Genomic DNA, 57,671 nt, shown 5'->3' on the forward strand with positions numbered 1-57,671 from the left:
CTGCTGTCAACACCTCTTTTTCTCCGCTTTCGACCGAGAAGATCGAAACGTCCATAAGGCCAAACCCACCTGCCTTACCGACTCCTTCTGGGCTTTGATGACCTGAAGCAACTCGCTGCCGAAAACCGCGTAACTCTTTGTTTAACAAGGAGTTTTCCGTTTCGACTGCGCCGGAAGTGGGGCGAATTATAGACTTCTGGAATCTGCCGTCAACACCTATTTTCAGCTTTATTCAGGTTTGAGCGTAATACGCGCAAATGCCTTCTTTCCGGCCTGACAAACATGGGTCGCGCCCAGTACGTATATAAAGGAGCGATCGACAACCTCACCATCTATACGCACACCACCAGAACCCAGAAGATCTCGCGCAACAGCCGAGTTCTTGACCAGGCCTGCCTTATTAAGGACAGCAGCGATCGGCATGTCTTCCGCCGCAGTCAATTCAATCTCCGGCAGATCATCCGGCAACTCACCTTCCTTCATACGGTTACCCGCCGCACGATGCGCATTGGCCGCAGCCTCTTCACCATGGAAACGCGCAACGATCTCTTCAGCCAGCTTGATCTTGATATCGCGCGGATTGGCGCCCGCCTCTACATCGGCACGGAACGCATTGATCTCGTCCATGGACCGGAAGCTAAGCAACTCGAAGTAACGCCACATCAAAGCATCCGGAATAGAAACCAGCTTGCCGTACATGACACCCGGCGCTTCCTGGATCCCGACGTAGTTGCCCAAGGACTTGGACATCTTCTTCACGCCATCCAGACCTTCGAGCAACGGCATGGTCAGAATGCATTGAGCTTCCTGACCATAGCCGCGCTGCAATTCACGCCCCATCAGCAGGTTGAACTTCTGATCGGTACCGCCCAGCTCGACATCCGCGCGCAATGCGACCGAGTCATAACCCTGAACCAGCGGATAGAGAAATTCGTGAATGGCGATTGGCTGATTGGTGGTGTAGCGCTTGTCGAAGTCGTCGCGCTCCAGCATCCGAGCCACGGTGTATTGCGAGGTCAGACGAATGAAGTCCGCCGGCCCCATCTGATCCATCCAGGTGGAGTTGAACGCCACTTCGGTCTTGGCCGGATCAAGAATCTTGAAGACTTGAGTCTTGTAGGTCTCGGCATTCTCGAGAACCTGCTCGCGAGTGAGCGGAGGCCGCGTAGCGCTCTTGCCGCTCGGATCGCCGATCATCCCGGTGAAGTCACCTATAAGGAAGATCACCTGATGCCCCAGTTCCTGGAACTGGCGCAGCTTATTAATAAGCACGGTATGACCCAGGTGCAAATCCGGCGCAGTCGGATCGAAGCCCGCCTTGATACGCAGTGGCTGGCCACGCTTGAGCTTTTCGATCAGCTCGGACTCGACCAACAGTTCTTCCGCACCACGTTTAATCAGCGCTAGCTGCTCTTCAACCGACTTCATAACAGACCCGCAAGGCTCGAATTCAAAGGGAACCAACCATACAAGATCACGCGTCAAATACAAAGTTTGACCGGCGCAATGGCGCCAATCCGATGACAGAGCGTCCGCGGACTTGCTTCAGAGATGATTTGGTTATATTTTATACAGTTATTTCATCTTCATCATGTCATTCATCTTTTCCAATTCATCTTTTTCAAAGTCAAAAATTACTTATGACCAAAGAATCGTCTAAAGCGCCCCCGCTTTACCCGAAGACCCACCTGCTAGCCGCAAGTGGTATCGCCGCTCTATTGAGCCTGGCGCTTCTGGTATTCCCTTCCAGTGATGTAGAAGCCAAAAAGACGACCCTGAGTCTTGAACTGGAAAGCCCTGCTGAACAACTGACACAAGATCAAGACGCTGCTGAAGCCGCTCAAGCCACAAATGAGCCAGCAGTCTCCCCATTCGCGCAGATCGAAAACAGCGCCGAAGACACTCAGGAAACCGCCCAGGCCGCACCTGCCCCGGCACCTGCACACGCCGCCGAAACAAAGAAGGCGCCAAACCATAGGGAAGTGATCGTTGGCAAAGGCGATACGCTTTCCACATTGTTTGAGAAAGTCGGGCTCCCTGCCGCCTCCGTGCATGAAATCCTGGCCAGCGACAAGCAAGCCAAGCAGTTCAGCCAGCTCAAACACGGCCAGAAGCTCGAATTCGAACTCAACCCCGATGGCCAGTTGACCAACTTGCACAGTAAGGTCAGCGACCTCGAAAGCATCACCTTGACCAAGAACGACAAGGGCTACACGTTCAATCGAATTACCGCCAAGCCTACCGTGCGTTCTGCCTACGTTCATGGCGTGATCAACAGCTCGCTGTCGCAGTCTGCCGCGCGCGCCGGCCTGTCGCACAGCCTGACCATGGACATGGCCAGCGTGTTTGGCTATGACGTCGACTTCGCCCAGGATATTCGCCAGGGTGACGAGTTCGACGTGATCTATGAGCAGAAAGTCGTCAACGGCAAAGCTGTCGGCAACGGCCCGATCCTCTCCGCACGCTTCACCAACCGCGGCAAGACGTACACCGCCGTGCGTTACACCAACAAACAAGGCAACAGCAGCTACTACACCGCTGATGGCAACAGCATGCGCAAGGCATTCATCCGCACCCCGGTAGACTTCGCCCGCATCAGCTCGAAGTTTTCCATGGGCCGCAAACACCCCATCCTGAACAAAATCCGCGCCCACAAAGGCGTTGACTACGCAGCGCCGCGCGGCACGCCGATCAAGGCGGCAGGCGACGGTAAAGTGTTGTTGGCCGGTCGCCGTGGCGGCTACGGCAATACCGTGATCATCCAGCACGGCAACACCTACCGGACGCTGTACGGCCACATGCAGGGCTTCGCCAAAGGCGTGCAGACTGGCGGCAACGTCAAGCAAGGCCAGGTGATTGGCTACATCGGTACAACAGGCCTCTCCACCGGTCCGCACTTGCACTACGAGTTCCAGGTCAACGGTGTGCACGTAGACCCGCTGGGCCAGAAGCTGCCGATGGCCGATCCGATCGCAAAAGCTGAACGCGCGCGTTTCCTGGCCCAGAGCCAACCACTGATGGCACGCATGGACCAAGAGAAGGCCACCATGCTGGCTTCGAGCAAGCGCTAAGCCATGACGCTCTATATAGGTGTGATGTCCGGGACCAGCCTCGACGGCCTGGACATTGCACTGATCGAGCTGACTCCGGCGATCAATCTGATCTCCACGCACTACACCCCCATGCCCGATTCCCTGCGAGCCGAGCTGCTTGGCTTGTGCGCCAGCGGCCCGGACGAGATCGCCCGCTCTGCCATTGCCCAGCAGAACTGGGTGAAACTGGCAGCACAGGGCATTCATGCTCTCCTCGACCAACAGAACCTGAAGCCTGAACACATTCGCGCGATTGGCAGTCATGGGCAGACCATCCGCCACGAGCCGGCGCGCGGCTTCACGGTACAGATCGGCAACCCTGCCCTGCTGACCGAGCTGACCGGCATTACAGTGGTCAGCGACTTCCGCAGCCGTGATGTTGCGGCTGGCGGACAAGGCGCCCCATTGGTCCCTGCCTTTCACGAAGCTTTGTTTGAAGAGCACGCAGGCAACCGCGCGGTATTGAACGTAGGTGGGTTCAGCAACCTCAGCCTGATTGAGCCCGGTAAACCAGTAGCTGGTTTCGACTGCGGTCCGGGTAATGTCCTGCTGGACGCCTGGATTCACCAACAGCGGGGCGACAACTTTGATCGCGACGGTCAATGGGCTGCCAGCGGCAAGGTCGAACCGATTCTGCTGAACGAATTGCTGAGTGATCCGTTTTTCGTCACCAAAGGCCCAAAGAGCACCGGTCGCGAAGTGTTCAACTTGCCATGGCTGACGCAGCATCTTTCGAAACTGCCAACCTTTGCCGCCGAGAATGTGCAGGCAACACTGCTTGAACTGACCGCACTGACCATCATCGAGTCACTGCAACACGCCCAGTCGGACACTCAGGAACTGCTGGTCTGTGGCGGTGGCGCGCACAACACTACGCTGATGAGCCGTTTGGCAACCCTGTTGCCAAACGCGAAGGTCAGCAGCACCGCAACGCACGGGGTGGACCCGGATTGGGTCGAAGCCATGGCCTTTGCCTGGCTGGCGCATTGCTGCCTGGAAGGCATTGCCGCCAATCGCCCAAGCGTCACTGGCGCCCGAGGCCTGCGGGTACTCGGCGCTATCTACCCGGCATAAACGCCACACAGCAAAACGCCGCAAAGCCCAGAGGCCATGCGGCGCTTGATAAAGCCGTAAAACGCGATCAGATCGAGAACGAAGAGCCGCAGCCACAGGTAGTGCTGGCGTTCGGGTTCTTGATCACGAAACGCGAACCTTCCAGACCTTCCTGATAATCCACCTCGGCACCCGCCAAGTACTGGAAGCTCATCGGATCGACCACCAGGCTCACACCTTCGCGCTCGACGATGGTGTCGTCATCGGCCACTTCTTCATCGAAGGTAAAGCCGTATTGAAAACCTGAACAACCACCGCCCGTAACGAATACGCGCAGCTTCAAGCGATCATTCCCCTCTTCATCGACCAGGCTCTTCACCTTGTGCGCGGCACCGTGGGTGAATTGCAAAGCCGTGGGGGTGAAGGATTCGACGCTCATGCTAACTATCTCCCGGCGTTACGCCGCCATAATGCGTGATGACGCGCATTATCCGCTTCTCCTAGAAAATTGGTCAACTATTGTTACGGTATATCAATAAACACATTTGTCAGCCCGAAATACAAAAAGGCCCGTCAGACGGGCCTTTTTGCTGTGCGAGATAACGCCTTACGGCAGCATGCCCGCATGGGACAAGCCCAGACGTTCATCCAGGCCAAACAGGATGTTCATGTTCTGCACCGCCTGACCCGACGCGCCTTTGACCAGGTTATCGATCACCGACAACACCACCACCAGATCACCATCCTGCGGACGATGCACGGCAATACGGCAAACGTTGGCACCGCGCACGCTGCGGGTTTCCGGGTGGCTGCCAGCCGGCATAACGTCGACGAACGGTTCATTGGCATAGCGCTTCTCGAACAACGCTTGCAGATCCACTGAGCGATCCACGACGGTGGCGTAGAGCGTCGAATGAATACCGCGAATCATCGGCGTCAGGTGCGGAACGAAGGTCAGACCCACGTCCTTGCCCGCTGCGCGACGCAGACCCTGGCGGATTTCCGGCAAGTGACGATGCCCTTTCACGGAATAGGCCTTCATGCTTTCCGATGTTTCGGAGTACAGCGAGCCCACCGAAGCACCACGCCCTGCACCGCTCACACCGGATTTGCAATCAGCGATCAAACGCGTGGTGTCGGCCAGACCCGCTTCGAGCAATGGCAGGAAACCCAATTGCGTTGCGGTCGGGTAGCAACCCGGCACGGCAATCAGCCGAGCGTCCTTGATCTGCTCACGATTGACTTCCGGCAGGCCGTAGACCGCTTCTTCCAGCAGCTCCGGCGCGCCGTGCGGCTGGCCGTACCACTTGGCCCACTCCGCAGAGTCTTGTAGACGGAAGTCCGCCGACAGGTCGATGACCTTGGTGCCGGCCGCCAGCAACTCGCCGGCCAGCGCATGGGCAACACCGTGTGGCGTGGCGAAGAACACCACGTCGCAAGCGCCCAGTGTCTTGATGTCCGGAACACTGAATGCCAGGCCGTCGTAATGGCCTCGCAGGTTCGGATACATATCAGCCACGGCCAGACCGGCCTCGGATCGGGAAGTGATCACGACCACTTCTGCTTGCGGATGCTGTGCCAACAGACGCAGCAGTTCGACACCGGTGTAACCCGTGCCGCCGACGATACCGACCTTGACCATAAACCTGCCCTCAACGAACCCACTGGAAAGCCGTCGATAATAGGGGCCGCGCGGCCCTGCGACAACCGCTTAGGTGACGTGCGGCCGAACAAGCCTCTACTATCCGGACTACCGTGAACTAGGGAATAACCAAAAATGCTTTATCTGTGGCTCAAAGCGCTTCACATCGTCAGCATGGTCTGCTGGTTTGCCGGCCTGTTTTATCTACCGCGCCTGTTTGTTTATCACGCACAAAGCGAGGACAGCGTCAGCAAGGAACGCTTCAGCCTCATGGAACGCAAGTTGTACCGCGCCATTATGGGACCGGCGATGATTGCCACCCTGGTTTTCGGTATTGCGTTGATCTGGCTTAACCCAAGCATCTTCAGTTCGGGTGCGTGGATTCACGCCAAACTGACCCTGGTGGTCATCCTGATCGGCTACCACCACATGTGCGGCGCACAGGTAAAACGCTTCGCCCGTGGCGAGAACACCCGCAGCCATGTCTTTTATCGCTGGTTCAATGAAGTGCCGGTTCTGATATTGCTGGCTATCGTCATTCTGGTCGTCGTTCGGCCGTTCTAATAAGCACAACTCACCGGGGTACTTCCAATGTCGCTGCCCGCTTTGCTCGAACAACGTTTGCGATTGCCCGTGGTGGCAGCGCCGATGTTCCTGATTTCGAACCCGCAACTGGTCCTCGCCTGCTGTCGTAATGGCGTGGTTGGCAGCTTTCCCGCGCTGAACCAGCGCGAGAGCAGCGGCTTCAAGGCCTGGCTGGAGGAGATCGAAGCAGGCTTGGCGACACTGGAGAACCCGGCGCCTTACGCTGTGAACCTGATTGTCCACAACAGCAATCCTCGACTGCAAGCCGACCTGGCGATCTGTATCGAGCACAAAGTACCGATCGTGATCACCAGCCTCGGCGCCGTGAAAGAACTGGTCGATGCCGTCCACGGCTACGGCGGCCTGGTGTTTCACGACGTAACGACCCGTCGTCATGCCGAGAAAGCGGCCGAGGCCGGGGTCGACGGTTTGATCGCCGTGGCCGCCGGCGCCGGTGGGCACGCCGGGACCTGGAGCCCGTTCTCATTGATTGCCGAGATCCGCCAGTTCTTCGACAAGACCTTGCTGCTGGCCGGCTGCCTCAACCACGGCCACGAGATTCTCGCGGCACAATTGCTCGGTGCGGATTTGGCCTACTTCGGTACGCGATTTATCGGCACCACTGAAAGTCATGCCCCTGACGCCTACAAGGAGATGCTGCTGACATCCAGAGCCGCTGACATCATTCATACTCCAGCGGTGTCGGGCGTACCGGCGAGCTTCATGCGCCAAAGCCTGGAAGCTGCCGGTTTCGACATGAAGGCGCTGCAGGCCAAAGGTGAAGTGGATTTCGGCTCCAAGCTCAAACCGTTGAACGATGAAGCCAAAGCCTGGAAAACCGTATGGTCCGCAGGCCAGGGTGTCGGCGAAATCGACGATTTGCCCAGTGTCGATGAATTGGTCGCACGGCTGGACGCCGAATACCGCAAGGCACTGGAACTGGCAGCACAGTTGCCAAAACGCTGGCCGCGCTGAAATGAAAGCTTGGCCAGCCCGCCCTGGCTGGCCTTACACTTAACACCTGCAACGTCTTAACACTCAATTATTCGCGACAAGGATGCCTCGCAATGAGCGACAACCGTTTCAAGATCGTATTCGACGGCGCTTTGCTGCCAGGTATTGACCTCACAACTGCCAAACTGAATCTGGCCGCGCTGTACAAAAGCGAGGTCGCTGCCGTCGAACGGCTGTTCACCGGCAAATCGGTTACGCTCAAACAAGGCCTGTCGAACACCGACGCGCAAACTTACCTGCAGGCCCTGAAGAAAACCGGCATTGATGCGCGGATCGAAAGCGAGCCGTCCATCGAGCTGAACCTGGCTGACGCTCATGAACACCCTCCCGTGAACAGCCAGCCGGTCTTCACCGACCCGGCCTCCCCGTACGCCCCGCCTCGGTCCACTGTCGGCGAAAGCCTGCCCGCTTACGCGACGCTCAAGCCTTTCAGCATCGAAGGCCGCATCGGCCGCTTGCGTTATCTCGCCTGGACGATGGCCCTGACGCTGGTGACGTTGGCCGTCGGCTCGGTATTGGCAATTTTCGCCTTTGCCATCATCAGCGCCGATTCCACCGCAGGCCTTATTCTTGGTGGCCTGGTTGCTTTTATCCTGTTCATCGCCTTGGCAGTCGTCAGCGTTCAGTTCAGTGTTCAGCGCCTGCATGACATCGGCTGGTCCGGCTGGCTCTGGCTGTTGAACCTCGTACCGTTCGTGGGCAGCTTCTTTCCGCTGGTCATCATGGTCGTGCCAGGCACCAACATCGCCAATCGCTACGGCGCACCGCCTCCGCCTAACAGCACGGCGGTCAAGGTCCTGTCTTCGCTTTGGGTCGTGTTTATCGCGCTCATTCTGATTGGCGCATTGGCCGGCGGCATCACCGCCATTCAGAACGAGTACGAAAACGCCGCCCAAACCAGCTATGACAGCAGCTCGGTCACCACCGAAGACGTTGAAGTCGAGCCCGCCGCAGAGGCTGAACAAGTACCCGATTCCGCAGACGATGAAGCCGAAGAAGCCCCGGCCCCTGTAGACTCTGCAAAAGAATGAACAGCGCTCCCCGCCCGTGACACTGCGTCGCCGGCGCGGAGCTGTTGCGATGGAGAACTGCATGACCCGTTACGCTCTGATCACTGGCGCTTCCAGCGGCATCGGCCTGGCGATGGCCGAAGCGCTGGCCCGGCGCGGCCGCAGCCTGATTCTGGTGGCCCGACAGCGTGATCAGCTGGAAAGTATTGCGATTGAACTGACTCAACGGTTTGGCGTGGAAGTGTTGTTTCGCGCCTGCGATCTCGGCGAACCCTTGCGGTTGTCGGGGTTTCTGCTGGAGTTGGAAGAAGGTGACCGGCAGATCGATTTGCTGGTCAACTGCGCCGGCATCGGCACTTGCGGTCCATTCCTGGCCCAGGACTGGATGACCGAACAGGACCTGATCGAAGTGAACATCCTGGCGCTGACCCGCTTGTGCCATGCGATCGGCAACAGCATGGCCTTGCAGGGTGGCGGGCAGATTCTGAACGTCGCTTCAATGGCAGCATTCCAACCCGGCCCGTGGATGAGCACTTACTACGCCAGCAAAGCCTATGTGCTGCACTTTTCCGAAGGCTTGCGCGTCGAGCTGAAGAAATGTGCGGTGAAGGTCTCGGTGCTCTGCCCCGGCCCGACTCGCACCGGGTTCTTCCGTACGGCGCAACTGGATACCGGCAAACTGGCCGACAGTAAAATGCTGATGAGCCCGGAAGAAGTAGCGTTGTATACCGTACGGGCCCTGGAGAAAGATCGCGCGATCATCATTCCAGGTCGAGGCAACCGCTGGCGCGCGTTTCTGCCACGGCTCGGCTCTCGCTGGTTGAACCGCACAATTGCCGGCATGGTCAACAAGGCCTACTGCCCGCGCTGACAAAAGGCAGGGCTGGGCTCGGGGATAACCCATGAGTACACTCAGGCCAGCCCAAACAACGGAGAAAACAGCTGTGGATACTCTGTTCACCAAGATCATCAACCGGGAAATCCCGGCCAAGATCATTTACGAGGACGACCAGGTACTGGCCTTCCACGACATCGCCCCACAGGCGCCGGTGCATTTTCTGGTCATTCCGAAAAAGCCGGTGCGCACCCTTAACGACCTCACCGAGGACGACAAGGCATTGGCCGGGCACATTCTGTTCACCGCCCAGCGCCTGGCAAAGGAACTGGGTTGCGAAGACGGTTTCCGCGTGGTCATGAACTGCAATGAATTGGGTGGGCAGACTGTCTATCACATTCATATGCATGTGCTCGGCCAGCGCCAGATGCACTGGCCGCCGGGCTGATTGCAGTTATCCTGTGGGAGCAACCCCGCTCCCACAGGGGCTCAACGCAATGCGCCTGCTTCACAATGACCCAGCGCAAACCTTCCCCGGCCGATTGGGTTAAACTGGCCGCCGAGATTCTTCCCGGAGGTCAGCATGACTACCCAACGTCACTACTCGCCGATTGACCGTCTTCTGCTGCAAGCCGATGCCGCGATGCGTACCTTGCTGCCCTTCAGTGGCCAGCCGTACCGTCCGTCGCCTGCCATTGTGCAGCCGGATGCGCAAATGAGCGACGAAGACACCCGGCATGTGGCCGGTCTGATGCGCATCAACCATACCGGCGAAGTCTGCGCCCAGGCGCTGTACCAGGGGCAGGCCCTGACCGCCAAGCTGCCGCACGTGCGTGCAGCGATGGAACATGCTGCCGAAGAAGAAATCGATCACCTGGTCTGGTGCGAGCAACGCATCCACCAACTGGGCAGCCACACCAGTATTCTCAACCCGCTGTTCTATGGCATGTCATTCGGGATTGGCGCGGTGGCCGGGTTGATCAGCGATAAGGTCAGCCTGGGTTTCGTGGCCGCGACCGAGCATCAGGTGTGCAAGCACCTGAACGAACACCTTGAGCAACTGCCGGCCGAGGACGAGAAGTCCCGGGCCATTCTTGAGCAGATGCGTATCGATGAAGAACATCACGCAGAAAGCGCACTGGATGCGGGAGGGTTTCGCTTTCCGGCACCGGTGAAATTCGGGATGAGTCTGTTGGCCAAAGTAATGACCAAGAGCACTTATCGAATCTGACCTGTATTCCGACCATGAAAAAGGCGACTGCCGTGAGGTAGTCGCCTTTTTTTGTGCTCGAAAATCTTAGCTCGACATGTTGCGCGCGTAGAAGATTTCCAACATCTCGTGTTTCACACGGTCGGTCACCTGAGCGCGCTGCTCAGAGGACAGGCTGCTGGTCGCGTCGCCGAACAGGTAGTTGTCCAGTTCGAAGTTCTTCAGCAGCATTTTGGTGTGGAACAGGTTTTCCTGATACACGTTCACGTCAGTCATCTGGTACGCGTCGCGGGTGTCTTGGGAGAGGTAGTTCTGGATCGAATTGATCTCGTGGTCGATGAAGTGCTTTTTGCCTTCAACGTCACGGGTGAAACCGCGCACGCGATAATCCACGGTCACGATGTCCGAATCGAACTGGTGAATCAGGAAGTTGAGGGCTTTAAGCGGTGAAATGACGCCACAGGTCGACACATCAATGTCCACACGGAAGGTCGCAATACCGTCGACCGGATGGATTTCCGGGTAGGTGTGCACTGTGATGTGGCTCTTGTCGAGGTGGGCCAGGATGATTTCGGGCAGCGGGCCCGGGGACTCTTCGATCTGGCTTTCAGTCGGGGTCACCGGCTCTTCCGATATCAGGATCGTGACACTGGCGCCCTGTGGGTCATAGTCCTGACTGGCAATGTTCAGGATGTTGGCACCAATGATATCGACAACTTCCGTGAGGATCTGCGTCAGGCGCTTCGCGTTGTACTCTTCATTGATGTACTCGACGTAAGCCTGTTGATCTTGCGGGGTTTCCGCGTAGCAGATGTCATAGATATTGAAGCTCAAGGTCTTTGTCAGGTTATTGAACCCGTGGAGCTTGAGTTTGCTTTTCACCGTTAAAAACTCTCTATGTATTGCGGCCCGGGCCGCGTGATCAAGCATGCCCGTCAGATGCGAACAACGCAGCTGCGTAGGACGGTTAACACCTCTTCGCGATGGCGATTTTGGTTGTCTGTTCGGGTGCGCGGCCTGTCGGGTGACGGGCCACGCCCCAGAAAAAAGTGGCGCATCGTGCAGACGTCAAACTGAGATCGTCAGATTCTGCACTGCCTTTATGATAGTTGAATGTCACATCAACCGAGTTCGATGATCTCGTAGTCGTGGGTGATGGCTACGCCGGCCGCGCCGAGCATGATCGAGGCCGAGCAATACTTCTCCGCAGACAACTCGATCGCGCGCTTGACCTGAGCTTCCTTGAGCCCGCGCCCCTTGACCACAAAGTGCATGTGGATCTTGGTGAAGACCTTCGGGTCTTCGGTCGCACGCTCAGCCTCGAGGAAGGCTTCACAGCTTTCGACGGCCTGACGGGACTTCTTGAGGATGCTGACCACGTCGAAATTACTGCAACCGCCGACACCCAGCAGGAGCATTTCCATTGGCCGGACACCCAGGTTGCGACCGCCGGCATCGGGCGGACCGTCCATGACCACGACATGACCGCTACCGGATTCACCGAGGAACATGGCTTCGCCAGCCCATTGGATGCGTGCCTTCATCGCCAAGACTCCACTGTATAAAAAAGGGTCGCCAGCTTAGCACAGGGCCCGTGATTGACAGCGCCCTGGGTTTGTAGGGCATAACCTTCCGGGCAGTAGGTAATTTCTCGAAAAATGCCAGAAGTGTCTGTTAAGCTGGCGCCAATTCGCTGGCGCATAGCCAGCTTTGCAGCAACCTACGACTCATAAAAAAACCAAACACACCGTGAAGCCTTTCGGGATACAACCATGGTTGCTATTGCCCCAACCCCCAAAATCAAGAACCTCGACAAGCTGTTGATGCATTGCCAGCGCCGTCGCTATGCGGCCAAGAGCAACATCATTTGTGCAGGCGATCGCTCGGACACGCTGTTCTTCATCATCAAAGGCTCGGTGACGATCCTGATCGAGGACGATGACGGCCGCGAGATGATCATCGCCTACCTGAACTCCGGGGACTTTTTCGGCGAGTTGGGGCTGTTTGAACAAGCGGGGCTTGAACAGGAACGCAGCGCCTGGGTGCGGGCCAAGATCGAATGTGAAGTGGCGGAAATCAGCTACGCGAAATTCCGCGAGCTGTCCCAGCAAGATCCAGACATTCTTTACGTACTCAGCGGACAAATCGCACAACGTTTGCGCAATACCACGCGCAAAGTCGGCGACCTGGCATTCTTCGATGTGACCGGTCGCGTCGCACGCTGCCTGCTGGAATTGTGCAAGCAACCAGACGCAATGACTCACCCGGACGGCATGCAGATCAAAGTGACCCGTCAGGAAATCGGCCGGATTGTCGGCTGCTCACGTGAAATGGTCGGTCGCGTACTCAAGGATCTCGAAGAGCGCAACCTGGTGGACGTCAAAGGCAAGACCATGGTGGTCTTCGGTACACGCTAGCTCGAAAACTCATGCTTCAAGCATGTCTGCCAGCAACTGGCGATACAGCGCATCAAGCCGCTCCAATGCGTCAGGCGCGGCGAACTTCTCATGCAGGGCAATGTGGCTTTCGGCGCGAACCCGCTGCTCCAGACCGCACGCTTGATTGAAGCGATTGACCGCTGCGACCATCGACTCTCGCTCGTTATCGAGCAACAAAGCGCCGTGCACCAACCCCACCGGACGCTGCCCACCCTTGCTCTGGCGCCAGCGCTGAGCGGTGCCGACCATCTTGCGACCATCGAGGTTGACGTTGAAACGGCCATCGCAGAACGCGCCATCCACTTCGCCCAGGGACGAAACGCCGCCCAGTTCATCGAGCAACTGACAAATCGGATCGCAGAGTCGACGATAAGCGGTTTCGATCCGGTTCTGATCGCCCTCACGACGCGGGGGTGCGTAGACCAGTGCGATATTGATGGTCGATGCCGATTGCGGCACTGGCTCACCACCGGTTTCGCGCAGCAACACTGGCCAACCGGCCGCTGCCGAGACTTCACAGGCGGCCTCGAAACCTGGCAGACGATTCAAGCGGCGCGGCATCACCAGCGCTCGATCATTGGGTTGCCAGAACAGCAGGCCAAAGTCCGAGTCGCCGGTGCAGACATGGGCCAACAGATCTTGCTCGGCTTGCAGGCCCGCTTCGACAGTCAGTGCAGTGGGTAGAGTCATAGAGGTTCCCGTAGAACGGTCTTTCTGTGGCGCATCTTTTTCCGCCATCGCGAGCAGGCTCGCTCCCACATTAGATCCGGCAAGCCACAAAATTTGTGGCTGACATCAGATCCTGCAGGAGCGAGCCTGCTCGCGATGGGGTCTACTCGGTCTACGAGTAATCAGTCGAGTGTAGAACCACTCACCGCAGTACCACGTTCAGGAAAGAACAGGCGCTGCAACTCGGTACCCGGGCTTTCGGCGCGCATGAACGCCTCGCCGACCAGGAACGCATACACATCGCTGATTTCCATCAACTCGACATCGGCCCGGTTGAGAATGCCACTTTCGGTAATCACCAGACGATCACGAGGGATGCGCGGCAACAGATCGAGGGTGGTTTCCAGATTGACCTCGAAGGTGTGCAGGTTACGGTTGTTCACGCCGATCAGCGGCGTGTTGAGGGTTTTCAAGGCCCGCTCCAGCTCGTCGCCGTCGTGCACTTCCACCAGCACGTCGAGGCCGACGCTTTTGGCCACGGCCGCCAATTCGGCCATCTTCACATCGTCCAGTGCAGAGACGATCAACAACACGCAATCAGCGCCAAGGGCACGGGCTTCGACGATCTGGTACGGATCGATCATGAAGTCCTTGCGGATCACTGGCAGTTTGCACGCCGCCCGAGCCTGTTGCAGATAAGCATCGGCGCCCTGGAAAAAATCGACATCGGTGAGCACTGACAGGCAGGTTGCGCCGCCCTTCTCGTAACTCTTGGCAATGCTGGCGGGATCGAAATTCGCACGAATCACGCCTTTGCTCGGTGATGCTTTTTTGATCTCGGCAATGACTGCCGGCTGTTTCAGCTTGGCCTGAGCAATCAATGCCTTGGCAAAACCACGGGGTGCATCGGCCGCCTTGGCCAGGCTTTCCAGCTCCGCCAGACTCACACGGGCGCTACGCTCGGCAACTTCCTGGACTTTACGAGCCAGAATGCTTTCCAGAACCGTCGGTACACTCATCCCTCATTCTCCACTTTGAATACCGCGGTAAATGCACCCAATTCCTCGAGTTTTTCTCGGGCGAGGCCTGTGTGCAGCGCATCGTGCGCCAGGGCAACGCCTTCTTTCAAACTAGTCGCAAGGTCAGCGGCATACAGCGCGGCACCAGCATTGAGCACGATCATTTCGGCGGCTTTCTGGCCAAATTCGGTCTTGCGTTTGCCCAAGGCATCGCGGATCAGCTCAAGGGAGGCCGCCGGGCTTTCTACCGCCAGGCCATGCAGGCTCTGGCTCTTCATGCCCAGGTCTTCAGGTTCGACCCAATATTCGGTGATCTGGTCATTCTTCAGTTCTGCCACATACGTCGGTGCCGCCAGACTGAACTCGTCCAGGCCATCCTTCGAGTGCACCACCAGCACGTGCTTGCTGCCCAAACGCTGCAAGACTTCGGCCAATGGCCGGCACAGCGCCTGACTGAATACGCCTACCACCTGATGTTTCACGCCGGCCGGATTCGTAAGCGGGCCGAGCATGTTGAACAGGGTACGCAGGCCAAGCTCCTTGCGCGGACCGGCAGCGTACTTCATGGCACTGTGATGGGTCTGAGCGAACATGAAACCGATGCCGACGTTGTCGATGCAACGCGCCACCTGGACCGGCGTCAGGTTCAGGTAGATACCGGCCGCCTCCAGTAAATCAGCGCTGCCACTTTTGCCTGATACCGCACGGTTACCGTGCTTGGCCACGGTGCAACCGGCAGCCGCCACGACGAAAGAGGAAGCTGTCGACACGTTGAAGATGTTCGCACCATCGCCGCCAGTGCCGACGACATCAACTACACCGTCGAGGGTCTTGAGTTCTACCTTGTCTGCCAGTTCGCGCATGACCGATACGGCGCCAACGATTTCGTCGATGCTCTCGCTCTTCATGCGCATGGCCATCATGAACGCGCCGATCTGCGCATCCGTGCATTGCCCGGTCATGATTTCGCGCATCACATCGCGCATCTCATCGGTGCTGAGGTCGAGCTGATCGACGATACGGCTCAGGGCTGTCTTGATATTCATGGAAAGTCCTTAGCGCGTGCCGCCGGTTTGTTTGAGGAAGTTGGCGAACAGTTCGTGGCCCTGTTCAGTGAGGATAGACTCAGGGTGGAACTGCACGCCCTCAATGTTCAATGTCTTGTGGCGCAGGCCCATGATCTCGTCGATCGAGCCGTCTTCGAGCTGGGTCCAGGCGGTCAGCTCCAGGCAATCGGGCAAGGTTTCGCGCTTGACGATCAGCGAGTGATAGCGCGTTACCGTCAGCGGACGATTGAGGCCTTCGAATACGCCCTTGTCCTCATGGAATACCGGGCTAGTCTTACCGTGCATGACTTGACGGGCACGGACCACATCACCGCCAAACGCCTGGCCGATGGACTGGTGGCCGAGGCAGACGCCCAGAATCGGCAGCTTGCCGGCGAAATGCTTGATCGCTTCGATCGAGATGCCGGCTTCGGTCGGGGTGCACGGACCGGGGGACACGACGATACGCTCAGGATTGAGGGCTTCGATTTCGGCAATGGTGAGTTCATCGTTGCGCACGACTTTGACTTGAGAGCCGAGCTCACCAAGGTACTGCACAACGTTGTAGGTAAAAGAGTCGTAGTTATCGATCATCAGCAACATGGCGTTCAGAACCTCTTGAATTCACTGACTTTTAAGACAGCCTTCGAACGATTACCCGCAGCGTCCTGCACTTTGTCTGTCGCAGGATGCGCCAGCAAAGCGGTATGTCTAACGGGTGAAGAAGGCAAAGCGGTACAGGTCCGGCCAGGCCGGCAGAAAAGATTCAGGCGCGCCAACGCCAGCGGGCATGTGCCTTGATGACTTGATCCAGGAGTTTGCTGATGATCAACACGGGGAAGGTCTCATTCATACGTCTCGGCACAGTAACTTAGCTGGGCAGAGCGTGCAATATGGCCGGAGTGACAGCTCGCGAAACAATCGAAGGGTTCGCGACCGATGGCAAAACGCCGGAAGTTTTTGGTACTGTCGTTTCGTTTACTAAAACAATAAATAAAACGGACTTGCTCATGATCAAACAGACGTTGTTTGTACCACTCGCAGGATGCCTGCTCGCGATGGCCTGCGCCCAGGCGAATGCCTCGCCTAATCCCTACACCAATTTCATCGTTTTCGGCGACAGCCTCAATGACGCCGGCACATTTGCCGATACCGGCGGACCTGCCGGGGCGACAGAGCGCTTTACCAACCGTACGGGGCCGGTTTATCTGGATGGCAGCGGCGAAGTCCGTTCGCTCAACGCCACGCAGGTCCTTGGGGGGAAACTGGGGTTCTCGCCGGATCAGACGGCGTCATCATCCTCGGCGGTACGCGCCAGCGAAGGCCTGCCCGATGGCAACAACTGGGCCGTCGGCGGTTATCGCACCGACCAGATTCTCGACTCGATCACCAGCACCGCCGACACCGGCGAACGCACCCGTGCGGGCTATCTGCCGTCGAACAATTTCCGCGCCGACCCGAATGCACTGTATTACCTCTCGGGAGGCGGCAATGACTTCCTGCAGGGGCGCGTGACCAGCCTGCCTCAAGCCAGCGCCGCCGCCGATCGCCTGGCCAGCAGCGTGCAGACCCTGCAACAGGCCGGGGCCCGCTACATCATGGTCTGGTTGCTGCCGGACATTGGCTTTACCCCGGCTTTCAACGGCACACCCTTGCAGGCCTTCACGTCCCAGCTCAGTTCCCAGTTCAACACTGAACTGGTCAGCCGACTGCAAGGCATCAACGCCAACATCATCCCGCTGAACATTCCGGTACTGCTCAAAGAGACGTTTGCCAACCCTGGCCAGTTCGGCCTGGCCACCGACCAGAACCTCAGCGCCACCTGCTTCAGCGGCGACAGTTGCACCGAGAACGCCCGATACGGCATCAACAGTGCTACCCCGGACCCGACCAAACTGATCTACAACGACTCGGTGCACCCGACCGAAGCCGGGCAACGCTTGATTGCCGATTACGCTTACTCGCTGCTGTCCGCGCCATGGGAAGCAAGCCTGCTGCCACAAATGGCCCAGGGCACGTTGCGTTCTCATCAGGATGAGTTGCGCAACCAGTGGCTGGCCGATTGGGAAAATTGGCAAGGCGTGGGTCAATGGCGGGCGATTGTCGCCGCCGGCGGCCAACACCAGGATTTCGACAGCCAGCGCAGTGGTGCGAGCGCTGACGGTAATGGCGCCAACGTGAACATCGGTGGCAGTTATCGACTCAACGACGCATGGCGCGTTGGCTTGGCGGCGGGCTTCTATAACCAGAAACTCGAAGCCGGCGATAAAGATTCGGATTACAAGCTCAACACCTACATGGGCACCGCTTTCGCCCAATACCAGCAGAATCGTATTTGGGGTGACGCGGCGCTGACGGCCGGGCATCTGGACTACGACAGTCTCAAACGCAAATTCCAGTTGGGGGTCAACGAACGCGGGGAGAAAGGCGACACCGACGGTTACCTGGTCGCCATCAGCGGCCGCCTGGGTTATGACATCGCGCCAGAAGCAAGCAGCCCGTGGCACTTGTCGCCATTCGTGAGCGCGGACTTCGCGAAAGTTGAAGTGAATGGTTACTCGGAAAACGGCGCCGACTCCACAGCGCTGACCTATGACGACCAGTCACGCATTTCCCGGCGTCTTGGCCTCGGAATCCAGGGCAAATACCAGATCACCACACAAACCCAAGTGTTTGGCGAACTGGCCCACGAGCGCGAGTACAACGACGACACCCAGAATGTAACGATGAACCTCAACAGCTTGCCAAACATCCGCTACACCCTGGCCGGTTATACCCCGCAGTCGAACCTGAACCGCTTGAACCTGGGCGTCAGCCATAACCTCACCAAGGACCTGTCATTGCGCGCCAGCTACGACATTCGCAAGGATGATGACTTCACTCAACAAGGCATCAATGTCGGGGTTGCGTTGGACTTCTAGATCGCAGGCAAGAAAAAACGCGGTGCCCTCACAGACGCCGCGTTTTTTTCTTGCTGATGAAAGTCCATGTGGGAGCGAGCTTGCTCGCGATGAGGCTGGAACATTCAACATCTATGTTGACTGAAAGATCGCCATCGCGAGCAGGCTCGCTCCCTCAGGTAGTTTTGCGTGAACTCAAGCGTCCGGGGTCTGTTCAGCCAGGGCCACGGCACGGAACATCGCGCGGCGCTTGTTCAGGGTTTCTTCCCATTCCAGCGCCGGCACCGAGTCGGCGACGATTCCACCACCGGCCTGAACGTGCAGTTCGCCGTCCTTGATCACCGCGGTGCGGATCGCAATCGCGGTGTCCATGTTGCCGTTCCACGCGAAGTAACCGACCGCGCCGCCGTAGACGCCACGCTTTACCGGTTCCAGTTCGTCGATGATTTCCATCGCACGAATTTTCGGCGCGCCCGACAACGTGCCCGCCGGCAGAATGGCCCGCAGTGCGTCCATCGCCGTCAGCCCAGCCTTCAATTGGCCGGTGACATTGGACACGATGTGCATCACGTTGGAATAACGCTCGATGACCATTTTCTCGGTGAGCTTCACCGAACCGATTTCCGACACCCGACCGGTATCGTTACGGCCCAGGTCGATCAGCATCAAGTGCTCGGCGATTTCCTTGTCGTCCGACAGCAGGTCTTTTTCCAGCGCCAGGTCGGCCTCTTCGTTAGCCCCGCGTGGGCGGGTGCCGGCGATCGGGCGTACGGTGATCAGGTTGTCTTCGACCCGCACCAGCACTTCCGGCGAACTGCCGACGACATGGAAGTCGCCGAAGTTGAAGAAGTACATATACGGCGTCGGGTTGAAGCAACGTAGCGCCCGGTACAGATCGATCGGCGCAGCCTTGAAGTCGATCGACATGCGCTGGGACGGGACGACCTGCATGCAGTCACCGGCCAGGATGTATTCCTTGATGGTGTCGACGGCTTTTTCGTAATCGTTCTGGGTGAAGCTGGAGCGAAACACCGGATCAGCCGATTGTTGCTTGCTGAAATCCAGGCCACGGCGCGGCGTGATCGGTTGACGGAGTTTTTCCAGCAGCGCTTCGAGACGCGCCTGACCTTGCTCGAAAGCCTCGACCTGCGACGGGTCGGCCAGAACGATGGCGTGCATCTTGCCCGCGAGGTTGTCGAACACCACCACCGCGTCGGACACCATCAGCAGAATGTCCGGCACGCCCAGTGGATCCGGGTTCGGGCATTTGCCCAGACGCTTCTCCACATAACGCACACAGTCATAACCGAAGTAACCCACCAGCCCGCCGTTGAAGCGTGGCAGGCCCGGGATCGTCGGCACGTTATAGCGGGCCTTGAAGGCTTCGACGAATGCCAGTGGGTCTTCGACATCATGGCTTTCGATCTCGACACCATCGTGGGTCACGCTCACGTGGTGATCGTGAACCCGCAGCACGGTGCGGCATGGCAGGCCGATGATCGAATAACGGCCCCACTTCTCCCCGCCCTGCACCGATTCCAGCAAGTAAGAGTTGGGCTCGTCGGCCAGTTTCAAGTAGATCGACAGCGGCGTGTCGAAGTCGGCCAGGGTTTCGCAGGCCATCGGGATACGGTTATAGCCGGCAGCGGCCAAACGCAGGAATTCTTCGCGGATCATGGGGTAGCCTCGTGGCTTGAGGTGCTAACAGTCAGGTATGCAAACGCGCCGGCGAGCCGGCCAGAATCGAGTCAGGCGCGCCAACGCCAGCGGGCCAGGGCCTTGATGACTTTCATCCAGAGTTTGCGAGTGACCACCACGATGGCGTTTCCAGAAGGGGATTGAGCAACGTCGGGCAACGTTATCTCAGCGGCTGGATCCAGGCAACCGGGAATTAGTTTGCGCAGATCGTCGATCACCAGCGCTGGCGATTCTTCGGCAATCGGCCGGCCATGGTTGTAGCCATAACTGAGGGCCACGCACTTGACGCCCGCGGCTTTCGCCGCCTGCACGTCGCTGCGTGAGTCGCCGACAAACAATGATTGCGAGGCCGGGATGTTGGCCATTTTCATCACAAAGAACAGCGCAGCCGGGTCGGGTTTCTGCTGCGGCAAGGTATCTCCGCCGATGATCCATTTGAAGTAGCGGCCGATTTTCATTTGATCCAGCAGCGGCGCAACGAAGCGCTCCGGCTTGTTGGTGATCAGCGCCATCTCCACGCCCTGCTTGTTCAGCCACTTCAGGGTGTCGCGCACACCGGGGTACACCACCGTCAGATCATGGCTTTGGCTGTAAGCCTCCATGAAAATCTCCAGCGCGGCCTCGGCCTCACCGTCATCGACGGTCGAATGGTCGATGCCACCGGCCAGCGCACGGCGAACCAGCACCGGCGCGCCGTTGCCGACCCACTCACGCACCGATTCGATGCCGGCCGGCTCACGCCCCAGTTTGAGCAACATGTAATCCACAGCCGCCGCGAGGTCAGGGACCGAATCGATCAGCGTGCCATCCAGATCGAACATCACCAGCCGCGGCAGACGCCCCGGGAACAGCTGCTCAAAGCCACTCATGGACGAGCCAACGCCAGTTCGGAACGCATCTTTTCAATTACCTCTTGGTAATTCGGTGCATTGAAGATCGCCGAGCCGGCGACGAAGGTGTCCGCGCCCGCCGCTGCGATTTCACGAATGTTGTTCACGTTGACGCCGCCGTCGATTTCCAGGCGAATATCACGGCCGGAAGCATCGATCAGCGCGCGTGCTTCACGCAGTTTGTCGAGGGTGCCGGGAATGAACTTCTGCCCGCCGAAACCCGGGTTGACGCTCATCAGCAAGATCATGTCGACCTTGTCCATCACGTATTTGAGCACGTCCAGCGGCGTCGCCGGGTTGAACACCAGGCCCGACTTGCAACCGCCTTCGCGGATCAACTGCAGGGAACGGTCGACGTGCTGAGTGGCTTCCGGGTGGAAGGTAATGTAGGTCGCGCCAGCTTCGATGAAGTCGCCGACGATGCGATCCACCGGGCTGACCATCAAGTGTGCATCGATGGGCGCGGTCACGCCGTACTTGCGCAGCGCAGCGCAGACCATCGGGCCGATGGTCAGGTTCGGCACGTAGTGGTTGTCCATGACATCGAAGTGCACGAAGTCGGCGCCAGCGGCCAGGACGTTGTCCACTTCTTCACCCAGGCGGGCGAAGTCGGCGGAGAGGATCGATGGAGCAATGACGAAGGGCTGCATGACGCACCTTTTTTGAACAGAATCACGATGGCGCGCATTGTATACCTCATGCTTTGGCGCGCGCACGGTGACCGCGATGATTGGGCCAGGCCCTAGTAAGCCGCGCGGTAGATCTTCTCGATATCAATCGCGCTCAATTTGCGTGGATTGTTGCGCATCAAGCGCTCAATCCCCGCCGCTTCCACGGCCATCGCCGGAATCGCATCCTCGGGAACGCCGAAGCTGCGCAAGCCCAACGGGATTTCCACTGCGGCGCACAGTTCGGTCATCGCCTCCACAGCTTTGTCGGCCGCGTCAGTGGCGCTCAGATGAGCGGTCTTCACGCCCATGGCCTCGGCAATATCCTGCATGCGCTCGACGCAAGCCATCTTGTTCCATGTCATGACGTATGGCAGGAGCAAGGCGTTGCTCACGCCGTGGGCAATGTTGAACCGCCCGCCCAGCGGATACGCCAGCGCATGCACCGCGCCAACACCGGCATTGCCGAATGCCATGCCGGCCATCAGGCTGGCGGTGGCCATGTCCTCGCGTGCTTGCAGGTTGGACGGGTTGGCGTACGCCTTTGGCAGCGCCTTGGCGATCAGCTTGATCGCGCCGATGGCCAGCGCGTCGGTAATCGGCGAGGCGTTGAGTGACAGGTAGGATTCGATGGCATGCACCAGCGCATCGACGCCACTGGCGGCGGTGACACTGCGCGGGCAAGTCAGGGTCATTTGCGGACTGACCAGCGCGACGTCCGGTAATAGATAGTCGCTGACGATGCCTTTCTTCAACTGTGCGACCTTGTCGGAGAGGATGGCAACGTTGGTCACTTCCGATCCAGTACCGGCCGTGGTCGGGATGGCGATCAGCGGTGGGCCTTTGCGCGGCACCTGATCGATGCCGAACAAATCCTCCAGCGCACCGTGGTAACCGGCATAGGCCGCGACACTTTTGGCAATGTCGATGGCGCTGCCGCCGCCCAGGCCAATCAGCCCGTCGTGCCCGCCTTCGCGGTAAACCCGCATGCAGTCTTCGACGATGGCGATTTCCGGGTCCGGCAATACACGATCGAAAATTTCGTAGGTTCGATCGCCCAACTGCGCCAGCGCCAGCTCGACCGTACCGGATTTCACCAGGGCGGCGTCGGTGACGATCAGCGGGTTGTCGATGTCCAGGCGGTTCAGTTCAGCAGCCAGTTGTTCGATGGCGCCAGCGCCGGTGATCAGTTTGTGAGCGATTTTGAAAGAGGAAAGACTCATGCGCGCAGCCTCTTATAAATAGGGGAGCTGGGCACAAGAGTAGCTGGGGATTGGCGTTTGTCTGCTATTCAGCCTGTGAATGACCGAGCCCCGACTGCCGATCGTTCCCACGCTCCGCGTGGGAATGCAGCCTGGGACGCTCTGCGTCCCAAGAGCGGACGCGGAGCGTCCAATGAGGCATTCCCACGCGGAGCGTGGGAACGATCATTGTGGGGGGATCAGACCTGGGCGGTGCGCAGTTTCTCGCTGCGGCCACGCAGCCATTCCAGGGTCAGCAGCAGGATCACCGAGAAAGCGATCAGCAGCGTTGCGGCGGCGGCGATGGTCGGGCTGAGGTTTTCGCGGATGCCGCTGAACATCTGCCGAGGCAAGGTCGCTTGTTCGGGACCTGCGAGGAACAGCGTCACTACCACTTCATCGAACGACGTTGCGAAGGCAAACAGCGCACCCGAGATCACACCTGGCGCGATCAGCGGCAACGTCACCCGGCGGAACGCCGTCAGGGGCGAAGCACCGAGGCTGGCAGCGGCGCGCACCAGGTTTTGGTTAAAGCCCTGCAACGTGGCCGAGACAGTGATGATCACGAACGGCACACCCAACACCGCATGCACCACGATCAGCGAGAAGAAGCTGTTACCCAATCCCAGCGGGGCAAAAAACAGATAACTCGCCACACCGATGATCACCACCGGCACCACCATCGGCGAAATCACCAGCGCCATGACCAGCGCCTTGCCGGGAAAGTCGCCGCGGGTCAGGCCGATCGCCGCCAATGTGCCAAAGAACATCGCCAGCACCGTTGCCGCCGGGGCGACGATGATGCTGTTCTTCAGCGAACGCATCCATTCGGCCGAAGCGAAGAAGTCCTGGTACCAGTGCAGCGAAAAACCTTGCAGCGGGTACACCAGGAAGCTGCCGGAGTTGAACGACAGCGGAATGATCACCAACACCGGCAGAATCAGGAACAGCAGAACCAGACCGCAGAGAATCCGCAAGCCGTAGAACCACACCCGTTCGATGGGCGACATATAAGGACTCAGCATTTCATTCTCCCCTTAGCTCAGGCGCAGGCGACTGGCGCCCACCAGCCAGCTGTAAATCAGATAAAGCACCACGGTCGCCAACAGCAGCAGTCCACCGAGCGCGGTCGCCATGCCCCAGTTGATACTGGTGTTGGTGTAGAAGGCGACGAAGTAACTGACCATCTGATCGTTCGGGCTGCCCAGCAACGCCGGGGTGATGTAGTAGCCAATCGCGAGGATGAACACCAACAGGCAACCGGCGCCGACACCGGCATAGGTCTGCGGGAAGTACACCCGCCAGAAGCTGGCGAACGGGTGGCAACCGAGGGAAATCGCGGCGCGCATGTAGGTCGGCGAGATGCCTTTCATCACGCTGTAGATCGGCAGAATCATGAACGGCAGCAGGATGTGCACCATGGAGATGTAGACCCCGGTGCGGTTGAACACCAGCTCCAGCGGCTTATCGATGATGCCCATCGCCATCAGGCCGCTGTTGATCAAGCCCCCCGATTGCAGCAACACGATCCACGCAGCCACCCGCACCAGGATCGAGGTCCAGAAAGGCAACAGCACCAGAATCATCAGCAGGTTGCTTTGGCGCGATGGCAGGTTCGCCAGCAGGTAGGCCAGCGGATAGGCCAGGAACAGGCAGATCACGGTGATGACCAGGCCCATCCAGAAGGTGCGGGCAAAGATGTCGAGGTAGATCGCTTGATCCGGCGTGGCCGGGGCGAGTTCGCCGAGGTCGTCGATGCGGTGATCGACCGCCGCCAGCAAGTAGTACGGCGTGATGCTGCTGGTGTTGCGGCGCACCGCTTGCCAATAGGCCGGGTCACCCCAACGCTCGTCGAGACCTTCGAGCGCTTCTTTATAAGAGGCCGGCTCAGTAGCGAACGGCAAGGCGCGTGCGGTTTTGGTCAGCAGGCTGCGGTAGCCGGCCAACTCCATGTTCAAGCGCTTCGACAGATCGCCCAGGGTTTGATTCTTGCGGGCTTCAGCGAGGTCTTCGCTGGCCGCTTTGTAAACCGGTTCAGCGGGCAGGCCGCGGCCGTCCCAGCTGGCGATGGCCGCCACGGTGCGCGGCATGCCGCCGACCACTTCCGGGTTACCAACGCTTTTGTAGAGCAGCGCCACGATGGGCACCAGGAACACCAGCAACAGAAACAGCACCAAGGGCGCAATCAAGGCCTGTGCCTTCCAGCGGTTGATCCGCTCGGCGTGCTTGAGCCGCTGCTTCAAGGTGGGGTCAGTGCCCGCGTTCAGGGGAATGGCGGTGGCCATGGCGTACTCCGGAAATCTTTGATCGTTACTGAGGCAGCAAACGCCGCCTCGAACTTTTGGTACTGATCGTTCCCACGCTCTGCGTGGGAACGCATCCAGTGACGCTCTGCGTCACAGGGACGCGGAGCGTCCCGGGCGGCATTCCCACGCAGAGCGTGGGAACGATCAACCGGTGAACCGTCGTCCTGTGTGTCGTGCTTACTTCGCAGCCCAGGAATTGAAGCGCTGCTCCAGTTGCTCGCCGTTGTCAGCCCAGAAGCTGACGTCGATCTGCACCTGGTTGGCGATGTTTTCCGGGGTGGTCGGCATGTCTTTCAGGACATCCTTGGCCAGCAACGGTACGGCTTGGGTGTTGGCCGGGCCGTAAGCGATGTTTTCCGAGTAGGTCTTCTGCTGCTGCGGCGCCACCGAGAAGGCGATGAATTTCTTCGCCGCTTCAGCGCGTGCCTTGTCCAGACCTTTCGGGATTGCCCATGCGTCGAAGTCGTAGATACCGCCATTCCACACGACTTTCAGGTTGCTTTCTTTCTGCACGGCAGCGATACGGCCGTTGTAGGCCGAGCTCATGACCACGTCACCGGAAGCGAGATATTGCGGCGGTTGTGCGCCGGCTTCCCACCACTGGATGTTTGGCTTAAGTTCATCGAGTTTCTTGAACGCACGGTCCTGGCCGTCTTTGCCAGCCAGCACTTTGTAGACGTCTTTAGGCGCGACGCCGTCGGCCATCAAAGCGAATTCCAGGGTGTACTTGGCGCCTTTGCGCAGGCCACGTTTACCCGGGAATTTCTTGGTGTCCCAGAAATCTACCCAGCTGGTCGGTGCGGAGGCCAGTTTGTCGGCGTTGTAGGCCAACACGGTCGACCACACGAAGAAACCCACGCCGCAAGGCTGAATAGCGCCTTTGACATAGTCTTCGGATTTGCCGAACAGCTTCGGATCGAGCTGCTCGAACATGTCTTCGTCGCAACCACGGGACAGTTCTGGCGATTCAACTTCTACCAGGTCCCAGGACACGCTCTTGGTGTCGACCATGGCTTTGACCTTGGCCATCTCGCCGTTGTATTCGCCCGCCACGATCTTGCCGTTGCCTGCCGCTTCCCACGGTGCGTAGAACGCTTTGGCCTGCGCGGCCTTGTTCGCCCCGCCAAAGGACACCACGGTCAGGTCCGGGCCCGCCGCCATCGCGTGCGCCGCACCGATCATGCCCATGACCAAAGCGGTTAATTTCAGGGATCTCAACATTTATTGTTCTCTCCACGTGCAGGTTGGTGTTGGTGTAGCCGGGGCGATTAATGCGCCTCTAGAAGTGGGTCGAGCGCGCGAACGTGTTCGACCTGCCAGCCAAGCGGTACCACGTCGCCGACAGCGAGCGCGGGATCGAGCTCGGCAATCGGTTGTTTCACAAAGAAGTCGGTCTTGCCGCAAACTTCCAGACGAACCCGGACGTGGTCGCCCAGATAGATGAATTCCGCCACCCGCCCGGAGAAGCGATTGACGCAGGACTCGCTCGAACCATTGAGGCTCACGCGTTCCGGGCGGATCGACAGCGTGACCGGTTCGCCGGTCTTGCCGACATTGACCGCCAGCGCTTCAACTTTTTCACCGCGACCGAGCTCAACGATGCAACGGTCGCCCGTCTGGCTGTGCAAGCGGCCGTTGAGACGGTTGTTCTCGCCGATGAAGTTGGCGACGAAGGTGTTCTTTGGCTCTTCATAGAGGGTGCGCGGCGGAGCGATCTGCTGGATTTCGCCCTGATGAAACACCGCCACACGGTCGGACATGGTCAAGGCTTCGCCCTGGTCGTGGGTCACGTAGACCACGGTCACGCCGAGACGCTGGTGCAGGTGCTTGATCTCCATCTGCATGTGTTCGCGCAGTTGTTTGTCGAGTGCGCCGAGCGGTTCGTCCATCAGAACCAGTTGCGGTTCGAACACCAACGCACGGGCCAGCGCCACACGCTGTTGCTGACCGCCGGACAGTTGGGCCGGATAACGCTGGGCGAAGGTGTCCAGCTGCACCATGCTCAAGACACGCTTGACCCGGTCACTGACATCGCTCTTGTTCAAGCCGCGCACGGTCAGCGGGAAGGCCAGGTTCTCGGCCACGGTCATGTGGGGGAACAAGGCGTAGTTCTGGAACACCATGCCGATATCACGTTTGTGCGGCGGCACATTGTTGATGGCGCGTCCGGCCAGCAGGATTTCGCCGGCGGTCGGTGTTTCAAAACCGGCGAGCATCATCAGGCTGGTGGTCTTGCCGGAACCGGATGGCCCGAGCAAGGTGAGGAATTCGCCTTTGCGAATATCCAGGTTGAGGTCTTTGACGATCAGGTTCTCGCCGTCGTAGCTCTTCTGCACTCCACGAAAGCTGACCAGAATGTCATTGGCCCCTGTACTTGAATCGACCTGGCTCATACCCACACCTTTGTTATTGATGACTGCTGTGGACTAAGCCTAGTGGACGCTGGGGAGCACGCAAATCGGGGCGCAGGAGAGAATCGCCTCAGCCATATGGAAGGTTGGGGGTAGGGATTGCCCTACAAGGATGGCGCGTTTTGGCAAACGCAGCGGCAGGCGGTCAGCTGCAGGCTACAAGACAGGGCAAATGTCGCCTTCAAGGCGTGTCGCAAATGGATATGCCCGTTTAAAAGCCTGTAGGAGCTGTCGAGTGAAACGAGGCTGCGAGCTTTTGATGTTGATCTTTAGAAAGCAAAAGATCGCAGCCTCGTTTCACTCGACAGCTCCTACATGGGGGCGCGTGCAAATCTAGAGGAGTTTGTGTTCCATCGCGTATTTCACCAGTTCCGCCAGTGAAGTGATGTTGAGTTTCTGCATCAGGCGCGCCTTATGGGTGCTGATGGTCTTGCTGCTCAGGGCCAGTTGCTGGGCGATGTCGTTGACGTTGGCGCCCTGGGCCAGGCGCTCGAATACTGAAAACTCGCGCTCCGACAATAAGGAGTGCAACGGTCGCGAATCAGTCAGGCCGACTTCGAAGACCATCCGGTCCGCCAGGTCCGGGTCGATGTAACGCCCGCCCGCCGCGACTTTGCGGATCGCGGTCAGCAGCAATGCAGGATCGCTGTCCTTGGTCGCATAACCCGCAGCGCCGACCTTCAGCGCCCGGGCAGCCATTTGCGCTTCATCGTGCATCGACAGCACCAGGATCGCCGGGGGATTGTTCAGCGCGCGAATCCGTGGAATCGCCTCCAGGCCATTGACCCCGGGCATCGAGATGTCCAGCAACACCACCTCGCAGGGCACATGACGCAAGGTTTCGAGCAATTGTTCACCATTGCTCGCCTCCCCCACCACCAACAAATCCTTGGCCAGGCCAATCAGCTGCTTGATGCCCTCACGGACGATGGTGTGGTCTTCGGCTACCAGTACACGGATCACGTTCTTCTCCAGGTTCAAGACCTATCGCGTCAGCTCAATCAACACAAAACCATCAGGCGTTATCCAATGGAACACGCACGCTCAACGTCGTGCCCTCCCCCGGCTCACTTTCAAGCGACAGTTCCCCGCCCATGATCAACACCCGTTCGCGCATGCCTACCACGCCAAAGGACGTTGGCCTGCCGGTAGCCGGAACAAATCCTACGCCATCATCGCTGACGGTCAGGCACAACTCATCGCCTTCAAGGGTCAGTGTCAGCTCAACAGTATGCGCCTGGGCATGGCGCATGACATTGGTCAGCGCTTCCTGAAGGATCCGAAACAGGCCAATCGCCTTGGCATCACTGAGCACCGGCAGGTTTTCCGGCACCTGCACCAGGCACGGAATCTGTGTGCGCGCCTCGAATCGCCGGGCCTGCCACTCAATGGCCGAAGCGATGCCAGCATCGAGAATCGGTGGCCGTAGCGCCGTCGCCACATCACGCACCAACTGGAACAGCTGAGCGATCAAGCGTTTCATGCTGTTCAATCGTTCATTCAGACCTGGATCGAGCTGCGCGTAGGCCAGTTCGCACATGGACGTTTCCAGTTTGAGCACCGTCAACATCTGACCCAATTCGTCGTGAACTTCCCTTGCGATGCGGCCTTTTTCCTCCTCCCGCACGCTCTCCAGGTGTGCCGACAATTCACGCAGTTGCTCGCGGGAGCTGGCCAGTTCCAGTTCGATGCGCTTGCTCTCGCTGATGTCCCAGACAATCCCGTCCCAGACATAGGCGCCATCCTCGAGCCGGCGCGTAATGGCCTTGATCTCGGCCCAACGCTGTTCGCCGGAACGCGTGAGAATCCGCCCCTGCCATGACCAGTCACTGTCCGTGTCCAACGCATGATCCTGGGTCTGGTGGTAGCTGGCCTTGTCGTCGGGATGTACCAGGCTGCGCAGGCCTTTGTCGCGATGCGCCAGGGTGGCCGGCGAATAACCGACCAGGCTCTCGCTGCCTTCACTGATGTAGGCAAAGTCGATCTGCCCTGTCACCGGCGCCCGCTCCAGGCGGAAGACCAGTCCCGGAACGTTGGCGGCAATCCCCTGCAACCGTGCCTCACTTTCCTGCAAGGCGGCCAGGGCGCGACGCCGCTCGGTGACGTCATTGAGGTAGACCACCAGGTATTCGCCGTCGCGAAAGCGCAGGAAACTCAACGAAACATCGGTCGGTAGAATGCTGCCATCGGCCCGCACGCAGTTGGTTTCGAAGCTTTGTGGCCCTTCTTCGCTGGCCCGCGCACGCTTCCACAGGTTCAGCCAACGGTCCATATGCAAACCGGGTTCGAAGTCGATCAGCGGCCGATCAATGATCCCGCCCGCCGGGTAGCCGAGCATGGTTTCGGCGGCACGGTTGGCGTAGCGCACGTGGCTGTCCCAATTGACCCAGAGGATGCCGACGGTGCTCTGGTCGATGGAAAATTGCGTCAGGCGCAACGCTTCTTCACTGGCCTCGCGCAGGGCAATGTCTTCGCGCGCCGCCAACAGGCGCTGCTCCAGGCTGTGCTGCTGGCGACGCTGCCAGATCACGATGGCAATGCTGGTCAGCATCAACACTGCCATCAGCAGGCAGAGGTTTTGCCAGAATCCCGGTGATTCGGTCAGACGCGGGTACTTGGGTTGCAGCCATTGGTTATGCAGTTGCTCCAGATCTTTGGCCGGAATCGCCCGCAGCGCGCTTTCGACGATGCCGGCCAACTCCGGCAAGTCCCGGCGCGTGGCCACGCGCAGCAATTGCGGCAAACCGATGTCCCCCACCACGACCAGCCCGGCGAACTCCGGCTCAATGGACAAACGCCCCAACTGCGCCTCATCGACGATCGCGTAACCGGCCTGCTGACTCAGTAACAGCTGCAACGCCTGACGCTCGATCGGTACGCCTTGCAGGTTCAGATGCGGGTAGTTGCTGCGCAGATAATCTGCCGTGGGGCTTGGCATGCGTACGGCAACGCGGATTTGGCTGTCGAGTTTTTCCAACTCCACCACACCGGCGCTTTTCTGATCACTGACCACCAGTTGCGGCACGCGCATGTAGGGATCGGTGAATTGCCAGAGCCTCAGGCTGGCGGGGGTTTGGGTCAACCCGGGGGCGATGTCGATTTCACCCTCGCGCGCGGCAGCTTCCAATTGTTCAAGGTCGGGGAAATTGCGCCAGCTCAGCTCGACCTTGAGGGCCTTGGCCAGCCATTTCATCAACTCGACGTTAACCCCGGACAACCGCTGCAAACGGCGATCGTATTGCGCATAAGGCGCCTGCAACACCAGCCCCACACGTAATTCGCCATGCTCTGCCAGCCACTGTTGTTGCCAGGCCGACAAAGGCGCGACGTGCGCCGCTGGCGCGGAGGCCGCCCAACTGATCAAGGGAAACCACAAACAGCCGATAACCCACAGGCAGCGAAAACGCATCATTGAAGTTCCACACACTGACAAATACTGACCAACCCTTTAGGCTGCCGGAATAACTTCTGGCCTGGAATATCCGATGCCCCCTGTCTACCGCCTGGCATTGCCAGCATTGTGCCTGTCGCTGATCCTGCCTTGTGCCTTTTCCGTCGAAGCGGCCGATCCGGCACCAGCCGCGGCAGAAAAACCCGCAGAAGAAAAACCGGTCGAACGCCAGCCGCTGCTTGAGCGTAGTCAGGAAGAAGCAACAGCACTTGAGCGAAAAATCCCTGCTCAGGAACAGCAACAACTGCAAGCCGGTGCCGACACTTTCCTCGCACTGTGGAAACCGGCCAATACCGCCGAGCCCAAAGGTGCGGTGATTATTATCCCGGGCGCAGGCGAAACCGTTGACTGGCCGCAAGTAATCGGTCCATTGCGGCACAAATTACCTGACGCGCAATGGAGCAGCCTGAGTATCACCCTGCCGGACCTGCAAAGCGATGCCATTGCGCCACGCGTCGTGGAAATGCCGCCAACGCTCAAGGCGCCGCAAACCGGCAGCAAGGACTCGACCACGGCAGCCCCCATCGAGCAAGCAGCCGGCGGCGAATCGGAGGTGGCCGACAAGGCCATTGCCGAAACCACCGAGGAGCAAGCCAAGGCTGACGCCGAACGCATCTTCGCCCGTATTGATGCCGCCATTGCCTATGCCGAGCAACAAAGTGCTCGACGCATTGTGGTGTTGGGACATGGCACCGGCGCTTACTGGGCCGCGCGATATCTGAGCGAAAAGCAACCTGCGCAAGTGGAGAAGTTCGTGATGATCGCGGTGCAGACGCCGGTGGCGGCAAAGCCCGAGTTGGTTGAGTTGACGCCGACGCTGAAGCTGCCGACGGCAGACATTTTTTATGTGGATAAACCACTGGATCGCAACGCGGCGCTGGAGCGGATGCAGGCCAGCAAGCGGTTGAAAACTTCGGCGTTCAGCCAGGTCTCGCTCAAGGCGCTGCCCGGTAATGCCGCGGCGGAGCAAGAGCAATTGGTGCGTCGAGTGCGCGGCTGGTTGAATCCGCAAAAAGCGTCGGACTGAAAGACCGCGTCGCCGCCATCGCGAGCAAGCCCGCTCCCACATGATTTGAGTCGCACGCAATATTTGCTATCGACATTTAACCTGTGGGAGCGGGCTTGCTCGCGATGGCGGTATCACTGGCGACACATTTCTACCCTGCTACCGAAAATCCCGCCGCTGACGAATCAACGTGTAGGCGCTATGCAGTTCACGTGTCTTGTCAGTCGCTTCACGCACCTGCAACGCGGTGGCACCGCTGCCGGCAATCTTGTCCGGGTGATGGCGACTGAGCAGGCGCCGATAGGCACGCTTGATCTGCGCCGGCTCACTGGTCGCTGACACACCCAATAGCCGCAGCGCATCCTGATAAGTCAGGGTGCCGCTGACTAACGGCCGCTTGTGCTGTTCATAGTCGGCCGCCAGTGCCTGAACCTGATGGGGTGTCCAGCCTAGCCATTTCCCCCACTGCGCAATCAGCTCACGCTCGCGGCTACCGGCACGGCCATCGGCCCAGACCATCCGCCAACAGGCACGCAATACACCTTCCGCTGCATGGGGCTGCGCACTCAAGCGGCGCAGATACCCGCGTAACCGGTCATTGCCCGACTTGCCACGATTGAACGCGGCAATGGCACGTCGCTGCGCCGATTCAGTCATCTCCAGCGAACGCATTTCCTGACGGGCCTGCTGGATATGGCCGTCCACCACACGCCCATCGCTCTTGGCCAAGCGCCCCAGCAACACGAATAACAGCTCATCGTTGCGCAGCATCGGACGACCGCCGAGCTTTTCACGCAACTGTCCCCAGCTCTGCAAGTGCAGGCGCCGATCCAGTGCCTGCCCCAACAAAGCGCCGAGCATGGCCCCCGGAATACTGGCTATGGCAAAGCCCGCTCCGGCTCCAATCAGAGTCCCTGGCCACAGCATCTCAGCGTCTCGCTTCTATCAAGGTTTCAACTTCGGCCAGACGCTCGTGCGTGCCGACATCCACCCAATGCCCTCGCAGGTGTTCGCCCGTGACTTGCCCATCGGCCATGGCCTTGCGCAGCAGCGGTGCGAGTTTGAAGGCCCCCGCCGAGCAACCGTCGAACAACTGCGGATGCAGCACGGCAATGCCGCTGTAGGTCAGGGTCGCGGCGCCCGGTTGAGCGTCGCGCACTTGCCCGTCAACCAGCGTGAAGTCGCCGGCTGGATGATGGGGCGGGTTATCCGCCAACACCAGGTGGGCGAGCCCGGCAATGGGTTGATGCAACACGCTGAAGTCGTAGTCGGTCCAGATGTCACCGTTGACCACTACAAAGGCCTCGTCACCCAATAATGGCAACGCGCGGAAAATACCGCCGCCGGTTTCCAGCGGCTCACCTTCTCGCGAGTACTCAATACGCATGCCGTATTGCGAACCGTCACCCAGGTAGCTTTCGAGTTGTTGACCAAGCCAGGCGTGATTGATCACGACCTCGGTGAACCCGGCAGTCGCCAGGGCCTTCAAGTGATACTCGATCAGGGGCACGCCGCCGGCACGAACCAGCGGCTTTGGCGTGGACAGGGTCAACGGGCGCATGCGCTCGCCTTTGCCGGCCGCCAGAATCATCGCCTTCATGCCGGGACTCCAGCGCGCAGACTCAATAGCAACACATCCAGCTCGGCCAATTCAGGGCGGCGGGCAATCACTGCATCTATATAGGCAAAGAAGCGTGGCACATCAGCCAGGTAGCGGGGTTTGCCGTCGCGATGACAGATGCGCGCGAAAATGCCGATCACTTTCAGGTGGCGCTGCACGCCCATCAGGTCGCTGGCCCGCAGGAAGTCTTCGAAGTCAGGCTGCACGGGAATACCGAGCTCGCCCGCTTGCTGCCAGTAGTTTTCCAGCCAGCCGCGGACACGTTCTTCGGGCCAGCTCAGGAAGGCATCCTTGAACAGGCAGGTCACGTCGTAGGTCACCGGGCCATAGACTGCATCCTGGAAGTCCAGCACGCCAGGGTTCGGCTCGCTCAGCATCAGGTTGCGCGGCATGTAGTCGCGGTGCACCAACACTTTAGGCTGAGCCAGGGCGCTGTCGATCAACAGATCGGTGACGTTCTGCCAGAGCATTTGTTGCGCAGCATCGAATTCGATGCCCAGCTCGCGCTTCACGTACCACTCGGGGAACAACTCCAGCTCACGACGCAACAGCGCCACGTCATAACTTGGCAGCGGCGCAACCATCGGCAACTGCTGGAAAGCCAGCAACGCATCCAGGGCATCCTTGAACAAATCGTCGGCGTTTTCGCTGTCGATCACGTCCAGATAAGTCTTGTTGCCCAAGTCATTGAGCAAAAGAAAACCGCGTTCGAGGTCTTCGGCGTAAATTTTCGGCACATTTATTCCGGATTTCGCCAGCAAAAAAGCGATATCCACGAAGGGTTTGCAGTTTTCCTGGGGCGGTGGCGCGTCCATCACGACGAAACTTCTGCCTGCGCCTTCCCAACGAAAATAGCGCCGGAAACTCGCATCACTACTGGCTGCGGTCAACGTGGCCGGGGGTACGGCGCCCCAATCCTGTTCTGCAAAAAGGACTGCCAACTGCTCATCGAGCCAAACTTTCAGGTGTTGCAAACGTACATCTTGGTCAGGCATTGCAAGGGTCTCCGACGGCGCTAGCCGTCAAGCGGGTCATGCTTTATTATCCAGCATCTTTTTCAGACCATCGAGAGGCGTGCGGCCCACACCGCGGGCAGATGGCACGCAGGAAGCCCGGACTAATAAGATGGCATTGAAATCCCCCGCGTTTCGTAAAAAATTTCCGTTGTTGGTTACCGGCAGTCTGCTGGCCCTGCAACCCCTAGCCACTTCATTCGTGGTCGCCGCGGAACAGTATGACTGCTCAGTCTCTGCTTCGGGTGCCTGGGCCTGTGCGCCAAAATCGCCAGCGGCGGCCTTGCCTCCGCGTCCCGTCCATGAGGGCAGCGCAGTTTCCGCCACGGGCGAAGCCTCGCCCGAAGGCGGCACCCGTGAAGACACCGGCGCCAAGCCTGTGCTGGTTACCGAGGCCAAAGGCCGTGGCCTGAAGTCGCGTAGTGCAGACTACAGTCACCTCGACTGGGTTCCGCGCGAGAACCTTACTGCTGCGCAATTGGCCGAGACCGGTCCTTACTGCTCTGGTTCCTATATCGAACCGATTCGTCCTGGCATGAATGACAAGACGAATAAAAGTGACGCACCGACCTTTATCGGCGCCAAGGCTTCGCGCTATAACACCGAAGATCAGGTCGGCACGCTTGCCGGTGATGTCGTCATGCGCCAGGGCAGCATGCAGGTCGAAGCCGACGAAGCGAACCTCTACCAGGCAGAGAGCCGTGGCGAACTGAGCGGCAACGTCCGTATTCGCGACAACGGCGCGCTACTTGTCGGCGACCATGCTGACGTGCAGCTCGACACCGGTGAAGCCAAGGTCGATAACGCCGAATACGTGATGCATAAATCCCGCATCCGCGGTAACGCGCTGTACGCCAAACGGGCAGAAAACGCGATCATCCGCCTCAAGGACGGTACGTACACCACGTGCGAACCGAACAGCAACGCCTGGCAGCTCAAGGGCAACAACATCACCTTGAACCCGGCGACCGGCTTCGGTACCGCAACCAACGTGACATTGCGCGTCAAGGACATTCCAGTCCTGTACACGCCCTACATCTATTTCCCGATCGACGACCGTCGCCAGTCCGGCTTCCTGCCGCCGAGCTTCGGCACCGGCACCGATACCGGCTTCATGCTGGTCACACCGTATTACTTCAACCTGGCACCGAACTACGATGCCACGTTGTACCCGCGTTACATGGAAAAGCATGGCTTGTTGATGGAAGGCGAATTCCGCTACCTGACCAAGTCAAGTGAAGGCCAGTTCGGTGCGGCGTTCCTCAATGATGAGGACACCCAGCGCGACAAGCAGTCCGACTTCCAGAAAGAACGCTACATGTATAACTGGCAGCACAAGGGTGGTCTCGATGAGCGCGTCTTCACGCAAGTCGACTACACCAAGCTCAGCGACCCTTACTATTTCCAGGATCTACAGACCGACCAGATTGGTGTGAAAAGCGCTGACTTCGTGAACCAGCAGGGTTCCGTCAGCTACCGCGGTGACAACTACACCGCTCGCGTCAACGCCCAAGCGTTTCAACTGGCGACTGTTGCCTCCATCACGCCGTATGATCGCTTGCCGCAGATCACCTTCAACGGTGAGCTGCCGGATCATCCAGGCGGTCTGGATTTCACCTACGACACCGAAATCGTGCGGTTCGATCGAGACCTGCTAAACGGTACGTACACCGATGAAGACGGCAACGTATCCCCACGTCTGGACACCAACGTTCAAGGCCTGGCACGTGCCAACGGCGATCGCCTCAACCTGGCGCCAGCCGTCAGCCTGCCGCTGGACTGGACTTATGGCTTCTTGAAGCCGAAGCTCAAGTACCAATACACCCAGTACCAACTGGACCTCGACAGCATCGGCAAGGGCCAGATCGTGGCTCAGGATCAAGCCGCCGCTGCTGCAGGGACTAAAAACTTCAACGGCAATTTCGGCAGCAACCAGAACCGTGGCGTGCCGATTGCCAGCATTGACAGTGGCCTGTACTTCGATCGCAACACCCAATGGTTTGGCAAGAACTACCGCCAGACACTGGAGCCGCGTCTGTACTACCTCTATGTACCAGAGGTAGACCAGACAGACATTCCTGTGTTCGACACCAGTGAATACACCTTCAACTATGCATCGCTGTTCCGGGACAACCGTTTCTCTGGCTCCGACCGTGTCGGCGACGAGAACAAACTGTCTCTGGGCATCACCAACCGCTGGATCGAAGAAGATGGCTTTGAGCGTCAACGCTTCTCTATAGGTCAGGCCTTGTACTTCAAGGACCGCGCAGTCCAGTTGCCCGGTGTCAATCCAAATACCCGCGCCGACGCGAAAACCAGCAATTCGCCTTATGCACTGGAATACGAATATCACTGGAACCGCGACTGGTATACCACCGCCGACTTCAACTGGGACCCGAACAGCCGCAGCACTCGCTCGGGCAGCACGATGTTCCACTACCAGCCTGAAGACAACCCTAACAAGGTCATCAACGCCGGCTATCGCTATCGTAACGACCAGGTGATCTACAACCAGAACACCGGTCAATGGCAATTCGGCGGTGACTACGGCACCCCTGGCACGCCTGGCTTCGTGAAGGACTACTACAAGATCGAACAGCATGACTTCTCGGTGATCTGGCCGATCGTACCGCAATGGAATCTCATCAGCCGCTGGCAATATGACTACAACCAAAACCGGACCCTTGACGCCTTCGGTGGTTTCGAATACGACAACTGCTGCTGGAAGCTGCGCGTGATCAACCGTTACTTCATTAATTTCGACGAGTTCAGCCAACAAGCGCCACAAAACCAAAAAGGCGACCACGGCGTCTTCCTACAAATCGTTCTGAAAGGTCTCGGCGGCCTCACCGGCGCTAAAGTAGAGAGCTTCCTCGACAAAGGCATCCAAGGTTATCGTGAACGTGAAGACCAAGCTTTCTGATTGTCTGCGCCCGCTATTGCTGGGCGCGATGTTCCTGGGTACTGCGGCCAACGCCGCAGTGCAGTCCATCGATAAAGTGGTGGCCATTGTCGATAACGACGTGGTCATGCAGAGCCAACTGGACCAGCGTGTCCACGAAGTTCAGCAAACCATCGCCAAACGCGGTGCTGCGGCACCGCCTGCCAGCGTGCTGGATCAGCAAGTGCTGGAACGCCTTATTGTCGAAAACCTGCAGCTGCAGATTGGCGAACGTTCCGGCATCCGCATTACTGATGAAGAGCTGAACCAGGCCGTCGGCACCATTGCCCAGCGCAATAACATGTCGATTGATCAGTTCCGTGCCGCCCTGACTCACGACGGTCTGTCTTACGACGACGCCCGTGAACAGATTCGCCGCGAAATGATCATCAGCCGTGTGCGCCAGCGTCGTGTGGCCGAACGCATCCAGGTGTCCGAGCAGGAAGTGAAGAACTTCCTCGCTTCCGACCTCGGCAAGATGCAGCTCTCCGAAGAATTTCGTCTGGCGAACATCCTGATTCCTACACCGGAAAGCGCCAACTCCGATGCGATTCAGAATGCGGCCAAACAAGCGGATGCTGTCTACCAGCAGCTTAAGCAAGGCGCTGACTTCAGTCAGTTGGCCATTGCCAAATCCGCCAGCGAAACTGCACTGGAAGGCGGCGATATGGGCTGGCGTAAAGCTGCTCAATTGCCACCGCCATTCGATCGCATGTTGAGCACCATGGCAGTCGGTGATATCACCAAACCCATGCGCACACCGGGCGGCTTCATCATCCTGAAGATCCTCGAAAAGCGTGGCGGTGCAACCCAGACACGCGATGAAGTGCACGTGCGTCATATCCTGGTCAAACCGAGTCCGATTCGCGACGAAGCAAAAACCAAGGCACTGGCCCAATCGCTCTACGCCCGCATCGAAGCCGGCGAAGACTTCGGCGAGTTGGCGAAAAGCTTCTCGGAAGATCCGGGTTCAGCCCTCAATGGCGGCGACCTGAACTGGGTCGACCCGAACGCGCTGGTGCCCGAGTTCCGCGAAGTAATGGCCAAGACCCCGCAAGGTCAGCTGTCCAAGCCGTTCCAGACCCAATACGGCTGGCACGTTCTGGAAGTCCTTGGCCGTCGCGCCACTGACAGCACTACCCAGGCCCGTGAGCAGCAAGCAATGACCGTACTGCGCAACCGCAAATACGACGAAGAGCTGCAAACCTGGCTGCGTCAGATCCGCGACGAAGCTTATGTAGAGATCAAACTCCCTGGTGCAGACCAGGCAGCGCAGTGAAACCCAAGCGTTTCGCGCTGACGCCCGGCGAACCGGCCGGCATAGGTCCCGACCTGTGCCTGCTGCTCGCCGCGCAAGCCCAGCCCCACCCCCTGATTGCCATAACCAGCCGTGACCTGCTCCTTGAGCGGGCCGCGCAGTTGGGCGTGGTTGTCGACTTGCTCCCCGTCACACCCGACAGCTGGCCGGACGCTCCGGCGCCCGCCGATAGCCTGTATGTCTGGGATACCCCGCTCAGTGCTCCAGTCACCGCCGGGCAACTGGACAAAGCCAATGCCGCTTTCGTCCTGGAAACCTTGACCCGTGCGGGCCAAGGCTGCCTCGATGGGCATTTCGCTGGCATGATTACTGCCCCAGTGCACAAAGGCGTGATCAATGAGTCCGGGATAGCCTTTTCCGGGCACACCGAGTTTCTTGCTGATCTGACCCATACCGCACAAGTGGTGATGATGCTCGCCACGCGCGGCTTGCGTGTAGCGCTGGTAACGACTCACCTGCCCCTTCGCGAGATTGCCGATGCGATCACGCCGGAGCGCCTGGAACGGGTCACGCGGATCCTGCACAGCGACCTGCGAGAAAAGTTCGGCATCGCCCAGCCACGCATCCTGGTCTGCGGACTCAACCCGCATGCCGGTGAAGGCGGACACCTGGGCCATGAAGAAATCGATATCATCGAACCTACATTAGAGCGCCTGCGCGGTGAGGGCATGGACCTTCGCGGCCCCCTGCCCGCCGACACTCTGTTTACCCCCAAATATCTGGAGCACTGCGACGCGGTGCTGGCGATGTACCACGACCAGGGCCTGCCCGTACTGAAATACAAAGGTTTCGGCGCGGCAGTCAACGTGACCCTCGGCTTGCCGATCATCCGCACGTCAGTCGACCACGGCACCGCCCTGGACTTGGCCGGCAGCGGTAAAATCGATACCGGCAGCCTGCAAGTCGCCCTGGAAACCGCCTACCAGATGGCCGAGACCCGTTTATGACCGAGCATTACCAACACCGGGCGCGCAAGCGTTTCGGCCAGAATTTCCTGCACGATGCCGGCGTTATCGACCGCATCCTGCGATCCATCCACGCCAAACCGGAAGACCGCCTGCTGGAAATCGGCCCGGGCCAGGGTGCGTTGACCCAAGGCCTGCTGGGCAGCGGCGCGCAACTGGACGTAGTCGAGCTGGACAAGGACCTGATCCCGATCCTGAACCAACAGTTCGCCAGCAAGAGCAATTTCAACCTGCATCAAGGCGACGCACTGAAGTTCGACTTCAACAGCCTGAATGCGGCACCGGGCAGCCTTCGGGTCGTTGGCAACCTGCCATACAACATCTCGACGCCACTGATTTTTCACCTGCTGCATAACGCCAGCCTGATTCGCGACATGCACTTCATGCTGCAAAAGGAAGTGGTCGAGCGCATGGCGGCGGGACCTGGCGGCGGTGACTGGGGTCGCCTGTCGATCATGGTTCAGTACCACTGCCGGGTCGAGCACCTGTTCAACGTCGGCCCCGGTGCGTTCAATCCACCACCGAAAGTCGATTCGGCCATCGTGCGCCTTGTGCCTCACACCGTGCTGCCGCACCCGGCCAAGGATCACAAACTGCTGGAGCGTGTGGTGCGCGAAGCCTTCAACCAGCGCCGCAAGACCCTGCGCAACACCCTCAAGCTGCTGCTGAGCAACGACGAGATCACCGCCGCCGGTGTCGACGGCAGCCTGCGCCCGGAGCAGCTCGACCTCGCCGCTTTCGTGCGCCTGGCCGACAAGCTCAGCGAACAAGTCTCGCTGGCGCCTGCCGCCGACTGACAGGCGATGAGCGTTATCGGGTGGGACGCCAGACGCGATGTCTGGTTTACTACCCGGTACTTGGCCTAGACTGATTTGTATCAGCTACGCCCCGCGTCCCGCTTTGATTTAAGGCCTCTTGCATGTCCGATCCTCGTTATCAGGTCGACGTCAGCGTCGTCACCCGCTATCTGGCAGAACAATCGCAACCCGAGCACAACCGCTTTGCCTTCGCCTACACCATCACCGTGCACAACAATGGCGAGCTACCGGCCAAACTGTTGTCACGGCACTGGGTGATCACCGACGGCGACGGACATGTCGAGGAGGTTCGCGGTGCCGGCGTCGTGGGTTTGCAACCTTTGATCCAGTCCGGTGAAGAACACACCTACAGCAGTGGCACCGTGATGACCACCAAGGTCGGTACGATGCAAGGCACTTATCAAATGCTTGCCGACGACGGTAAGCATTTCGATGCTGTCATTGCGCCCTTCCGGCTGGCGGTGCCCGGAGCCTTGCACTGATGGCGACGTATGCGGTCGGCGATTTGCAAGGCTGCCTTGAAGCCCTGCAATGCCTGCTCAAAAAAGTAGCCTTCGATCCGACAAAGGATCGTCTGTGGCTGGTGGGAGATCTGGTCAACCGTGGTCCGCAGTCGCTGGCCACCTTGCGCTTCCTCTATAGCATCCGCGAATCGCTGGTGTGCGTGCTTGGCAACCATGACCTGCACTTGTTGGCCGCCGGGAAAAACATCGAACGCCTGAAGAAGTCCGACACCCTTCGCGAGATTATTGAAGCCCCCGATTGTGCCGAGCTGTTGGAATGGCTGCGCCAGCAAAAGCTCATGCACTACGACGAGCAACGTAACGTCGTGCTGGTGCATGCCGGTATTCCACCGCAATGGTCGCTGCGCAAAGCCCTCAAGTGCGCCGCCGAGGTCGAGACGGCCCTGCGCGACGATAATCTGCTGCCACCCTACCTCGACGGGATGTACGGCAATGATCCGGCGAAATGGGACAGCGACCTCAAAGGTGTCACGCGCCTTCGGGTGATCACCAACTATTTCACCCGTATGCGTTTCTGTACCGCCGAAGGCAAGCTGGATCTCAAGACCAAGGAAGGCGCGGACACTGCACCACCTGGCTACAAACCCTGGTTCCAGCACAAGGAACGCAAGACCAAGGGTGTGAAAATCATTTTCGGGCACTGGGCCGCGCTTGAGGGCCAGTGCGACGAGCCGGGCGTTTCAGCCCTCGACACAGGTTGCGTCTGGGGCGGAGCCTTGACCCTGATGGATGTCGATAGCGGGGAACGCCTGTCCTGCAAGTGCGATGAGCATGGCCATGCCGCCGAGCCACCAGTCGCCCCACAAACCAGCGAACCAACGCCAGCCAGCGCGCCGCGCTAGACTGCGCTTTCAGCCGAGCCACAGGAGCCCGCCATGAGCGAATTCAAACGTATTCCCCCGGAACAGGCCCAAGCCCTGCGCGAACAAGGCGCAGTGGTGGTCGATGTCCGCGATCCTGCTACTTTTGCCGCGCTGCACATCAGCGGCTCGAAGCATCTGGACAATCATTCTCTGCACGCCTTTATTCAGGCTGCCGATCTGGATGCACCGACGGTCGTGGTTTGCTACCACGGTAACTCCAGCCAGGGCGCCGCCGCTTACCTGATCAGCCAGGGCTTCTCTGACGTCTACAGCATGGATGGCGGTTTTGAGCTGTGGCGTACGACTTATCCAGCGGAAACGGCGCAAGGCACCTCAGAATAATTTTTTTGCAACGCGCAAGCCCCGGCCCCGGTGGCTTAGCGCGGTGGCAGACGAACGGTCTGCCACAACTAATTACGCATCTTGCCTTTACCTCACGAATTCCCAACTATCCTTAAGCGCAGGCCATCCAAAACAGGGGAGAGCCGGTACACCGGCGCGCGGGTCATCGGGAGTAGCTTTCGGGGTAGTAAGCTCTGAAAGAGTTCTGGGGGGTAAACAGCGACTGCATATCCGGTTGCTGCCAGCATCGACTGAATGATCCGGCGTCGGCTCCACGTATCGAGCGAGGTGACGTCATGAGTATCTTTAGCCACTTCCAACAACGATTCGAGTCCACACGCCAGGAAGAACTCACGCTGCAAGAGTATCTTGAACTGTGCAAACAGGACCGCAGCGCCTACGCCTCCGCCGCCGAGCGTCTATTGCTGGCCATCGGAGAACCGGAGCTGCTCGACACCTCGACCAACTCGAGACTGTCGCGAATCTTCTCCAACAAGGTAATCCGCCGCTATCCGGCCTTTGAAGACTTCCACGGGATGGAAGAATGCATTGACCAGATCGTGTCGTATTTCCGCCATGCCGCTCAGGGACTGGAAGAGAAGAAACAAATCCTCTATCTCCTGGGCCCCGTCGGTGGCGGTAAATCGTCCCTGGCCGAGAAGCTGAAACAGCTGATCGAGAAAGTGCCCTTCTACGCGATCAAGGGCTCGCCGGTATTCGAGTCGCCTCTGGGTCTGTTCAACGCCACCGAAGATGGCGCGATCCTCGAGGAAGATTTCGGCATTCCACGGCGCTACCTCAACACCATCATGTCGCCATGGGCGACCAAGCGCCTGGCCGAATTCGGCGGCGACATCAGCCAGTTCCGCGTGGTGAAGCTCTATCCGTCGATCCTCAATCAGATCGCGGTGGCCAAAACCGAGCCGGGAGACGAAAACAACCAGGACATCTCCGCGCTGGTGGGCAAGGTCGACATCCGCAAACTGGAGGAGTACCCACAGAACGACGCCGACGCCTACAGCTACTCGGGCGCGCTGTGCCGGGCCAACCAGGGCCTGATGGAATTCGTCGAAATGTTCAAGGCGCCAATCAAGGTGCTGCACCCATTGCTGACCGCCACTCAGGAAGGCAACTACAACAGTACTGAAGGCCTCGGGGCGATTCCGTTCACCGGGATCCTGCTGGCGCACTCCAACGAATCGGAATGGCATACTTTCCGTAACAACAAGAACAACGAAGCCTTCATCGACCGGATCTATATCGTCAAAGTACCGTATTGCCTGCGCGTCAGCGACGAAGTGAAGATCTACGACAAGTTGCTGTTCAACAGCTCCCTGGCCAAGGCTCATTGCGCGCCCGATACCTTGAAGATGCTCGCCCAGTTCACCGTGCTCTCACGTCTCAAGGAGCCGGAAAACTCCAACATCTACTCCAAGATGCGGGTATATGACGGCGAGAACCTCAAAGACACCGATCCGAAAGCCAAGTCGATCCAGGAATACCGCGACAACGCCGGCGTAGACGAGGGCATGAACGGTCTGTCGACCCGGTTTGCGTTCAAGATCCTGTCCAAGGTATTCAACTTTGATCCGCACGAAATTGCCGCCAACCCGGTGCATTTGCTCTATGTGCTGGAACAACAGATCGAACAGGAACAATTCCAGGCCGAGACTCGTGAACGGTATCTGCGCTTCCTCAAGGAATACCTGGCACCGCGTTATATCGAATTCATCGGCAAGGAGATCCAGACTGCCTACCTCGAGTCTTACAGCGAGTACGGCCAGAACATCTTCGATCGCTACGTGCTGTACGCCGACTTCTGGATTCAGGATCAGGAATACCGCGATCCGGAGACCGGCGAGATTCTCAACCGCGTCGCCCTGAACGAAGAGCTGGAGAAAATCGAAAAACCGGCCGGCATCAGCAATCCGAAGGATTTCCGCAACGAAATCGTCAACTTCGTATTGCGCGCGCGGGCCAACAACAATGGCAAGAACCCGACCTGGCTCAGCTACGAAAAACTGCGGGTGGTCATCGAGAAGAAAATGTTCTCCAACACCGAGGACCTCCTGCCGGTCATCAGCTTCAATGCCAAGGCCAGCAAAGAGGACCAGCAGAAGCACAACGACTTCGTCACACGGATGGTCGAGCGGGGTTACACCGACAAACAGGTACGGCTGCTGTCCGAGTGGTACCTGCGGGTCAGAAAATCACAGTAACCCGCTGCCGGTCAGACCGGTTGTCGTCAGCCAGAGACCTGTGTGCGCTTTTTCTGTTACACAGGCCTCTGGAAGGTGTTCGAAAGTCGGTGCGAGGTTCAGGCAGTATTCAAAGCGCTTGGGGGAGCGTGAACATCCCTTGGCACGGTCGATGCTGCATAACCGCTCGCCCCTTTCAGGACAGCTTCTAAGGAGCAGTCATGAGCTATGTGATCGACCGACGTCTCAATGGCAAGAACAAGAGCACGGTGAACCGCCAGCGGTTTCTGCGGCGTTACCGTGATCACATCAAAAAGGCTGTCGAAGAGGCCGTCAGCCGGCGCTCCATTACCGATATGGAGCACGGCGAGCAAATCAGCATTCCCGGACGTGATATCGACGAGCCGGTGCTTCACCATGGCCGTGGTGGCAAGCAGACCGTCGTGCACCCCGGCAACAAGGAATTCACCAGCGGCGAGCACATTGCCCGTCCACCTGGAGGGGGGGGCGGCAGAGGCCCCGGCAAGGCTGGCAACTCGGGCGAAGGGATGGACGAGTTTGTCTTCCAGATCACCCAGGAGGAATTCCTCGAGTTCATGTTCGAGGACCTTGAACTGCCGAACCTGGTCAAGCGCAACCTGACCGGCACCGACACCTTCAAGACCGTGCGCGCAGGCATCAGCAACGAAGGCAACCCTTCACGCATCAACATCATCCGCACGCTGCGTTCGGCCCATGCCCGGCGCATCGCCCTGTCTGGCAGCAGCCGGGCTAAATTGCGCGAAGCCAAAGAGGAACTGTTGCGGCTCAAGCGCGATGAACCGGATAACTTTGGCGATATTCAGGAAATCGAAGCGGAAATCGAAAAACTCAGTGCGCGTATCCATCGCGTGCCGTTTCTCGACACCTTTGACCTCAAGTACAACCTGCTGATCAAGCAGCCGAACCCGAGCTCCAAGGCCGTGATGTTCTGCCTGATGGACGTGTCCGGCTCCATGACCCAGGCGACCAAGGACATCGCCAAGCGCTTCTTCATCCTGTTGTACCTGTTTCTGAAGCGTAACTACGACAAGATCGACGTTGTGTTCATCCGTCACCACACCAGCGCCCGCGAAGTGGATGAGGAAGAGTTCTTCTACTCCCGGGAAACCGGCGGCACCATCGTCTCCAGTGCCCTGAAACTGATGCAGGAGATCATGGCCGAGCGCTATCCGAGCAATGAGTGGAACATCTACGCCGCCCAAGCGTCCGACGGCGATAACTGGAACGACGACTCGCCGATCTGCCGCGACATTCTGATCAACCAGATCATGCCGTTCGTGCAGTACTACACTTACGTTGAGATTACCCCGCGCGAACACCAGGCTTTGTGGTTCGAGTACGAACGCATCGCCGAAGCCTTCTCTGACACTTTTGCCCAACAGCAACTGGTCTCGGCCGGGGATATCTATCCGGTCTTTCGTGAACTCTTCCAGCGCAGGTTAGTGACATGACCGCCAAAGAGCAGAAGCGCCAACCCATTTCCACCGGCTCCGAATGGACGTTCGAGCTGATCCAGGCCTACGACAAAGAAATCAGTCGCCTGGCGGCTCGCTACGCACTCGATACCTACCCCAACCAGATTGAGGTGATCACCGCCGAGCAAATGATGGACGCCTACGCCTCCGTCGGCATGCCGCTGGGTTATCACCATTGGTCCTACGGCAAACACTTTCTCAGCACCGAGAAATCCTACAGCCGCGGGCAGATGGGACTGGCCTACGAGATCGTGATCAACTCAGACCCGTGCATCGCCTATTTGATGGAAGAAAACACCATCTGCATGCAGGCACTGGTCGTCGCCCACGCCTGCTACGGGCACAACAGCTTTTTCAAAGGTAATTACCTGTTCCGTACCTGGACCGATGCCAGCTCGATCATCGATTACCTGGTCTTCGCCAAGCAGTACATCATGCAGTGCGAAGAGCGCCACGGCATCGACGCAGTAGAGGATCTCCTCGATTCCTGCCATGCGCTGATGAACTACGGGGTCGACCGGTATAAACGCCCCTATCCGATCTCGGCGGAAGAGGAACGTCGTCGTCAGAAAGATCGTGAGGAGCACCTGCAGAAACAGATCAATGATCTGTGGCGCACCATTCCGAAAGGAGCGGACAAGTTCAGTGACAAGGACAACGCACGCTTCCCCGCCGAACCTCAGGAAAACATCCTGTATTTCATCGAAAAACACGCGCCGCTACTGGAACCCTGGCAGCGGGAGATCGTGCGGATCGTGCGCAAGATTGCCCAGTATTTCTACCCACAACGCCAGACTCAGGTGATGAACGAAGGCTGGGCCACGTTCTGGCACTACACCCTGATGAACGACCTGTATGACGAAGGGCTGGTGACTGACGGCTTCATGATGGAGTTCCTGACGTCCCACACCAGTGTGGTCTACCAACCCGGCTTCGACAGCCCCTACTACAACGGCATCAACCCCTACACCCTGGGTTTTGCCATGTACCGGGACATCCGCCGCATGTGTGAAAACCCTACCGAGGAGGACTACCGCTGGTTCCCGGAAATAGCGGGCACCGACTGGCTATCGAGCATCAAGTTCGCGATGAGCAGCTTCAAGGATGAGAGTTTTATCCTGCAATACCTGTCACCGAAAGTGATCCGTGACCTGAAACTGTTCAGCATTCTCGATGACGACCAGAAGGACGACTTGCTGGTCCCGGCGATTCACGATGAGGGTGGCTATCGCATCATCCGCGAAACCCTGGCCGCGCAGTACAACCTTGGTAACCGCGAGCCTAACGTGCAGATCTACAGCATCGACCGGCGTGGTGACCGCTCGTTGACCTTGCGCCATCAGCAACACGACCGCAAACCGCTGGGCGAGTCCACCGAGGAAGTGCTCAAGCACCTACACCGGCTCTGGGGTTTCGATATTCACCTCGAAACCCTGCAAGGGGATCAGGTGATGAAAACCCATCATGTTCCCCCCAGAAGCGAGCACGGCGAAGGGGATTACGGGCGCCTGGACCTCGCCGTCATTCATCTTTAACCGTCTTTACGCCTCCGAAAGCTCGATGCAAAGGTTATTCTGTCGAGCTAACGGAGGTTTTTTATGCGGATTTATAAAGTCGGCGGTGCGGTACGCGATCGCCTGCTGGGCAAGCCTGTCACCGATATCGACTGGGTCGTGGTCGGCGCCACCACTGAAGAAATGCTCGCCAAGGGCTATCGCCCGGTTGGCGCGGATTTCCCGGTCTTCCTTCACCCTAAAAGCGGTGAGGAATACGCCCTCGCCCGCACCGAACGCAAAAGCGGTCGCGGTTATGGCGGTTTCACCTTTCACGCCAGCCCTGAAGTAACCCTCGAAGAGGACCTGATCCGTCGCGACCTGACAATCAACGCCATGGCCGAAGACGATCAACAGCATCTGACTGACCCTTATCATGGCCAGCGTGATCTCGAGGCGCGCATACTTCGCCACGTTTCGCCCGCGTTCGCAGAAGATCCACTCCGAGTCCTGCGGGTTGCCCGTTTTGCCGCTCGTTATTACGGCCTGGGATTTACCGTCGCCCCTGAAACCCTGGAGCTGATGCGCCAGCTCAGCCAGTCCGGCGAACTGCAAGCCTTGACCGCCGAACGCAGCTGGAAAGAAATCTCCCGGGCGCTGATGGAAGACCAGCCTCAGGTATTTATCGAGGTATTGCGTGAATGTGGCGCGCTCAACGTGCTGATGCCGGAAGTCGATGCCCTGTTCGGCGTGCCGCAGCCCGAAGCCCATCACCCGGAAATCGATACCGGCGTACACACCCTGAGCGTGCTTGAACAAGCGGCGCTGCACAAACAACCACTGACCGTGCGCTGGGCCTGCCTGCTGCATGATCTGGGCAAAGGATTGACACCCGAAGAAGAATGGCCGCGTCACATTGCCCACGAACACACGGGCCTGAAGTTGATCAAAGCGGTCAATGAACGCTTCAAGGCACCCAAGGATTGCCAGGAACTGGCATTGCTGGTGGGCCAATATCACACGCACGGCCATCGCGCCTTGGAGCTGAAGCCTTCGACTTTGTTGGAACTGCTGCAGAGTTTTGACGTGTACCGTCGACCTCAACGGTTTGAAGAGTTTATTGCGGCGTGCGAAATGGATGCGCGCGGGCGCAAAGGGCTGGAGCAGCGAAGTTATCCACAGGCGGATTATTTGCGCGGCGCAGCGACCGCGGCCCGCAGCGTGGCGGTTCAGCCGCTGCTTGAGAAGGGATTTAAAGGGCCGGAGCTGGGCGAGGCGATCAAACGTGAACGGCTCAAGGCGCTGAAAGCCTACAAAGAGGCAGCGTCCGCCTGAAAAACATCGCGAGCAAGCCCGCCCCCCACAGGTTCTATGTAAATCCCTATGGGAGCGGACTTGCCCGCAATTACGTCAGCCAGATCTCAGTAAATTCGTTGGGGTCAACTGCTGGCCACGCCACTCGAACGCCACTGGCGCCAACACCTGATCAATCTGCGCTTCGCACCACAACGTCGAAAAACTTTTGCCTACACCTGGATGGACCCGATCCGGCGCTATCAGCGACAACGGCCACAGCACAAAGGCGTTTTTCAGAATCTCTGCCCTGGGCAAGGTCAGCCCATCGAAATTGCCTACCAGATCGCCGAACAGCAGCACATCAATGTCCAGCGGCAAGCCCTTGCGGTCCGGGGCATAACGACCGTTATCCGCCTCGATGAATTTCAGGCGACGATCCAGTTCCATCAACGGCAGATCGGTGTAAGCCGAGACCACGAAATTGAAGAACGGTCCGCTCTTGATCCCCACCGGCTGGCTTTCGAACACCGCCGAGCAGCGTATATCCACCAGAAAAGCCGCCAAGGCTTCCAGGCCCGCCTGCAAATGGGTTTCGCGCTCGATATTGCTACCGAGCCCTAGGTACACCTGAGTCAGCGACATCCGCGCTCGATCTCCACGCCCACACCACCGGTGGCCGCCGGGACAGCGCCTGGCTTGGTCAGTTTGAGGCGCATCCAGGTGATCTTGAATTCGCTCATCAACACTTCCACCAGACGCTCGGCGAAGGTTTCGACCAACTGGAACTGTGCCTGCTCGGCAAAGGCCTGGATGCGTGACGAAACGCTCGCGTAGTCGAGCGCCAGGGTCAGGTCATCACCGGCGGCGGCCGGGCGATTGTCCCAGGCGAAACTCAGATCAAGTCGCAAGCACTGTCGGATGCCTCGTTCCCAGTCGTAGGCACCAATTACGGTGTCGACTTCCAGGCCCTCGATAAACACTCTGTCCAAGCACTTTTCTCCGCTGCACGACAAGGGCGCAATGCGCCGTTAGAATCAGGGCGTCCTCGCCCGGAATAGTTAGCATGTTTTGGTTATTGGCGACTCTCGCCTACCTGCTCGGCTCGCTGTCCTTCGCCATTTTGCTCAGCCGCCTGACCGGTAACTCCGATCCGCGAATGAGTGGCTCGGGCAATGCCGGCGCCACCAATATGTTGCGCCTGGTCGGCAAAAAACTCGCCGCCCTGACTTTACTCGGCGACCTGTTCAAAGGCCTTTTGCCGGTGCTGATCGCAGGTCTTGCCGGGCTTTCGCTGCAGGAGCAGGCCTGGATCGGCATCTGCGCCGTCATCGGCCACCTGTTTCCACTGTACTTCCGCTTTCGCGGTGGCAAGGGTGTCGCCACCGCGGCCGGCATGTTGCTGGGACTCTATCCGCCCGCAGCCCTGCTGGCGGTCTGTGCCTGGCTGCTGACGTTTTACCTGACCCGCACCAGCTCACTGGCCGCTCTGATCGCAACGCCCCTGACCCTGCCGCTGCTGGCTTGGCAGGAACCGGCAGCGCTGCTGCCCATGACCGCACTTACGGGGCTGATTGTATGGCGCCATCGCGGCAATCTACGCGACCTGTTTGCCGGGCGCGAACGGCATTTTTGACTCCTGCACGTGAGCGCCGCTCATCACAGCGCCGACAACTGCTCCATCGGCCAGCGCGCCTGCACGCTGATTGCCAGGCTTTCGTGCTGACCGGCCTGTAGGCGCTGGCAACCGGCAAACGCAATCATTGCGCCATTGTCGGTACAGAATTCCGGACGGGCATAAAACACATCGCCCTTCATGTCCCCGAGCATTTTCTCCAGGGACACGCGCAGTGCCTTGTTGGCGCTGACGCCCCCAGCGATCACCAGACGCTTCATACCCGCCTGTTTCAAGGCTCGCTTGCACTTGATGGTCAAAGTCTCCACCACGGCCTCCTGGAACGCCAGCGAGATGTCGCAACGGGCTTGCTCGCTGTCGTCCCCGGCGCTGACGCTCTGCTGCCAGGTGTTCAGGGCAAAGGTTTTCAAGCCGCTGAAGCTGAACGCCAGCCCCGGACGGTCGCACATCGGACGCGGAAAAGTGAAACGTCCGGCAACGCCCTGCTGTGCCAGCTTGGCGATCTCCGGACCACCCGGATAATTGAGCCCCATCATCTTCGCAGTCTTGTCGAACGCTTCACCGGCGGCATCGTCGAGGGTCTCGCCCAACAACGTGTAGTGGCCGATACCATCGACCTGAACAAGCTGTGTATGACCACCCGACACCAACAAAGCGACGAACGGGAATTCGGGCGGTTGCGGCTCCAGCATCGGCGCCAGCAAGTGACCTTCCATATGATGGACGCCGAGGGCCGGAATGCCCCAGGCAAACGCCAGCGCCTGGGCACAGGACGCCCCCACCAGCAATGCACCGACCAGGCCGGGACCTGCGGTATAAGCAATGGCGTCGATCTCGGTCGGAACACAGTCGGCCTCGGCCAACACCTGACGGATCAAGGGCAGCATGCGCTTGACGTGGTCGCGAGAAGCCAGTTCCGGCACCACACCGCCATAGGCACGGTGCAGGTCGATCTGACTGAACAGCGCGTCGGCCAACAGGCCACGTTCACTGTCGTAAAGTGCGACACCGGTTTCGTCGCAAGAGGTTTCCAATCCCAGTACTAGCATGGGTTTACGCCTTGTTTAGGCTGAATTCGAAGGCGCGCATAATAGTCGCCGCGTGATGCCCCGACTAGCGGTTTTCGATCAGAGGCTTTGCATTCCGAGCGATGAGGGGTTAACATCCGCAACCCTTAAAAACCGACGTCTTCAAGTGCTCTTTTGCCACGAGGATGTTGACCCCGGTAATGAATGAAGGTAGCTCTGGATGCCAGCCGTCAAAGTAAAAGAGAACGAACCCTTCGACGTAGCTCTGCGTCGTTTCAAGCGCTCCTGCGAAAAAGCCGGTGTACTGGCTGAAGTTCGTAGCCGCGAATTCTACGAGAAGCCTACTTCTGAGCGTAAACGTAAAGCAGCAGCCGCTGTTAAGCGTCACGCCAAGAAAGTACAGCGCGAACAGCGCCGCGCCGTTCGTCTGTACTAATACACAGACGTTCGTAGCAAGCTTCTGCCAAGCCCGGCCCTCAGCCGGGCTAATGGCATTTGCGGAGTACGCTTGATGCTTCACCGTCAAAGCCGCAGACGCGACCGAGACAAACTGCTTCACAGCGTCAGACCTGGCTCTTTTGCCAGCGGTGCACGTCTTTTCTGACGAGCCTTCCAAGGCTACTGACGAGCACACCCACTGATTCCTCTCACGACGATCAGCCCAAGGCACCTTCTTGTGTGCCCGCTTATGAGCTATCCGAGGCTATCGACTGGCCGCAGCGGAGTTCAGCGCAATACTTTCACATAGTCGAATACTGATTGGTACTAACGTCAGTGGATTTTCGGCAGATACACTTCCCGACAGCGATTACGCAGACGACACCGGTCGAGCCGCACATTTTGCGCGCCTCAAACAACGACCTGCGTTCGGCCGCCCTTCGTTTCGGGTCCATTTCAGCGCAGTTGACGAGAACGCCATGGCCGGGCTAATTCCCCAGAGCTTCATTGACGACCTTCTGAACCGCACCGACATCGTCGATGTGGTCAGCTCTCGCCTGCAAATGAAAAAGGCCGGCAAGAACTACACCGCCTGCTGCCCGTTTCACAAAGAGAAAACCCCATCCTTCAGCGTCAGCCCCGACAAGCAGTTCTACTACTGCTTCGGCTGCGGTGCTGGCGGCAACGCCCTCGGCTTCATGATGGACCACGACAACCTGGATTTCGTCCAGGCTGTCGAAGAACTGGCCAAAGCCGCCGGCATGGAAATACCCCGCGAAGAAAGCGGCCGGCCGCACAAACCGCGCCAGCCGACCGATTCGCCGCTGTATCCGCTGCTCACCGCCGCTGCCGACTTTTACCGTCAGGCGCTGAAAAGTCATCCATCGCGCAAAGCCGCCGTGGATTACCTGAAAGGTCGCGGATTGACCGGCGAAATCGCCCGGGACTTCGGCCTCGGCTTCGCCCCGCCCGGCTGGGACAATCTGTTCAAGCATCTGAGCAGCGACACCCTGCAACAGAAAGCCATGGTCGATGCCGGCCTGCTGATAGAGAACGCCGAAACCGGCAAACGCTATGACCGCTTCCGCGATCGGGTAATGTTCCCGATCCGTGACAGCCGCGGGCGCATCATCGCTTTCGGCGGCCGAGTGCTGGGCGACGACAAGCCGAAATACCTGAACTCGCCGGAAACGCCGGTATTCCATAAAGGCCAGGAGCTCTACGGCCTGTATGAAGCGCGGAAAAATAATCGCAACCTCGACGAAATCATCGTTGTCGAAGGCTATATGGATGTCATCGCCCTAGCCCAGCAAGGCCTGCGCAACGCTGTCGCCACCTTGGGCACCGCCACCAGCGAAGAACACATGAAACGACTGTTTCGTGTCGTGCCCAACGTACTGTTCTGCTTCGATGGCGATCAGGCTGGCCGCAACGCCGCATGGCGAGCGCTGGAGGCCACACTGCCGTGCCTGCAAGACGGACGGCGCGCACGCTTTCTTTTCCTGCCCGAAGGCGAAGACCCGGACACACTGGTCCGTTCCGAAGGTACTGACGCTTTCCGCGCGCGAATCAACCAGCACGCCCAGCCATTGGCGGATTATTTCTTTCAGCAGCTGACGGAAGAATCCGATCCGCGCTCGCTCGAAGGCAAGGCCCATATGGCCACCCTAGCCGCACCGCTTATCGACAAGGTCCCGGGCGCGAACCTGCGCATCCTCATGCGTCAGCGCCTGACCGAGATTACCGGGCTCAGCGGTGAAGCCGTGAGCCAATTGGTGCAAAGCGCGCCTCAGGATGCACCGCCGACCTACGACCCGGGCGTCGATTACGACGCCATGCCGGATTACAGCGACTACCATCAGCCGCAGGCACAAGAGATGTATGTGCCGCAGCAGGAATGGACACCGAAAAAACCCGGTGCCGGCGGCAAGAAGTGGGACAAGAAGCCATGGGACAAGAATGGCAAGCGCGGCGGTGATCGCGATCAACCGAGCGCCCCACGCACGCCGATTGCAGTAGAAGCCCCGACCCTGATTGCACTACGCACCCTGATCCATCATCCGGATCTGGCTGGTAAGGTCGAAACCGCCAACCACTTCGCCAACGAAAGCAACACCTACGCTCAGCTGCTGGTCGCGCTGATCGAGGCGGTGCAAAAAAATCCTAAGCTAAACTCAATCCAGTTAATGGCCCGCTGGCACGGGACGGAACAGGGGCGTTTGCTCAAGGCATTGGCGGAAAAGGAATGGCTGATTGCGGGCGACAACCTTGAACAACAGTTTTTAGACACCATTACTAGGCTATCGGCCTCTCAACACACGGATAGCCTGGAAGCACTAATCAGAAAAGCAAGGCAGCCAGGACTGACCGCGGAGGAAGCAAATCAGATTGCAAATCAGATGCGCGACCTATTAAAACGCAATATGGCTGTATCAACCCCGACCTCAACTGGCGCGTGAGGTCATAGCTCAGGTATAATCCTCGGCTTGTTTTTTGCCCGCCAAGACCTTCAGTGGATAGGGTGTTATGTCCGGAAAAGCGCAACAGCAGTCTCGTATCAAAGAGTTGATCACACTTGGTCGTGAGCAGGGCTACCTGACTTACGCGGAGGTCAACGACCACCTGCCGGAGGATATTTCAGATCCGGAACAGGTGGAAGACATCATCCGCATGATCAATGACATGGGGATCAACGTATTCGAGGTTGCGCCAGATAAGGATTCCCTTATGCTGGCCGACGCCGATACCGACGAAGCCGCGGCCGAAGAGGCAGCAGCAGCGTTGGCAGCGGTCGAGACCGACATTGGTCGCACCACTGACCCAGTGCGCATGTACATGCGTGAAATGGGTACGGTAGAGCTCCTCACGCGTGAAGGCGAAATCGAAATCGCCAAGCGTATTGAAGAGGGTATCCGCGAAGTGATGGGCGCAATTGCGCACTTCCCTGGCACGGTTGACCATATTCTCTCCGAATACACTCGCGTCACCACCGAAGGTGGCCGCCTGTCCGACGTCCTGAGCGGTTATATCGACCCGGACGACGGCATTGCGCCGCCTGCTGCAGAAGTGCCGCCGCCAATCGATCCGAAAGCCGTGAAAGCGGACGACGACACCGATGACGACGACGCTGAAGCGACGGATGACGAAGAAGAAGCCGAAAGCGGTCCGGATCCGATCATCGCAGCCCAGCGCTTTGGCGCTGTCTCCGATCAGATGGAAATCACCCGCAAGGCCCTGAAAAAGCATGGTCGTGGCAACAAGCTGGCAATTGCCGAGCTGGTGCTTCTGGCTGAGCTGTTCATGCCGATCAAACTGGTTCCGAAGCAATTCGAAGGCCTGGTCGAGCGTGTTCGCAGTGCCCTTGATCGTCTGCGTCAGCAAGAGCGCGCGATCATGCAGCTTTGTGTTCGTGATGCCCGCATGCCGCGTGCCGACTTCCTGCGCCAGTTCCCGGGCCACGAAGTCGACGAAAGCTGGACGGATGCACTGGCCAAAGGCAAAAGCAAATATGCTGAAGCCATTGGTCGCCTGCAACCGGACATCATTCGTTGCCAGCAGAAGCTGAAAGCACTGGAAACCGAAACCGGTTTGACGATCGCCGAGATCAAGGACATCAACCGTCGCATGTCGATCGGTGAGGCCAAGGCCCGCCGCGCGAAGAAAGAGATGGTTGAAGCGAACTTGCGTCTGGTGATCTCCATCGCCAAGAAGTACACCAACCGTGGCTTGCAATTCCTCGATCTGATCCAGGAAGGCAACATTGGTTTGATGAAAGCGGTAGACAAGTTCGAATACCGCCGCGGCTACAAATTCTCGACTTATGCCACCTGGTGGATCCGTCAGGCGATCACTCGCTCGATCGCCGACCAGGCCCGCACCATCCGTATTCCGGTGCACATGATCGAGACGATCAACAAGCTCAACCGCATTTCCCGGCAGATGTTGCAGGAAATGGGTCGCGAACCGACCCCGGAAGAGCTGGGCGAACGCATGGAAATGCCTGAGGACAAGATCCGCAAGGTATTGAAGATCGCTAAAGAGCCGATCTCCATGGAAACCCCGATCGGTGATGACGAAGACTCCCACTTGGGTGACTTCATCGAAGACTCGACCATGCAGTCGCCAATCGATGTCGCCACCGTTGAGAGCCTTAAAGAAGCGACTCGCGAAGTGCTGTCCGGCCTCACTGCCCGTGAAGCCAAGGTGCTGCGCATGCGCTTCGGTATCGACATGAATACCGACCACACCCTCGAGGAGGTTGGTAAACAGTTCGACGTGACCCGTGAACGGATTCGTCAGATCGAAGCCAAGGCGTTGCGCAAGCTACGCCACCCGACGAGAAGCGAGCATTTGCGCTCCTTCCTCGACGAGTGATCACAAAACCCCCGGCCCAGGCCGGGGGTTTTGCTTTATGCAGATTAAATCCCCCGCACCTCTCCCCCGCCGAATTGCCCGTCTACACTCGAAACATACCCCCGAGCCATAACGAGACCGGTTATGCCCATACTGCCGTCCGTGCTTTTTTTGCTGTCGCTAATGACCTGGACCGCAACGGCTGGCGCGCTGACTCTAACCGACGAAGAACGTGGCTGGCTGAAGGCTCACCCGGACCTGCGCCTGGGTGTCGATGCATCCTGGCCGCCGTTTGAGTTCCGCGACGACCAAGGCCGCTACCAAGGCCTGGCAGCCGATTACATCGACGCAATCCGTCAACGGCTGGCAATCAAGCTGACACCCATCGAGCCAGTCAGCTGGACCGAAGTCTTGCAGCAGGCCAAACAGGGCAAACTCGACGTACTTCCGGGCATCATGTCGACCCCGGAACGCCAATCGTACCTGTCGTTCACCCGTCCTTACCTGGATTTTCCGATTGTCATCCTCGCCCATGTCGGCGGCCCGCAACCGCGCAAACTCGAAGATCTTTACGGGTTGAAGATCGCCGTGGTGGAAAACTATGCGCCCCATGAACTATTGCGCACGCACCACCCAGACCTGAATCTGGTGGCGATGCCCAATGTCAGCTCGGCCTTGCAGGCGCTGGCTACTGATAAGGTGGACGCCGTGGTTGGCGATCTCGCCTCCAGCGTTTGGAGCCTGCGTCAACTCAAGCTCGAGGGCCTGTATGTCAGCGGCGAAACGCCCTATCGCTACCAGTTGGCGATGGCCGTGCCCCCCGACAATAAGCTATTGGTCGGCATCCTCGATAAAGTCCTGGCAGACATGTCCTCCAGTGAGGTCAATGCCATTCAGGAACACTGGGTTGGTAATGTCCTGGATCATCGAACCTTCTGGTCGGACTTGCTGGTTTATGGACTGCCTGGGCTGCTGTTTCTGATCATCATGCTGGCGATCGTCATTCGGATTAATCGCCGGCTGAGCTCGGAAATTGCCCGGCGAGTCGACCTCGAACAGGAACTGCGCAGCAGCGAATACCACTATCGTGGCCTGGTAGAGAGCCTTTCGGCCATCGCCTGGGAAG

The 57,671-nt window shown here is 58.7% G+C and carries 52 protein-coding genes (1 of these 52 running past the window's edge); 27 read left to right on the top strand and 25 right to left on the bottom strand.

Going from position 1 to position 57,671, the window contains the following annotated elements; translation table 11 throughout:
• Nucleotides 1-228 precede the first annotated feature (228 nt).
• Nucleotides 229-1,428: a tyrosine--tRNA ligase gene (gene tyrS / locus HNR03_RS10955; protein ID WP_259154155.1), complete on the bottom strand. Its 1,200-nt coding sequence runs from the start codon at nt 1,426-1,428 to the stop codon at nt 229-231.
• Nucleotides 1,429-1,640: 212 nt separating this feature from the next.
• Here tyrS and HNR03_RS10960 point away from each other — a divergent pair, with 212 nt between their 5' ends.
• Together HNR03_RS10960 and HNR03_RS10965 are read left to right on the top strand one after the other, a co-directional pair.
• Nucleotides 1,641-3,071: a peptidoglycan DD-metalloendopeptidase family protein gene (locus HNR03_RS10960; RefSeq protein ID WP_259153468.1), complete on the top strand. Its 1,431-nt coding sequence runs from the start codon at nt 1,641-1,643 to the stop codon at nt 3,069-3,071.
• A 3-nt stretch (nt 3,072-3,074) separates the two neighbouring features.
• The gene (locus HNR03_RS10965) at nt 3,075-4,166 is read left to right on the top strand and encodes an anhydro-N-acetylmuramic acid kinase (protein ID WP_259153470.1); all 1,092 of its coding nucleotides are present in this window, start codon (nt 3,075-3,077) and stop codon (nt 4,164-4,166) included.
• 67 nt (nt 4,167-4,233) lie between these two features.
• Here HNR03_RS10965 and erpA read toward each other — a convergent pair whose 3' ends face one another.
• Both erpA and argC read right to left on the bottom strand, forming a co-directional pair.
• A complete protein-coding gene (gene erpA / locus HNR03_RS10970) occupies nt 4,234-4,584 on the bottom strand; it encodes an iron-sulfur cluster insertion protein ErpA (protein WP_007947969.1) in 351 nt (116 codons plus the stop codon).
• A gap of 168 nt (nt 4,585-4,752) precedes the next feature.
• Nucleotides 4,753-5,787, bottom strand: coding sequence for an N-acetyl-gamma-glutamyl-phosphate reductase (argC, locus tag HNR03_RS10975; RefSeq protein ID WP_222588679.1), 1,035 nt, complete (start codon nt 5,785-5,787; stop codon nt 4,753-4,755).
• A 135-nt stretch (nt 5,788-5,922) separates the two neighbouring features.
• On the opposite strand from argC, the gene hemJ reads away from it, so the two are divergent.
• The 6 genes from hemJ (at nt 5,923) to coq7 (ending at nt 10,462) form a co-directional block, all read left to right on the top strand.
• The gene (gene hemJ / locus HNR03_RS10980) at nt 5,923-6,351 is read left to right on the top strand and encodes a protoporphyrinogen oxidase HemJ (protein ID WP_259153501.1); all 429 of its coding nucleotides are present in this window, start codon (nt 5,923-5,925) and stop codon (nt 6,349-6,351) included.
• A 27-nt stretch (nt 6,352-6,378) separates the two neighbouring features.
• Nucleotides 6,379-7,347, top strand: coding sequence for a nitronate monooxygenase family protein (locus tag HNR03_RS10985; RefSeq protein ID WP_259153503.1), 969 nt, complete (start codon nt 6,379-6,381; stop codon nt 7,345-7,347).
• A 92-nt stretch (nt 7,348-7,439) separates the two neighbouring features.
• Nucleotides 7,440-8,417: a DUF805 domain-containing protein gene (locus HNR03_RS10990; protein WP_259153505.1), complete on the top strand. Its 978-nt coding sequence runs from the start codon at nt 7,440-7,442 to the stop codon at nt 8,415-8,417.
• Nucleotides 8,418-8,478: 61 nt separating this feature from the next.
• The gene (locus HNR03_RS10995; protein WP_090179182.1) at nt 8,479-9,267 is read left to right on the top strand and encodes an SDR family oxidoreductase; all 789 of its coding nucleotides are present in this window, start codon (nt 8,479-8,481) and stop codon (nt 9,265-9,267) included.
• A 73-nt stretch (nt 9,268-9,340) separates the two neighbouring features.
• A complete protein-coding gene (locus HNR03_RS11000) occupies nt 9,341-9,679 on the top strand; it encodes a histidine triad nucleotide-binding protein (RefSeq protein ID WP_047534088.1) in 339 nt (112 codons plus the stop codon).
• Nucleotides 9,680-9,814: 135 nt separating this feature from the next.
• Nucleotides 9,815-10,462, top strand: coding sequence for a 2-polyprenyl-3-methyl-6-methoxy-1,4-benzoquinone monooxygenase (gene coq7, locus HNR03_RS11005; protein WP_090179176.1), 648 nt, complete (start codon nt 9,815-9,817; stop codon nt 10,460-10,462).
• 66 nt (nt 10,463-10,528) lie between these two features.
• Here the strand turns inward: coq7 and speD are convergent, their stop codons facing one another.
• Both speD and HNR03_RS11015 read right to left on the bottom strand, forming a co-directional pair.
• The gene (gene speD / locus HNR03_RS11010) at nt 10,529-11,323 is read right to left on the bottom strand and encodes an adenosylmethionine decarboxylase (protein WP_259153520.1); all 795 of its coding nucleotides are present in this window, start codon (nt 11,321-11,323) and stop codon (nt 10,529-10,531) included.
• A gap of 239 nt (nt 11,324-11,562) precedes the next feature.
• A complete protein-coding gene (locus HNR03_RS11015) occupies nt 11,563-11,985 on the bottom strand; it encodes an OsmC family protein (RefSeq protein WP_007941657.1) in 423 nt (140 codons plus the stop codon).
• A gap of 228 nt (nt 11,986-12,213) precedes the next feature.
• On the opposite strand from HNR03_RS11015, the gene crp reads away from it, so the two are divergent.
• Nucleotides 12,214-12,858, top strand: coding sequence for a cAMP-activated global transcriptional regulator CRP (gene crp, locus HNR03_RS11020; RefSeq protein WP_201116036.1), 645 nt, complete (start codon nt 12,214-12,216; stop codon nt 12,856-12,858).
• A 9-nt stretch (nt 12,859-12,867) separates the two neighbouring features.
• Here crp and HNR03_RS11025 read toward each other — a convergent pair whose 3' ends face one another.
• The 4 genes from HNR03_RS11025 to HNR03_RS11040 all read right to left on the bottom strand — a co-directional run bounded on the left by HNR03_RS11025 (nt 12,868) and on the right by HNR03_RS11040 (nt 16,216).
• Nucleotides 12,868-13,569, bottom strand: a complete 702-nt coding sequence (locus HNR03_RS11025; RefSeq protein ID WP_259153539.1) for a lipoyl protein ligase domain-containing protein — start codon at nt 13,567-13,569, stop codon at nt 12,868-12,870.
• A 161-nt stretch (nt 13,570-13,730) separates the two neighbouring features.
• Entirely contained in the window at nt 13,731-14,567 is an 837-nt protein-coding gene (trpC, locus tag HNR03_RS11030; protein WP_259153540.1) for an indole-3-glycerol phosphate synthase TrpC, read from the bottom strand.
• On the bottom strand, nt 14,564-15,613 hold the full coding sequence (trpD, locus tag HNR03_RS11035) for an anthranilate phosphoribosyltransferase (RefSeq protein ID WP_222588686.1): 1,050 nt from the start codon (nt 15,611-15,613) through the stop codon (nt 14,564-14,566). The genes trpC and trpD overlap by 4 nt, the downstream gene beginning before the upstream one ends.
• Nucleotides 15,614-15,622: 9 nt before the next feature.
• Nucleotides 15,623-16,216 (bottom strand): aminodeoxychorismate/anthranilate synthase component II, encoded by a 594-nt coding sequence (locus HNR03_RS11040; RefSeq protein ID WP_090179158.1) that lies wholly within the window; start codon nt 16,214-16,216, stop codon nt 15,623-15,625.
• Between the two features lie 407 nt (nt 16,217-16,623).
• Between HNR03_RS11040 and estP the strand changes: the two genes are divergently transcribed.
• Nucleotides 16,624-18,534, top strand: a complete 1,911-nt coding sequence (gene estP, locus HNR03_RS11045; protein ID WP_259153541.1) for an esterase EstP — start codon at nt 16,624-16,626, stop codon at nt 18,532-18,534.
• A 174-nt stretch (nt 18,535-18,708) separates the two neighbouring features.
• Here estP and trpE read toward each other — a convergent pair whose 3' ends face one another.
• The 10 genes from trpE to HNR03_RS11095 form a co-directional block, all read right to left on the bottom strand.
• Nucleotides 18,709-20,190 carry an anthranilate synthase component I gene (gene trpE, locus HNR03_RS11050; RefSeq protein WP_259153542.1) on the bottom strand — a complete coding sequence of 494 codons (1,482 nt, stop codon included), beginning with the start codon at nt 20,188-20,190 and terminating at the stop codon, nt 18,709-18,711.
• A 71-nt stretch (nt 20,191-20,261) separates the two neighbouring features.
• A complete protein-coding gene (locus HNR03_RS11055) occupies nt 20,262-21,080 on the bottom strand; it encodes a phosphoglycolate phosphatase (protein WP_222588689.1) in 819 nt (272 codons plus the stop codon).
• Complete coding sequence (gene rpe, locus HNR03_RS11060; RefSeq protein WP_008035979.1) at nt 21,077-21,751, bottom strand: ribulose-phosphate 3-epimerase; 675 nt, start codon at nt 21,749-21,751, stop codon at nt 21,077-21,079. The genes HNR03_RS11055 and rpe overlap by 4 nt, the downstream gene beginning before the upstream one ends.
• Nucleotides 21,752-21,843: 92 nt before the next feature.
• Nucleotides 21,844-22,992 carry an iron-containing alcohol dehydrogenase gene (locus tag HNR03_RS11065; RefSeq protein ID WP_259153543.1) on the bottom strand — a complete coding sequence of 383 codons (1,149 nt, stop codon included), beginning with the start codon at nt 22,990-22,992 and terminating at the stop codon, nt 21,844-21,846.
• A 218-nt stretch (nt 22,993-23,210) separates the two neighbouring features.
• A complete protein-coding gene (locus HNR03_RS11070) occupies nt 23,211-24,035 on the bottom strand; it encodes an ABC transporter permease (protein WP_222588691.1) in 825 nt (274 codons plus the stop codon).
• 12 nt (nt 24,036-24,047) lie between these two features.
• Nucleotides 24,048-25,295, bottom strand: coding sequence for an ABC transporter permease (locus tag HNR03_RS11075; protein ID WP_222588692.1), 1,248 nt, complete (start codon nt 25,293-25,295; stop codon nt 24,048-24,050).
• Between the two features lie 198 nt (nt 25,296-25,493).
• Nucleotides 25,494-26,537, bottom strand: coding sequence for an ABC transporter substrate-binding protein (locus HNR03_RS11080; protein WP_222588693.1), 1,044 nt, complete (start codon nt 26,535-26,537; stop codon nt 25,494-25,496).
• A gap of 47 nt (nt 26,538-26,584) precedes the next feature.
• Entirely contained in the window at nt 26,585-27,709 is a 1,125-nt protein-coding gene (locus HNR03_RS11085; RefSeq protein ID WP_090179135.1) for an ABC transporter ATP-binding protein, read from the bottom strand.
• 351 nt (nt 27,710-28,060) lie between these two features.
• Nucleotides 28,061-28,690: a response regulator transcription factor gene (locus tag HNR03_RS11090; protein ID WP_003210977.1), complete on the bottom strand. Its 630-nt coding sequence runs from the start codon at nt 28,688-28,690 to the stop codon at nt 28,061-28,063.
• Between the two features lie 52 nt (nt 28,691-28,742).
• Nucleotides 28,743-31,139, bottom strand: coding sequence for a PAS domain S-box protein (locus HNR03_RS11095; RefSeq protein ID WP_259153544.1), 2,397 nt, complete (start codon nt 31,137-31,139; stop codon nt 28,743-28,745).
• A gap of 73 nt (nt 31,140-31,212) precedes the next feature.
• Here HNR03_RS11095 and HNR03_RS11100 point away from each other — a divergent pair, with 73 nt between their 5' ends.
• Nucleotides 31,213-32,205 (top strand): alpha/beta hydrolase family protein, encoded by a 993-nt coding sequence (locus HNR03_RS11100; protein WP_259153545.1) that lies wholly within the window; start codon nt 31,213-31,215, stop codon nt 32,203-32,205.
• A 138-nt stretch (nt 32,206-32,343) separates the two neighbouring features.
• On the opposite strand, the gene HNR03_RS11105 is transcribed toward HNR03_RS11100, so the two are convergent.
• The 3 genes from HNR03_RS11105 to HNR03_RS11115 are packed head-to-tail and all read right to left on the bottom strand — an operon-like array spanning nt 32,344 to nt 34,800.
• On the bottom strand, nt 32,344-33,111 hold the full coding sequence (locus HNR03_RS11105; protein WP_222588696.1) for a TerB family tellurite resistance protein: 768 nt from the start codon (nt 33,109-33,111) through the stop codon (nt 32,344-32,346).
• A 1-nt stretch (nt 33,112) separates the two neighbouring features.
• Nucleotides 33,113-33,784: an N-acetylmuramate alpha-1-phosphate uridylyltransferase MurU gene (gene murU / locus HNR03_RS11110; protein WP_259153546.1), complete on the bottom strand. Its 672-nt coding sequence runs from the start codon at nt 33,782-33,784 to the stop codon at nt 33,113-33,115.
• Nucleotides 33,781-34,800 carry an aminoglycoside phosphotransferase family protein gene (locus tag HNR03_RS11115; RefSeq protein WP_090179122.1) on the bottom strand — a complete coding sequence of 340 codons (1,020 nt, stop codon included), beginning with the start codon at nt 34,798-34,800 and terminating at the stop codon, nt 33,781-33,783. Before HNR03_RS11115 ends, murU begins: the two co-directional genes overlap by 4 nt.
• A gap of 130 nt (nt 34,801-34,930) precedes the next feature.
• Between HNR03_RS11115 and HNR03_RS11120 the strand changes: the two genes are divergently transcribed.
• The 11 genes from HNR03_RS11120 to HNR03_RS11170 all read left to right on the top strand — a co-directional run bounded on the left by HNR03_RS11120 (nt 34,931) and on the right by HNR03_RS11170 (nt 49,132).
• Entirely contained in the window at nt 34,931-37,741 is a 2,811-nt protein-coding gene (locus HNR03_RS11120) for an LPS-assembly protein LptD (RefSeq protein ID WP_222588698.1), read from the top strand.
• Complete coding sequence (gene surA, locus HNR03_RS11125) at nt 37,722-39,038, top strand: peptidylprolyl isomerase SurA (RefSeq protein ID WP_222588699.1); 1,317 nt, start codon at nt 37,722-37,724, stop codon at nt 39,036-39,038. Before HNR03_RS11120 ends, surA begins: the two co-directional genes overlap by 20 nt.
• Nucleotides 39,035-40,024 (top strand): 4-hydroxythreonine-4-phosphate dehydrogenase PdxA, encoded by a 990-nt coding sequence (gene pdxA, locus HNR03_RS11130; protein WP_259153558.1) that lies wholly within the window; start codon nt 39,035-39,037, stop codon nt 40,022-40,024. Before surA ends, pdxA begins: the two co-directional genes overlap by 4 nt.
• Nucleotides 40,021-40,839, top strand: coding sequence for a 16S rRNA (adenine(1518)-N(6)/adenine(1519)-N(6))-dimethyltransferase RsmA (gene rsmA / locus HNR03_RS11135; protein WP_222588701.1), 819 nt, complete (start codon nt 40,021-40,023; stop codon nt 40,837-40,839). Before pdxA ends, rsmA begins: the two co-directional genes overlap by 4 nt.
• A 122-nt stretch (nt 40,840-40,961) precedes the next feature.
• A complete protein-coding gene (gene apaG, locus HNR03_RS11140) occupies nt 40,962-41,342 on the top strand; it encodes a Co2+/Mg2+ efflux protein ApaG (RefSeq protein WP_222588702.1) in 381 nt (126 codons plus the stop codon).
• Nucleotides 41,342-42,226, top strand: coding sequence for a symmetrical bis(5'-nucleosyl)-tetraphosphatase (locus HNR03_RS11145; RefSeq protein WP_222588703.1), 885 nt, complete (start codon nt 41,342-41,344; stop codon nt 42,224-42,226). Before apaG ends, HNR03_RS11145 begins: the two co-directional genes overlap by 1 nt.
• A gap of 33 nt (nt 42,227-42,259) precedes the next feature.
• Nucleotides 42,260-42,589, top strand: a complete 330-nt coding sequence (gene glpE / locus HNR03_RS11150; protein WP_109635326.1) for a thiosulfate sulfurtransferase GlpE — start codon at nt 42,260-42,262, stop codon at nt 42,587-42,589.
• 296 nt (nt 42,590-42,885) lie between these two features.
• Nucleotides 42,886-44,808, top strand: coding sequence for a PrkA family serine protein kinase (locus HNR03_RS11155; protein ID WP_084318392.1), 1,923 nt, complete (start codon nt 42,886-42,888; stop codon nt 44,806-44,808).
• Between the two features lie 200 nt (nt 44,809-45,008).
• A complete protein-coding gene (locus tag HNR03_RS11160) occupies nt 45,009-46,280 on the top strand; it encodes a YeaH/YhbH family protein (RefSeq protein ID WP_010467159.1) in 1,272 nt (423 codons plus the stop codon).
• Entirely contained in the window at nt 46,277-47,839 is a 1,563-nt protein-coding gene (locus tag HNR03_RS11165) for a SpoVR family protein (protein WP_222588704.1), read from the top strand. Before HNR03_RS11160 ends, HNR03_RS11165 begins: the two co-directional genes overlap by 4 nt.
• A 63-nt stretch (nt 47,840-47,902) precedes the next feature.
• Nucleotides 47,903-49,132, top strand: a complete 1,230-nt coding sequence (locus tag HNR03_RS11170; protein WP_259153563.1) for a multifunctional CCA addition/repair protein — start codon at nt 47,903-47,905, stop codon at nt 49,130-49,132.
• A 75-nt stretch (nt 49,133-49,207) separates the two neighbouring features.
• Here HNR03_RS11170 and folK read toward each other — a convergent pair whose 3' ends face one another.
• Complete coding sequence (gene folK / locus HNR03_RS11175; protein WP_259153564.1) at nt 49,208-49,735, bottom strand: 2-amino-4-hydroxy-6-hydroxymethyldihydropteridine diphosphokinase; 528 nt, start codon at nt 49,733-49,735, stop codon at nt 49,208-49,210.
• A complete protein-coding gene (gene folB, locus HNR03_RS11180; RefSeq protein WP_008051601.1) occupies nt 49,726-50,082 on the bottom strand; it encodes a dihydroneopterin aldolase in 357 nt (118 codons plus the stop codon). The genes folK and folB overlap by 10 nt, the downstream gene beginning before the upstream one ends.
• A 74-nt stretch (nt 50,083-50,156) precedes the next feature.
• Between folB and plsY the strand changes: the two genes are divergently transcribed.
• Nucleotides 50,157-50,726 carry a glycerol-3-phosphate 1-O-acyltransferase PlsY gene (gene plsY, locus HNR03_RS11185; protein ID WP_222588707.1) on the top strand — a complete coding sequence of 190 codons (570 nt, stop codon included), beginning with the start codon at nt 50,157-50,159 and terminating at the stop codon, nt 50,724-50,726.
• Nucleotides 50,727-50,749: 23 nt separating this feature from the next.
• Here the strand turns inward: plsY and tsaD are convergent, their stop codons facing one another.
• Entirely contained in the window at nt 50,750-51,775 is a 1,026-nt protein-coding gene (gene tsaD, locus HNR03_RS11190) for a tRNA (adenosine(37)-N6)-threonylcarbamoyltransferase complex transferase subunit TsaD (protein ID WP_222588708.1), read from the bottom strand.
• A 199-nt stretch (nt 51,776-51,974) separates the two neighbouring features.
• Between tsaD and rpsU the strand changes: the two genes are divergently transcribed.
• From rpsU to HNR03_RS11210, 4 genes are all read left to right on the top strand, one after another.
• Nucleotides 51,975-52,190: a 30S ribosomal protein S21 gene (rpsU, locus tag HNR03_RS11195; RefSeq protein ID WP_002551877.1), complete on the top strand. Its 216-nt coding sequence runs from the start codon at nt 51,975-51,977 to the stop codon at nt 52,188-52,190.
• A 481-nt stretch (nt 52,191-52,671) separates the two neighbouring features.
• Complete coding sequence (dnaG, locus tag HNR03_RS11200; RefSeq protein WP_222588709.1) at nt 52,672-54,651, top strand: DNA primase; 1,980 nt, start codon at nt 52,672-52,674, stop codon at nt 54,649-54,651.
• 67 nt (nt 54,652-54,718) lie between these two features.
• Nucleotides 54,719-56,566: an RNA polymerase sigma factor RpoD gene (rpoD, locus tag HNR03_RS11205; protein WP_259153568.1), complete on the top strand. Its 1,848-nt coding sequence runs from the start codon at nt 54,719-54,721 to the stop codon at nt 56,564-56,566.
• 123 nt (nt 56,567-56,689) lie between these two features.
• Nucleotides 56,690-57,671, top strand: partial view of a bifunctional diguanylate cyclase/phosphodiesterase gene (locus HNR03_RS11210; RefSeq protein WP_222588711.1) — the 5' portion only. 2,765 nt of this gene lie beyond the right edge of the window; only the first 982 of its 3,747 coding nucleotides appear in the window; its start codon is at nt 56,690-56,692; the stop codon falls past the right edge of the window.

It is taken from the genome of Pseudomonas sp. JAI111 (assembly GCF_024809425.1).
Lineage (GTDB): Bacteria > Pseudomonadota > Gammaproteobacteria > Pseudomonadales > Pseudomonadaceae > Aquipseudomonas.

Bases quoted from the DNA above. Each gene is read 5' to 3' on its own strand.
- tyrS (WP_259154155.1), bottom strand. From the start codon at position 1,428: ATGAAGTCGGTTGAAGAGCAGCTAGCGCTGATTAAACGTGGTGCGGAA.
- HNR03_RS10960 (WP_259153468.1), top strand. From the start codon at position 1,641: ATGACCAAAGAATCGTCTAAAGCGCCCCCGCTTTACCCGAAGACCCAC.
- HNR03_RS10965 (WP_259153470.1), top strand. From the start codon at position 3,075: ATGACGCTCTATATAGGTGTGATGTCCGGGACCAGCCTCGACGGCCTG.
- erpA (WP_007947969.1), bottom strand. From the start codon at position 4,584: ATGAGCGTCGAATCCTTCACCCCCACGGCTTTGCAATTCACCCACGGT.
- argC (WP_222588679.1), bottom strand. From the start codon at position 5,787: ATGGTCAAGGTCGGTATCGTCGGCGGCACGGGTTACACCGGTGTCGAA.
- hemJ (WP_259153501.1), top strand. From the start codon at position 5,923: ATGCTTTATCTGTGGCTCAAAGCGCTTCACATCGTCAGCATGGTCTGC.
- HNR03_RS10985 (WP_259153503.1), top strand. From the start codon at position 6,379: ATGTCGCTGCCCGCTTTGCTCGAACAACGTTTGCGATTGCCCGTGGTG.
- HNR03_RS10990 (WP_259153505.1), top strand. From the start codon at position 7,440: ATGAGCGACAACCGTTTCAAGATCGTATTCGACGGCGCTTTGCTGCCA.
- HNR03_RS10995 (WP_090179182.1), top strand. From the start codon at position 8,479: ATGACCCGTTACGCTCTGATCACTGGCGCTTCCAGCGGCATCGGCCTG.
- coq7 (WP_090179176.1), top strand. From the start codon at position 9,815: ATGACTACCCAACGTCACTACTCGCCGATTGACCGTCTTCTGCTGCAA.
- HNR03_RS11015 (WP_007941657.1), bottom strand. From the start codon at position 11,985: ATGAAGGCACGCATCCAATGGGCTGGCGAAGCCATGTTCCTCGGTGAA.
- crp (WP_201116036.1), top strand. From the start codon at position 12,214: ATGGTTGCTATTGCCCCAACCCCCAAAATCAAGAACCTCGACAAGCTG.
- HNR03_RS11025 (WP_259153539.1), bottom strand. From the start codon at position 13,569: ATGACTCTACCCACTGCACTGACTGTCGAAGCGGGCCTGCAAGCCGAG.
- trpC (WP_259153540.1), bottom strand. From the start codon at position 14,567: ATGAGTGTACCGACGGTTCTGGAAAGCATTCTGGCTCGTAAAGTCCAG.
- trpD (WP_222588686.1), bottom strand. From the start codon at position 15,613: ATGAATATCAAGACAGCCCTGAGCCGTATCGTCGATCAGCTCGACCTC.
- HNR03_RS11040 (WP_090179158.1), bottom strand. From the start codon at position 16,216: ATGTTGCTGATGATCGATAACTACGACTCTTTTACCTACAACGTTGTG.
- estP (WP_259153541.1), top strand. From the start codon at position 16,624: ATGATCAAACAGACGTTGTTTGTACCACTCGCAGGATGCCTGCTCGCG.
- trpE (WP_259153542.1), bottom strand. From the start codon at position 20,190: ATGATCCGCGAAGAATTCCTGCGTTTGGCCGCTGCCGGCTATAACCGT.
- HNR03_RS11055 (WP_222588689.1), bottom strand. From the start codon at position 21,080: ATGAGTGGCTTTGAGCAGCTGTTCCCGGGGCGTCTGCCGCGGCTGGTG.
- rpe (WP_008035979.1), bottom strand. From the start codon at position 21,751: ATGCAGCCCTTCGTCATTGCTCCATCGATCCTCTCCGCCGACTTCGCC.
- HNR03_RS11065 (WP_259153543.1), bottom strand. From the start codon at position 22,992: ATGAGTCTTTCCTCTTTCAAAATCGCTCACAAACTGATCACCGGCGCT.
- HNR03_RS11070 (WP_222588691.1), bottom strand. From the start codon at position 24,035: ATGCTGAGTCCTTATATGTCGCCCATCGAACGGGTGTGGTTCTACGGC.
- HNR03_RS11075 (WP_222588692.1), bottom strand. From the start codon at position 25,295: ATGGCCACCGCCATTCCCCTGAACGCGGGCACTGACCCCACCTTGAAG.
- HNR03_RS11080 (WP_222588693.1), bottom strand. From the start codon at position 26,537: ATGTTGAGATCCCTGAAATTAACCGCTTTGGTCATGGGCATGATCGGT.
- HNR03_RS11085 (WP_090179135.1), bottom strand. From the start codon at position 27,709: ATGAGCCAGGTCGATTCAAGTACAGGGGCCAATGACATTCTGGTCAGC.
- HNR03_RS11095 (WP_259153544.1), bottom strand. From the start codon at position 31,139: ATGATGCGTTTTCGCTGCCTGTGGGTTATCGGCTGTTTGTGGTTTCCC.
- HNR03_RS11100 (WP_259153545.1), top strand. From the start codon at position 31,213: ATGCCCCCTGTCTACCGCCTGGCATTGCCAGCATTGTGCCTGTCGCTG.
- HNR03_RS11105 (WP_222588696.1), bottom strand. From the start codon at position 33,111: ATGCTGTGGCCAGGGACTCTGATTGGAGCCGGAGCGGGCTTTGCCATA.
- murU (WP_259153546.1), bottom strand. From the start codon at position 33,784: ATGAAGGCGATGATTCTGGCGGCCGGCAAAGGCGAGCGCATGCGCCCG.
- HNR03_RS11115 (WP_090179122.1), bottom strand. From the start codon at position 34,800: ATGCCTGACCAAGATGTACGTTTGCAACACCTGAAAGTTTGGCTCGAT.
- HNR03_RS11120 (WP_222588698.1), top strand. From the start codon at position 34,931: ATGGCATTGAAATCCCCCGCGTTTCGTAAAAAATTTCCGTTGTTGGTT.
- rsmA (WP_222588701.1), top strand. From the start codon at position 40,021: ATGACCGAGCATTACCAACACCGGGCGCGCAAGCGTTTCGGCCAGAAT.
- apaG (WP_222588702.1), top strand. From the start codon at position 40,962: ATGTCCGATCCTCGTTATCAGGTCGACGTCAGCGTCGTCACCCGCTAT.
- HNR03_RS11145 (WP_222588703.1), top strand. From the start codon at position 41,342: ATGGCGACGTATGCGGTCGGCGATTTGCAAGGCTGCCTTGAAGCCCTG.
- glpE (WP_109635326.1), top strand. From the start codon at position 42,260: ATGAGCGAATTCAAACGTATTCCCCCGGAACAGGCCCAAGCCCTGCGC.
- HNR03_RS11155 (WP_084318392.1), top strand. From the start codon at position 42,886: ATGAGTATCTTTAGCCACTTCCAACAACGATTCGAGTCCACACGCCAG.
- HNR03_RS11160 (WP_010467159.1), top strand. From the start codon at position 45,009: ATGAGCTATGTGATCGACCGACGTCTCAATGGCAAGAACAAGAGCACG.
- HNR03_RS11165 (WP_222588704.1), top strand. From the start codon at position 46,277: ATGACCGCCAAAGAGCAGAAGCGCCAACCCATTTCCACCGGCTCCGAA.
- HNR03_RS11170 (WP_259153563.1), top strand. From the start codon at position 47,903: ATGCGGATTTATAAAGTCGGCGGTGCGGTACGCGATCGCCTGCTGGGC.
- folK (WP_259153564.1), bottom strand. From the start codon at position 49,735: ATGTCGCTGACTCAGGTGTACCTAGGGCTCGGTAGCAATATCGAGCGC.
- plsY (WP_222588707.1), top strand. From the start codon at position 50,157: ATGTTTTGGTTATTGGCGACTCTCGCCTACCTGCTCGGCTCGCTGTCC.
- tsaD (WP_222588708.1), bottom strand. From the start codon at position 51,775: ATGCTAGTACTGGGATTGGAAACCTCTTGCGACGAAACCGGTGTCGCA.
- rpsU (WP_002551877.1), top strand. From the start codon at position 51,975: ATGCCAGCCGTCAAAGTAAAAGAGAACGAACCCTTCGACGTAGCTCTG.
- dnaG (WP_222588709.1), top strand. From the start codon at position 52,672: ATGGCCGGGCTAATTCCCCAGAGCTTCATTGACGACCTTCTGAACCGC.
- rpoD (WP_259153568.1), top strand. From the start codon at position 54,719: ATGTCCGGAAAAGCGCAACAGCAGTCTCGTATCAAAGAGTTGATCACA.